Here is a 55669-nt window from a genome sequence, read left to right as displayed (position 1 = left end):
TCGAGCACTTCCGGCGTCTTGCCGACCCGCATCGCCTCGACGGGATTGAAATCGGCATGGCGCGCGTGCGGCCACACGCGGCTCACCGTATCGACGAGCGCGCAGTTGACCGACTCGAACCCGTAGCACACATGCTCGGCCACGAACTGCGCGAGGAAGCGCTCGAGTTCATCGAAGTCGCGCCGGATCACCTGCAGCACCGGATACGATTCGAGCTCGACCGGGCAACGGTCGCAGCCTTCCGGCAGGAACAGCACGACCTGCGCGCCGACCACGAACAGGAAGCCCAGGTGCGACGACGCATTCGGGATGTGATAGCCGCGGCTGTTCAGCAGATAGCCGAGATCGTCCGACAGGCAGGTGACGAACGCCGTCCTTCCTTTTGCCGCACCGGTGTGCGCAGCGAGCCGCTGGCTCAGCGTCGCGAGGTTCTGCGCGACGCTCACGCCGGTCATCGATTCCGGCAGCTCGAAGATCGGCCGCTCGACGACCCAGCCCGGCAGCGCGATCGCCCGGTCGATTTCGCGGCCGACGAGGCTCGTCCAGTCCAGCTTCGCCGCTTGCGTGCGCTCGAGCAGCCGGTCGCGCTGCGCGACACTGATCCGCAGCCCGTCGTAGCCCACCCGCTTCAGCCGGTCAGCGCGGGCGGTGAGCCAGTCGGCCATCGCCAGCCACATCGAGTCGTTCAGACCGAGCTTCTCGATGCGCACGCGTGCCGGATCGCACTGTTTTTCCGCCTGCAGGTGATAGCGGCCGTCGACGAACAGCACGAACTGCGGCACACCGAGCGCCTGTGCCGCCGCCGCGCTCAGGAAAAGGCCGGCGCCTGCCGAGCCGTCGAAGCCCGACACCGCGTAGCGCGGGTTGTTGCGGCGCGGCAGGTACTCGGTGAGGAACTCGTCCTGCGACGTGACCACCACGGCGTCGAGCTGCACGGCGTCGAGCAGACGCGACAGCCCGGCGTGCGTGTCGTCAACGGACGCGTCGTACGAAGGAAGGCCGGAGAAACTGTATTTCAGTCGATCGATCATCGGTTGCCCACTTTGTTCTTTGTTGTCAGAGCGCGCGCGGCTGCCAGTCCGCATGGCTGCGCGTCCGGTGCGCGATCCGGTAGCCATACCGGTCGCGATGCCGGCCCATGCGGCAGCGCCTCGCGAATTTTTGTCTCACTTAAATTCTGATGCGGCGCGAGTGAATCTAGAACGTGCCCAAATTTTGGTCAAGCTAAAATTTTAGTCACACTGAAATCTGTGTCCGATGCGAAACACGTATACGGCGTACGCGGCCTGGAACCGCCCGGACGACGCTGCGCGGTACAATGCGCCGGCATCGTCGCCCGAGCGGCCGTGCTTCGTGCGATGTGCGGGAAAATCGCGGAAAATTGGCGGAAAGGGGCCGTCCAGGCGACTGCGCAGCCGCCTCCGCTCGCCGTCTACTCGTTGCCACGAAAGAGATTCATGGATTCAGACCTCATGCGTATCGGCCAGCGCATCCGGCGCCTGCGCCGGGAAGCGAAGAAAACGCTGCTGGAAGTCGCGACCGAAGCCAAGCTGTCGGTCGGGTTCCTGTCCCAGGTCGAACGCAATCTCACGGGCATCTCGATTTCGTCGCTCGTCAACGTCGCCAAGGCGCTGAACGTGCCGATCGGCGTGCTGATCGACCAGCCGCGCCAAGAGCAGCCCGATTCGCATCAGGGCAGCCGGGAGTCGTATGCGGTCGACAACACGTCGCAGTGCTACGAGCGCCTCTCCACCACCTTCGACGGCAGCCTCATCAATGCCGTCAAGGTTCAGATGATGGAAGGCTACTGCTCGGAATGGGTCGCCCATGGCGGCGACGAATTCGTCTACGTGCTGTCCGGGCAGATCTGCTACACGGTCGGCAAGAAGGACTACCCGCTGTCGCCCGGCGATTCGATCCACTTCGATGCGCACAAGAAGCACCGCGTCGCGAACGTGGGCGCCGGGCCCGCGGAACTGATCGTGGTCGGCACGCTGCCGCTGTTCGACGACAGCCATGCCGAATTCGCGTCCGGGTCGACCGACATCACGCAACCCGACAGCGACGCCAGGCTGCGCCCGGGCGAGCCGCGCGTGAGCCGCTGCCTGCCGGCGGCGAAGCGCGGCCGCGCCGAGGATCCGCTTCAGCCGGGCGCGATGGGGCCTGCCGCAAGGAAAGCCGGGAAAAAAGACAAGGCAGCGGACAAAGTAGCGGACAAGGCTGCGAACAAAACGGCAGACAAGACAGCCTTCGGCAAGCCGCGCGCGTCCGCCGGCAAGCGGGCAGCAGACGCCGCCCCGGGCAGCAAGCGCACCGCACGCAAGAAGAAATAGCGCCGCGAGCTGGCCGGCCCGCCCGCCGCTATTCGCCGATCTCGAGCGCGCGCGCGACCGCCTGGATCCGCGCGCGATGCACGGCGTCCTTGATCTTCGTCGCGTCGTTGCCGATCTCGCGCGCGATCGCGCCCGCATCGACGCTGCGCGCCGCCACGAGCGCCTCGCGCAGCCGCTCGGCCTGCGGATACGGCTGCGCTTCGAGCCCGAGCCGGCCGCGCGCATCGGCTTCGCACGCCTGCACCATCTCCGCGAAGCGCGCGGGCTTGCGCAGCGCGTCGGCGCGTTCGAACAGCCGCACGAGCGCCGCCGCGCCCATCTCCATCACGCGATGCAGGTTGCCGTGCTCGCGCGCGACGACGAGCGCAAGATCGCGGCAATCGTTCGGCACCCGCAGCCGCTCGCACAACGGCTTCAGCAGATCGACGCTGCGGCCTTCGTGGCCGATGTGGCGCGGCAGCACGTCCTCGGGCGTCGTCGCCTTGCCGAGATCGTGCGTGAGCGCCGCGAAGCGCACCGCCAGCGAATAGCCCTGCTTCGCCGCATGATCGACGACCATCATCACGTGCACGCCCGTGTCGACTTCCGGGTGGTAGTCGGCGCGCTGCGGCACGCCCCACAGCGCATCGACCTCGGGCAGGATGCGCGCGAGCGCACCGCAGTCGCGCAGCACCGCGAACATCCGCGACGGCCTTGCCTCCATCAGCCCGCGTGCGATCTCCTGCCAGACCCGCTCGGCGACGAGCGCGTCGGCTTCGCCCGCGTCGACCATCCGCCGCATCAGCGCGAGCGTCTCGTCCGCCACCGCGAAATCGGTGAAGCGCGCGGCAAAGCGCGCGATGCGCAGGATCCGCACCGGATCCTCGACGAACGCGTCGCTCACATGCCGGAACACGCGCGCGTGCAGGTCCGCCTGCCCGCCGAACGGATCGACCACCGGGCCGACCAGCGCGCCGTCCGGATTCACCGCACGCGCCATCGCATTGATCGTCAGGTCGCGCCGCGCGAGATCCTCGTCGAGCGTGACGTCCGGCGCATAGTAGAACTGGAAGCCGTGATAGCCGGCCGCCGTCTTGCGTTCGGTGCGCGCGAGCGCGTATTCCTCGTGCGTGTCCGGATGCAGGAACACCGGGAAATCCTTGCCGACCGGCTTGAAGCCCTGCGCGGCCATTTGCTCGGGCGTCGCGCCGACCACCACGTAGTCGCGGTCCTGCACCGGCACGCCGAGCAGCTCGTCGCGGATCGCACCGCCCACTGCGTACACGTTCATGGCGTTGGCTCGTATTCGGCGATCACGTTGGTTTCGCGGCGCGCGTCGTCGATCCACCGCTGCACCGCCGGCAGCGCGGTCACGCGCTCGACGTAGCCGGCCGCTTCCGGCGACAGCCCCGGCGCGTACGTGTTGAAGCGCATCACGACGGGCGCGTACATCGCGTCGGCAATGCCGAACTCGCCGAACAGGAACGGCCCGCCCGACGCCTCGAGGCACGCGCTCCACATCGCGTCGATGCGCGCGACGTCGGCGAGCGACTCGGGCGTCGCGCCGCGGCCCGGCATCGATGCGCGCACGTTCATCCCCATCTGCGTGCGCAGCGCCGCGAAGCCGCCATGCATTTCCGCCGAAATGCTGCGCGCGTGCGCGCGCTCGAGCGCGTCGGCCGGCCACATCGGGTATTGCGGATAGCGCTCGGCGAGCGTTTCCGCGATCGCGAGCGACTCCCAGACCGCGACGCCGTGGTCGTCGATCAGGCACGGCACCTTGCCGGACGGCGAGTGCTCGAGGATGCGTGCCTTCGTGTCGTCGCGCCGCAGCTCGACGACGATTTCGTCGAACGGGATGCCGAAGTGCGCAAGCAGCAGCCACGGCCGCATCGACCACGACGAATAGTTCTTGTCTCCAATGACGAGTTTCATGACGGATTTCCAGAAAGGGGAAACTAGCGGCGGCGCGAGCGGAACCAGTCGAACCGGGTCCGCATCGCCGCGTCGCCGAGGTACGCGGGCACGATGCTTTCGAGACTCGCGGGCTGGAGGCCGAGCTCGGGCGCGAGCGGTCCGGACAGCACGTTCGGCACCGACATCGACGCGAGGTTGTCGCGCGTGATCACCGGTTCGCCCGGCAGGCATTCGAACACGGTCGCCTGCAGCCGCGCGAGCATGTCGGGCAGCCGCACGATCCGCGCCTCGCGGCCGACCAGCGTGCCGCAATAGCGGACCAGCTCCTCGAGCGTATAGACCTTCGGACCGCCGAGTTCGTAGGTCTTGCCGCGCGCCGCGGCCAGGTCGAGCGTATTGACGAACGCGCGCACGACGTCGCCGACGAACACCGGCTGGAACTGCGCGTCGGGCATCGCAAGCGGGATCACCGGCAGCGTGCGATGCAGCCGCGCGAACGTGTTGAGGAATGCGTCGCCGGGCCCGAACACGACCGACGGGCGGTAGATCGTCACCGCGAGCGAGTCGGTGGCCGCGACCGCATGCAGCGCGGCCTCGCCATCGCCCTTCGAGCGCTGGTACATGCTCGCGCCGTGCGAATTCGCGCCGAGCGCGCTCATGTGCAGCAGGCGCCGCACGCCGGTCTCGATGCACGCGCTCGCGAGCGCGGCCGGCAGCGCGACGTGCGCGCGCTCGAAGCCCGGGCCGTACGGCGTGCCGTGGCCGCCGTGCAGCACGCCGACGAGGTTCACGGCCGCATGCGCGCCGGCGACGAAGCGGGCCAGCGTACGCACGTCGAAGTCGTCGAGCTCGACGACCTCGACCGGCAGCATCGTCAGATGACGCGCATGGTTGCGGCGCCGGGTGCCGATCCGCACCTGCTTGCCCGCATCGATCAACGCACTCACGAGCCGGCTGCCGATGAAGCCGGTGCCGCCCAACAGCGCAATGGTCTGGCGATCCATGTTCGATGCTCCATCGCGCCGGTTCGCGCCCGTCGCGGGCGTGCGAACCGGCCCTAAAGCACACTGCCGCGTCTCGCGCGGCAGTGTGCAGGTTGGAAGTTGCCGCTCAGGGCGAGATCATGCCTAGACGTTTCTTCAACGATTGTGGCTTGCCTTCGAAGAGCGCCGCGTAATAGACCGTGTTCGACAGCACGTTCTTCACGTAGTCGCGCGTCTCGTTGAACGGAATCGTCTCCGCGAAGATCGCGCCTTCGACCGGCTGAGTCAACACCTGCCGCCACTGGCGCGGCCGGCCGGGCCCCGCGTTGTAGCCGGCCGTCGCGAGCACCGGCGAGCTGTCGAAGTTGTTGTAGATGTCGGCCAGGTACCAGGTGCCGAGCTGGATGTTGGTGTCGATGTCGTGCATCTGCGCGCGCGTGATCGTGCCGAGGCCGAGCTTCTTCGCGACGAGCTGCGCGGTGGCCGGCATCAGCTGCATCAGGCCGCCCGCGCCGACCGTCGAACGCGCGTTCGTGACGAAGCGCGACTCCTGGCGGATCAGCCCGTACGCCCACTCGGTGTCGAGGCCCGTCGACTGCGCGTAGCGCTCGACGATGTCGCGATACGGCGACGGGTAGCGCAGCGTGAAATCGTGCTCGGCCTTCGTCCGGTCGGCCGTGTTGACGGTGCGGTCGAGCAGGCCGACGCGCTTGCCGTATTGGGCGGCCGCGAGCAGTTGCCGGTCGGTCATCCCGCGCAGCGGCCAGTTCCATTCGCGGTTGCCTTCGAGCCGCAGGTCCAGATCGTAGAAGCGCTGCGCGAGCGCGAAGCCCGGCACCTTGCTCATCTCGTTGATCTCGGCGTCGGACACTGTCGTGCGCGGCGGAATCTTCGTACGCTGGCCGAGCTCTTCGCCGGCGAGCTGGCCGTAGAAGTTGAACTGGCCCGCGATCTGCTCGAATTCCTGGTTCGCCTGCAGCGTGTCGCCGCTCTGCTTGAGCGCGCGCGCGTGCCAGTAGACCCACGCCGGATCGTCGCGCAGCGACGGCGGCATCTGCTCGATCGACCAGCGCACCATCGGCCAGTTGCCGACCAGCAGCGCGCTGCGCGTGCGCCATTCATACCCGGGGTTCGACAACGGCGCATTCGCCGATTTCGCATACCAGACCGATGCGAGCGGCGAGCGCTTCAGCGCGCCCTGGTAGCCGACCGCGCCCCACGCGATCGCCTGTTCCTGCTTCGTCAGCGAAGGCGCGATCGACGTGAGCATGCCGGCGGCCTGGTCCGGATCGTTGCGCGCCAGGCGGCCGATCGAAATCAGCGCGAGCTGGTGCGACACCGCGTCGGGGCCGACGCCGCGCGCGAGGAACAGCGGCGGCGCGCTCGTCGCCTGATCGAACGCGACCGGTCGCGCGCCGAGCGCATCGACGATCTTGCCGCCGACCGTCGTGTAGTTCTGCTCGAACGCGAGCCGCGCCTGCTGCCACACGTCGTCGCTCGAGAACTGCTGGTTGACGGTGAGCGCGGTGATCAGGTCGACGCACGCGTCGCCGTAGTTCTTCGGCTCGACGAGCAGCGCGCGTGCCGCATCGGCGACGTTCTCGCCGCGCGCCGCGCGCGATTCGAGCGCGTAGCACTTGACCTGCGTGTCGTCGTCGAGCACGAAGCGCTTGTACTGGTCGTCGAAGTTGCGCCAGTCGTGGCGCGCGCCGAGCACGAGCAGGTAGTCGTTGCGCATGCGGTCGGCAATCGCCTGGCCGTCGTAGCGCTGCAGGAACGACAGCACGGGCGCGTCCGGCGCATCGACGCGCGCGCGGCCCGTGGCATCGAACAGCTGCGGCTTGATCTGGAAATACTCGAGGTAGGACGGCGCCGGATAGTTCGGAATCGTCGCGGCGAGCTGCGCAGCCTTCGCGGCATCGTTGCGGCGCGCGGCTTCGCGAAGCTGGACGAAGGTCTGGTCGTCCCCGGCGAGCGTGTCGTCGGACGGCGCGGCGCACGCGGCCGTGCCCGCGACGAGCGCGACGGCGGAAAGCGTCAGCGCGGCCGCGCGATATACTCGAAAAAGGCTGTTCGACATCGTTTTGAATGGAGCACGAATTGAACGAAAGCATAGCACGCAACCCTTCCGCCGAACGGAAGGCGGCCCTGCGCAAAACGCTGTCGAAAGCCCGTCGCGACGCCGCGTCGCAGGCGTCGCCGAACGCTGCGCTCGACGCGCGGTTGCGTGCGCTGCTCGAGCGGCTCGCGCCGCGCACGGTCGGGTTCTACTGGCCGCTGCCGGGAGAATTCGACGCGCGCGCGGCGGTGCTCGCGTGGCGCGCGGCGAGCGCCGGCAGGCAGGCGGCGCTGCCCGTGATCCGCGAACAGCGCGCACCGCTCGAGTTTCACGCCTGGGACGATGCAACGCCGATGCGCGAAGGGCATCACCGCATTCCGGAACCGGCGTCGGGCGTCGTCGTCGTGCCGGACCTGTTGCTGATTCCGTGCGTCGGCTTCGATACGTGGCTGTACCGGCTCGGGTATGGCGGCGGCTATTACGACCGCACGCTCGCCGCGTGGCCCGGCGCCGCGCTGCCCGTTACCGTGGGCATCGCATACGAGGCCTGCAAGGTCGACGCGCTGCCGACCGAAGATCACGACCTGGCACTGCGGTGGGTCGTGACGGACGAGGAAACCTACGTGGCCGACGCGTAAGCGGCGGCGGCACCGCACGACAGCACTCGGCGGCGCGCCGAATCATCGCCAGGCGTTGCCGCCATCGCGCGACGAACGATCACCGACAGCCTCACGCCACGCCATCCGCCCGCGTCAAGAAACCGTCGCAATCGCCAGCCTACACTCCCCTTTGCCGCCGGCCGCGCGCGGCGGCGCATCCGCCTACAGCGATGCCGCCGCCCGCGCCGCCGTGTCGTACAGCCCGGACGCTTGGCGCAGCAGCTGCGCGGCGTCGCCGATCTGCTCGTTCGTGAGGCCGCTGTCCTTGAGCGTCTCGATCAGGCAGTGCTCGCGCACCTCGCGGTACTTGACGCACAGGTCGCGCCCGGCGTCCGTCGCGGAGAAGAACACTTCCTTGCCGCTCTTCTCGCTCGTCACGTAGCCGCGGGCGATCAGTTTTTTGAGCGCATAGGTCGCGACGTGCGTATCCTCGATGTTGAGCACGAAGCAGATGTCGGCGAGTTTCTTCTTGCGTTCGCGATGGCTGACGTGATGCAGCAGCGACACCTCGACCGCCGTCATGTCCTTCGCGCCCGCCGCCGACATGCAGCGCACCATCCAGCGGTTGAACGCGTTGCCGGCCATGATGAGCCCGTATTCGAGCTCCGACAGCTCCGCGCTCGAATCGGAAACGAGATGTTCGGACGAGACGATCTTGGTCGGATGACGCTTCATGGGCAGGCAGCGCAAGCAGGATGTCAGGGTGTGCAGAGTGTACGTCAGATGTTCGCGCGCACCTGCTAGGCATAAACGCTTATTGGGAACATATCGATAATTTATTGACAATGTACGCTAACATTGCCGTCCGAACCGTGCCAGTCCGATGACGCATCCACGCATTTTCCCGCTCGGCGACGCTGCGCTCGTTTGCGAAGTGCCGCCGCCCGCCACGCTCGACTGCCAGCGCCGCGTCTGGGCCGTTGCCGAGGCCGCGCGCGTGTGGCCGCACGTCGTCGACGTCGTGCCGGGCATGAACAACCTGACGATCGTGTTCGACGTGCTCGCCGCCTCCGCGGAATCGCTGTCGGCCGCGCTGCGCGACGCGTGGGAGACGGCCGACGTCGAGCACGCGAGCGGCCGCGAGGTCGAGATTCCTGTCGAGTACGGCGGCGCGGCCGGGCCTGACCTCGCAGTCGTCGCCGCGCATACGGGCCTCACGGCCGACGAGGTCGTCGCGCGCCACGCGGCCGCCGAATACGTCGTCTTCTTCCTCGGCTTCCAGCCTGGCTTTGCCTATCTCGGCGGCCTCGACCCATCTCTGCACGCGCCGCGCCGCGCGGCCCCGCGCCTCGAGGTGCCGGCCGGTTCGGTCGGCATCGGTGGTGCGCAAACCGGCATCTACCCGGCCACGTCGCCGGGCGGCTGGCAACTGATCGGCCGCACGTCGTGCGTGTTGTTCGATCCGTCCCGGCAGCCGCCGACGCTGCTCCTGCCCGGCGACCGGGTGCGCTTCACCATTGCGGGAGTCCACGCGACATGAGCCACAGCAAAGCGCCGGGCAGCATCGAGGTGCTGCGGGCCGGCCCGCTGACGACAGTGCAGGATCTCGGCCGCCACGGCGCGCGCCATCTCGGCGTCGCACAGGGCGGCGCGCTCGACAGCCTCGCGCTCGAAGTCGGTAACCGGCTCGTCGGCAACCGCCCCGACGCGGCCGCCGTCGAGATCACGATCGGCCCGGCCGCATTCCGCTTCACGCGCGCGGCGCGCATCGCGATCACCGGCACCGAATTCGGCGGAACGCTCGACGGCAAGCCCGTCTATTCGTGGTGGAGCCTGCCGGTCGAAGCCGGCGCGACGCTCACGCTGCCGGCCGCGAAGCGCGGGATGCGCGGCTATCTGTGCATCTCGGGCGGCATCGACGTGCTGCCGATGCTCGGCTCGCGCAGTACCGATCTCGCGTCGCGCTTCGGCGGCCTCGGCGGCCGCGCGCTGCGCGACGGCGACCGGCTGCCGGTCGGCGTGCCGCCGGCCGGCGCCGGCTGCCTCGCGCCCGACGCGACCGACGCCCCCGAGTTCGGCGTCAAGGCGCCGGCGTGGTGCGCGTTCGCGCGCGTCGACGAGCCGCCGCGCCGCCACCGGCCCGCGCACGCGCCGTGGGCGATGCCGGTACGCGTGCTGCCGGGCCCCGACTACGCGTCGTTCGCCGCGGACGCGCAGCAGGCGTTCTGGGACGAGGAATGGCTCGTGACGGCCAACAGCAACCGGATGGGGTATCGTCTGGCAGGTGTCGAGCTGGTACGCGAGCGGCCGGCGGAGCTGCTGTCGCACGCGGTGCTGCCGGGCACGATCCAGGTGCCGCCGAACGGCCAGCCGATCGTGCTGATGAACGACGCGCAGACGACGGGCGGCTATCCCAAGATCGGCACCGTGATCCGCGCGGATCTGTGGAAGCTCGCGCAGGCGCGGCTGAACCTGCCGATCCGGTTCGTGCGCACGACGCCCGAGGCCGCGCGCGACGCGCTCGCCGCCGAGCGCGCCTACCTGCGGCAGATCGACGTCGCGATCGAGATGCGGGAAGAAGCGCGCGTGCGCATGCAATCGCGCGCGGCGTGAACACGAGAGAGCAGGCGCCGGCGCACCATCACACGGATGGACGGAAACATCATGGAAATCGATCTGAATGCCGATCTCGGCGAAGGATGCGGATCGGACGAGGCACTGCTCGAGTTCGTCACGTCGGCGAACATCGCGTGCGGCTGGCACGCGGGCGACGCGAACGCGATGCGCGACTGCGTGCGCTGGGCCGTGCAGAAGGGCGTATCGATCGGCGCCCATCCGAGCTTTCACGATCCGGAGAATTTCGGCCGCAAGGAAATGCAGTTGCCTGCCGAAGAGATCTACGCGGGCGTGCTGTACCAGCTCGGCGCGCTGTCGGCGATCGCGCAGGCCGAAGGCGGCCGCATCGCGCACGTGAAGCCGCATGGTGCGCTGTACAACCAGGCCGCGCGCGATCCGCTGATCGCCGATGCGGTGGTGTCCGCGATCCACGATTTCGATCCTTCGCTTGCGGTGTTCGGGCTCGCGAACAGCGTGTTCGTCGCGGCTGCGCGGCACGCAGGGCTCGCCGCGGTCGAGGAGGTGTTCGCGGATCGCGGCTACCGCGCGGACGGCTCGCTCGTGCCGCGCAGCCAGCCCGGCGCGCTGGTCGACGACGAGCAGGAAGTGATCGCCCGCACGCTCGACATGGTCAGCAACCAGCGGGTGCGCGCGGTCAGCGGCGAATGGGTGCCGCTCAATGCGCAGACGGTCTGCCTGCACGGCGACGGGCCGCACGCGCTGGCGTTCGCGCGGCGGATCCGCGCCGCGCTCGAAGCCGCGGGCATCGATGTCGTCGCGCCGGGGGTGCTGCAGGCGGACGAAGGCGCGTGAATGACGTGCAATGCCACGCCTTTCCCTGCGGACACTGACTGAAAACCGGAACCGAAGCGAATCCGAATCGGAATCGGAAACCACAAAGAAAAAAGCGCCCTCGAGGCGCTTTTCTGTTGGCTGAACCGTATCCGGTGCGACCGGAATCCGATTCATCCACCCGAAGCCGTCTGACGACGGCGACCGGAATGCCATGCTCCGGATCAAAAAACGTCCGCCGCCGCCCGCTACTGCTTCCCCCGGCCGGACGACGGAACGTCGCTTATCCGCAAGTCGGCCCGCATGCTGTTTGGTATCGGACGATGGTTGGCCCCGCCGTGCATGCAGACACTCCGCGGCCGGCACGTAATGCACGTGCCGGCAACGCTAACCCCGCGCTTTGTTTCTGCTACCCCGTAGAACTTACTGCTTTTATATTCTTTTCAATTTTTCAACTTGTGGGATGAAGAATAGATATTGCCCGATCCGGATGTCAATCGTTTTAAACGCTATTTTCCGACGATTCGAGGGTTTTCCTTAAAGACGCGCACCGCGGCGCGGGCCGCCGTCGCCGTGCGCGGTTCGGCAGTCAAACGAGGGAAGATCGGGGGAAGATTCGGGGAAGATCGGAACGATAGCCCGCGCGCGATCAGTTCGCGTCGACCCGGTATCCGTGCTGGCGCAACAGTTCGAGCACGCCGCGCCGGCCGCCCAGATGCAGCGCGCCGATCGCGACGAACAGCGGCCGGTTCGGCGCGGCCATTGCCGTCATCCGTGCAACGAAGCGCCGGTTGCGCTCGACCAGGATCTTGTTGTCGATCGACGCCGAGACGGCCTTCGAACGCGCGAGCCGCTCGCTCTTCGCAACCGCCCACGCGGCCAGCGCATCGGCGTCGCCGATCTGCCACAGCCGGTGCAGCGCCTTGATGTCGTCGGCGTTCTGCTCGGGCGTCTGCACCATGTCCTGCGCGAGCATCTCGCGCTGCTCGGCCAGCGTGAGCCCCGTGAACGCGCGCATCTGCTCGGCGAGCGTCTCGAGCCCGACGACCTTGCCGCCCTTCTTCTTCAGGTACGCGTTCTGCAATTGCGCCTCGGTGCCGTACTCGGTCTGCAGGCCGGCCGCCAGCGAGTCGTAGGTCTCGACGACGAGCGCGGCGAGCCACGGCCGCATCTTGCGGATCTCCGACAACGCGGCCGGATTGCCGCGCAGCCGGCCCGCGAGCCGCTGCCACAACGGCTCGGGCAACAGGCGCGGCAGGCACGGGTAATTGCAGACGCCGTATTTCGACACGTCGTCCTGCGATTCGAGCAGGTCGTCCGGCGACAGTTCGAGCGCGAGCGTCGGCGATGCGGCGAGCGCCGCGAGGATGCGCGGCCGGAACGGCTGCGCATTCGGATAGTCGGCCGGGTCGCCGGTGTGCAGCGTGCCCAGCAGGTAGATCGTCACCCGGCCCTTGGTCGCGACGTAGAACGGCATGCGCGCGGGCTGCGCGCGCACCGCGCCGCTCGCCACCGTGCCGTTCGACGCAGCAGGCGGCGTATGGAAGCCCGGCAGGCTCATGCCGGGCGGCGGCACCTGCGACGGGTGGAGCGGCGCCGTCGCCGGCGCGCGCGCCTCGGCCCGCGCGACGTCGACGGAGACGGACAGGCTGGCCGCCGCGCACGCCCCGACCAGCGCCGCGCCGGTCACGGTGCGCACGCTCCAGCGGCGTGCGTTGCGGTACGCGCGCCGCACGCGCGTACCGCCGATGCGCACACGGCGCGCAGTCGCATCGCGCGCCGCCAGGCCTTCAGGCATTCTCCTCCCCTACCTCCTCGGCGCGATGGCAGGCCACGTACCGTCCGTCTACGTCGCGCAACTGCGGCTCCTCGGCGCGGCAGCGCTCGACCGCATACGGGCAGCGCTGATGGAACGCGCAGCCCGACGGCGGATTGAGCGGCGACGGCAGCTCGCCCTGCAGCTTGATCTGCACGCGGCGGTCTTCCTCGAAGATCGCCGGCGTCGCGGACATCAGCGCACGCGTGTACGGATGGCGCGGACGCGCGTAGATCGTCGCCTTGTCGCCGAGCTCGGCGACGCTGCCGAAGTACATCACCATCACGTCGTCGGCGACGTGCTCGACCACTGCAAGGTTGTGCGAGATGAACACGTAGCTCGTCTTGAACTGCTCCTGCAGATCCATGAACAGGTTCAGGATCTGCGCCTGGATCGACACGTCGAGCGCGGACACGGGCTCGTCCGCGACGACGATCCGCGGATCGAGGATCATCGCGCGCGCGATCGCGACGCGCTGCCGCTGGCCGCCCGAGAACATGTGCGGATAGCGCTTCGCATGCTCGGGCCGCAGGCCGACCGTGCGCATGATCTGCGCGATGCGTTGCGCACGCTCCTGCGCGGTAAGGTTCGTGTTGATCTCGAGCGGCTCGGACAGCGTCTGCTCGACGGTCTTGCGCGGGTTGAGCGACGCGAACGGGTTCTGGAACACCATCTGCACGCGGCGGCGCAGCTCGGCGACCGTCTGGCGGTCCGCGCCCGCGACATCCTTGCCGTCGATCGTCAGGTGGCCGGACGTCGGCGTCTCGATCATCGTCAGCTGCCGCGCGAGCGTCGACTTCCCGCAGCCCGATTCGCCGACGACGGCCAGCGTCTTGCCGCGCTTCAGCGTGAACGACACGCCGTTGAGCGCCTTCACCGTGCCCTGGCCGAACATGCCACGCTTCACCGTGTAGTGCTTCGCAAGCCCGTCGGCAACCAGCACCGCATCCTCGTCGTGCGGCGCGCGACGCGTTTCGTGGACAGCATTCATCGTGCACCTCCCGTCAGGTCAGGGTTCGAAAGATTGAGCGGCTTGATGCAGCGCGCGCGCATCGCGTCGTTGCCCGGCACCAGCGTGTCGAGCGCCGGGCGCGCCTTGCGGCAATCGTCGACGACATACTTGCAGCGCGGCGCGAACAGGCACCCGGACGGGCGATCATCGCGGCCCGGCACCATGCCCGGCAATGCGGCAAGGCGCCGCGCCCCTTTATTGTGCTCGGGGATCGCCGCGAGCAATGCTTCGGTGTACGGATGATGCGGATGCGCGAAGATGTCCGGCACGCGGTTGGTCTCGATGATCTCGCCCGCGTACATCACGGCAACGCGCTGCGCGACTTCCGACACCACGGCGAGATCGTGCGAGATCAGCACGAGCGCCATCCCGCGCTCCTTCTGCAGCTTCACGAGCAGATCCATGATCTGCGCCTGGATCGTCACGTCGAGCGCGGTGGTCGGCTCATCGGCGATCAAGAGCTTCGGGTTGCACGCGACGGCCATCGCGATCATCACGCGCTGGTTCATCCCGCCCGACATCTGGTGCGGGAACGAATCGATGCGGCTCTTCGGGTCGGGGATGCCGACCTGGTCGAGCAGCTCGAGCGCACGGCGCTCGAGCGCGTCGCCGCGCAGCCCTTCGTGCAGCTTCAACACTTCCTTGATCTGGTAGCCGACCGTGTAGCTCGGGTTCAGGCTCGTCAGCGCGTCCTGGAACACCATCGCGATGTCCTTGCCGACGATCTTGCGGCGCGCCTTCGGCGACGCCTTCAGCAGGTCGACGCCGTTGAACGTGACCTCGTCGGCCGTCACCTTGCCCGGCGCGTCGATCAGGCCCATCAGCGCCATCATCGTCACGCTCTTGCCCGAGCCCGATTCGCCGACCACGCCCACCACCTCGCCCGGCGCGATCGACAGGTTGATCCGGTCGACGGCGGGCAGGCCGTTGAAGTTCACCGCGAGATTGCGGATGGTCAATAGATTGCTCATGGTCATGCCATCCGTTTCAGTTTGGGATCGAGCGCATCGCGCAGCCCGTCGCCGAGCAGGTTGACCGCGAGCACCGAGATCAGGATCGACAGGCCCGGCATCGTCACGATCCACCATGCGTTGTCGATATAGTCGCGCGCCGATGCGAGCATCGCGCCCCACTCGGCGGTCGGCGGCTGTACGCCGAGGCCGAGGAAGCCGAGCGCGGCCGCGTCGAGGATCGCCGACGAGAAGCCGAGCGTCGCCTGCACGATCAGCGGCGCAGTGCAGTTCGGCAGCACCTGCGAGAACATCAGGCGCAGCGTGCCGGCGCCGGCCACGCGCGACGCCGTTACGTATTCCTTCTGCAGCTCCCCGAGCGCGGACGCGCGCGTGAGACGCACGTAGGCCGGCAGCGCGACGATCGCGATCGCGAACATCGTGTTGGTGAGGCCCGGGCCGATGATCGCGACCACCGCGACCGCGAGCAGCAGCGACGGCAGCGCGAGCAGCACGTCCATCACGCGCATCACCGGCGTGTCGGCCCATTTCTGGAAGAACGCGGCGACGAGGCCGAGCACGATGCCGGGGATCAGCGCGAGCACGACCGACACGAAGCCGATCCAGAACGACATCCGCGCGCCGTACATCAGGCGCGAAAGAATGTCGCGGCCCGCTTCGTCGGTGCCGAGGATGAATTTCCAGTTGCCACCGTCGAGCCAGGCGGGCGGGATCTTCACGTAGTCGCGGTATTGCTCGATCGGGCTGTGCGGCGCGAGCAGCGGCGCGAACACGGCGACGACGATCAGCACCAGCACGACGATGCCCGCGCCCACCGCGCCGCGGTTGCGCGAGAAGTTGCTCCAGAATTCGCGCAGCGCGAGCGCGCGTCCGCTGACCGGCGCGGTTTCGCGCGGCAGAGTGTTTTGAACGTTGCTCATGGTTACCTCGTGTGGCGGATGCGCGGGTTCAGCACGCCGTACAGCAGGTCGACGACCAGGTTCACGACGATCACGAGCGTCGCGATCAGCAGGATGCCGCCCTGGACGACCGGGTAGTCGCGGCGGCTGATCGCATCGATCAGCCACTTGCCGACGCCGGGCCACGAAAACAGCGTCTCGGTCAGCACCGCGCCGGCGAGCAGCGTGCCGACCTGCAGGCCGATCACGGTAACGACCGGGATCAGCGCGTTGCGCAGCGCATGCACGACGACGACGCGCACGGGCGACAGCCCCTTCGCGCGCGCGGTGCGGATGTAGTCCTCGCGCAGCACTTCGAGCATCGACGAGCGCGTCATCCGCGCGATCACCGCGAGCGGGATCGTGCCGAGCACGATCGCGGGCAGGATCAGGTGGCTGACCGCCGACCTGAACGAGCCTTCGTCGGGCGCGAGCAGCGCGTCGATCAGCATGAAGCCCGTCGGGTGCGGGAAGTCGTATTCGACCGCGATGCGCCCGGACACGGGTGTCCAGCCGAGGGTCGACGAGAACACCATGATGAGGATCAGGCCCCACCAGAAGATCGGCATCGAGTAGCCGGTCAGCGCGGTGCCCATCACGCCGTGGTCGACGATCGAGCCGCGCCGCAGCGCCGCGATCACGCCGGCCGGCAGGCCGACGGCGAGCGCGAAGAAGAGCGCGCACAGCGACAGTTCGACGGTCGCCGGGAAGCGCGCGAAGAACTCGCCCGCGACGCTCGTGTTGGTCACGATCGACGTGCCGAGGTCGCCGTGCAGCGCACGGCCGATGTAGTGGAAATATTGCACGGGCAGCGGCTGGTCGAGCCCCAGGCGTTTCATCGCCTCTGCGTGCATGACGGGATCGACGCCGCGCTCGCCCATCATCACTTCGATGGGGTCGCCCGGTATCAGGTGAATCAGCGCGAATGCGAGGATGGTGATGCCGATGAAGGTCGGGATCACCATGCCTACGCGGCGCAACACGAATCGGAGCATGATGCGTCTCGTATTTTCTCGTGGGAAATATGCGACCGGCGACGCGGAGCTCGTGGCCCCGCGCCGCCGGATGGGTTCAGGCTGGTCATGTGGGGTCTGTCCAGACCCTGACAGCTTACGCCTGCCGTGTTACTTCACGCTAACTCCGTCGAAACGTGCGTAGCCGAGCGGCTCGATGCGCATGTCGACGACGTTCTTGCGCACCGGCTGGTAGACGGTCGAGTTCGCGATCGGCGAGAACGGCAACTGCTGCGCGAAGATCTGCTGCGCCTGCGTGTAGATCTTCGTGCGTGCGTCCTGGCCCGTCGTCGTGCGGCCCTTCTGGACGAGGTCGTCGAACGGCTTGTAGCACCACTTCGAGAAGTTGTTGCCCTTGATCGCCTCGCAGCCGAGCAGCGTGCCGAGCCAGTTGTCGGGGTCGCCGTTGTCGCCCGTCCAGCCGATCAGCATCGAGTCCTGCTCGCCGGCGTGCGCGCGCTTCATGTACTCGCCCCACTCGTACGTGACGATCTTCGCCTTCACGCCGATCTTCGCCCAGTCGGCCTGGATCATCTCGGCCATCAGGCGCGCGTTCGGGTTGTACGCGCGCTGCACGGGCATCGCCCACAGCGTGATCTCGAAGCCGTTCGCGAGGCCCGCCTTCGCGAGCAGCGCCTTCGCCTTCGCGGTGTCGTAGGCCGGCAACTTCAGGTTCTTGTCATACGACCATTGCGTCGGCGGCATCGGCGCGGAAGCGGCCTGGCCGGCGCCCTGGTACACGGACTCGAGGATCGCCTTCTTGTTGATCGCCATGTCGAGCGCCTCACGCACCTCGAGCTTCTCGAGCGGCTTGTGCTCGACGTTGTACGCGAGGTAGCCGAGGTTGAAGCCCGGCTGCGACGGCATTGCGACATCCGATTCCGCCTTCAGCGTCGCGATGTCCGCCGGACGCGGATAGCTCATCACCTGGCACTCGTTGCGCTTGATCTTCTGCACGCGCACGCCCGGGTCGGGCGTGATCGAGAAGATCAGCTTCGAGATCTTCACTTCACCCTTCTTCCAGTAGTCAGGATTCCCTTCGAAACGGATCGTCGCGTCCTTCGTGTAGCTGCGGAAGATGAACGGGCCCGTGCCGATCGGCTTCTGGTTGATGTCGGCGGCCTTGCCGGCCTTCATCAGCTGGTCCGCGTATTCGGCGGACAGGATCGACGCGAATTCCATCGCCATGTTCTGGATGAACGGTGCGTTCGGTTCCGACAGCGTGAATTTCACGGTGTACGGATCGACCTTCTCGACCTTCGTGATCAGCTTGTCGAGGCCCATGTCGGTGAAGTACGGGAACGACACCGGGTAGGCCTTGCGGAACGGCTGGTTCGGATCCAGCATGCGCTGGAACGTGAACACGACGTCGTCCGCGTTGAATTCGCGCGTCGGCTTGAAGAAGTCGGTCGTGTGGAACTTGACGCCGTGGCGCAGGTGGAACGTGTAGACCTTGCCGTCGGACGACACGTCCCACGACTCGGCGAGCCCCGGCTCGACCTTCGTGCCGCCGCGCTCGAATTCGACGAGACGGTTATAGACGGTGAACGTGGCGGCGGTGAAGTCGACGCCAGTCGTGTATTGCGCGGAATCGAAGCCCGCCGGGCTGCCTTCTGAGCAGTAGACGAGCGTTTTGTTCGGGACCTGTGCGAATGCAGATCCCGCGATGCCGAACGATGCCGCTGCCACGCCTGCCATGGCGGTAACACGCAGGGTGTGCAACAGACGGTTGTGTTCCATGTTTCCTCCAGTCTCCAGTTCGGAACCGGTCCCTCGGGGGCCCGGCGTACGCGGATATTACTTGAGCCGGTGATTCTGCAACAAGCTGGAGAAAAAACTCTTCTAGACGGGCAGACGCGGGTTTTTGCGGATGTTTTTCGCGCGCAAAAAGTGCCGTGACGCGCAGCGGCGACGGTTCCGCCGATGCGGTGAATGTGTCGTCCGGCAACTAAACGGTTACTGCACTGCGGCGAACGGACGCGCGCCGAAGCCGCTTCGGCCGCTTCAGCCGCGCGCGTCGAGATCCGCGCTGCGCGCCGGCACGAACGCGACCGCGACGATCGACATCGCGAGCCCCGCCATCACGTAGTAAGTCGGTGCGAGCGGCGAGCCGGTCGCCTTGATCAGCCACGTGACGATGAACTGCCCGAAACCGCCGAACAGCATCACCGCGACGTTGTATGCAATCGACAGTCCGGTCGAGCGCACGTTGGCCGGAAACAGCTCGGCGATCATCGCGCCGAACGGCCCGTAGTAGCCCGCGAGCGTCACCGACAGCAGCGCCTGCACGGTGATGAGGCGCGCGATGCTCGGCGCCGCGTCGAGCCACGCGAAGAGCGGATACATCAGCGCGAGCGTCAGCACGAGCGACCACAGCGACAGCCCCTTGCGGCCGATGCGGTCCGACCACGCGCCCGCGACCGGCGACAGCACGGTGAGCAGCAGGTTGCCGACGATCACCGCGTAGAACGACTGCGCGTACGGCAGCTTCAGCTGCTTCACCGCGAAGGTCGGCAGGTAGCTGATCAGCACGTAGATCGTCACGGTGAGCGCGATCACCGAGCCGAGCCCGCACAGCACCTCGCGCGAATGGCGCGTGAACACGTCGCCGAGCGTCGCGCGGCGCGCGCTTTGCTGCGCATGCAGGAACGCTTCGGAATCCGCGAGATGGCGGCGGATGTAGAAACCGATCGGGCCGATCACGAGCCCGATGATGAACGGCACGCGCCAGCCCCATGCGCGCAGCGCGTCGGGCGTGAGGCCGCGCGTGACGGCCGCGCCGACGAGCGCGCCGATCAAGAGCGCTGCGGCCTGGCTCGCCATCTGCCAGCTGCCGTAGAAGCCGCGCTTCGAGAACGGCGCGGCCTCGATCAGCAGCGCGGTCGCGCTGCCGAATTCACCACCTGCGGAGAAGCCTTGCAGAAGGCGGCCGAACACGATCATCAGCGGGCCGCCGATGCCGATCGCCGCATACGGTGGCGCGACCGCGAGCAGGAAGATGCCGGCCGTCATCAGCAGGATCACGAGCGACAGCGCGGCCTTGCGGCCCGCGCGGTCCGCATACAGCCCGAGCACGATGCCGCCGATCGGCCGCATGAAGAACGCGACGCCGAACGTCGCGGTGGCAAGCAGCAGCGACGAGTATTCGCTCGTCGTCGGGAAGAACAGCTCGGCGATCACGACGACCATGAAGCTGAAGACCGTGAAGTCGTACCATTCGAGCGCGTTGCCGATGACCGCCGCCACCACGGCGCGCCGGTTCAGCGCGCGATCCGGCCTGACCGTCTTCGTTGAACCCGCAATCGTCGCCATGCGTGTGTCGTCCTCGTGAAGTCGCCGTAACGGTATGCGCGGCGAGGCTGCTGCCGTGCATGCGGTTTGGAGCGAGTGTAGAAAGGTGCGGAACCGATTTCAAGCAATAAAAAACGCCCGCCATCATCCGATGGCGGGCGTTTCGCGTTTTTTCGCGGGATTGCGGCACCGCACGATGCCGCGCGGGCGTCACGCCTTCTTCGTGAATGCGCTGCACCAGCCCTTCGCCGACACCTGCTTGCCGGGGAACGCGCCGCACGGGCCGGAGGCCGAGCCCGCCTTGCCCTGGTACAGCATGCACGCGGCGCAGTCCTGGCCCGCTGCATACTTCGCATACTTCGCCTTGTCGACCTTCGTCGCGTCCGCCTTGTAGCCGAGCGCCTGCGCAGTCGGGTCGGTCTCGGACAGCATCGGCAGATCGGCGGCGAGCGCTTCGCGCGACAGCGCCATGGCGGATACGACGCCGACGCTCGTAATCAGGAAACTCCGACGGGATGTTTTCATGGGGACTCGCTCCAATGTTTTCGATTCGAAAGCTGTTCTAGCGACAGCCGACTGACAGCATAACGCCCATGCACGCAAATGTGCGCCCCGAAATGCCGGAGATAAGGGAATTCGCACGGCTGCCGCCATCGTCCTTCAACGGTTCCGCCATCTCCGCTCAATAACCGCCGGCGCTCGTCGGGCCGACGTGCTCCTTCGGCGCAAAACCGCGTTGCGCCCGCGCTTGTCGCGCCCCGATGCCGGAGATAACGCATGTCACATGACCGGTTCATACGGCTGCCATACTGCCGTCACCCACACTGCCGTCACCCGCGCTTCGTCACCCGTACGCCGTCACCCGTACGCCGTCATCTCGCCGACGCGCTGCGCGAGCGCGAGCGCAGCGGTGAGCCCCGGCGACTCGATGCCGAACAGGTTCACGAGCCCGCGCACGCCATGCTGCGCCGCCCCCTGCACGATGAAATCGGCTGGCGGCTCGCCGGGCCCCGCGATCTTCGGACGGATGCCCGCATACGCGGGCTGCAGCGCATCGTCCGGCATCGCCGGCCAGTACGCGCGGATCGACGTGCAGAACGCGTCCGCGCGGGCCGGATCGACGTCGTAGCGCAACGCGTCGACCCATTCGACGTCCGGGCCGAAGCGCGCCTGCCCGGCGAGATCCAGCGTCAGGTGGATGCCGAGGCCGGCCCGGTCGGGCATCGGGTAGATCAGGTGCGAGAACGGTGCGCGGCCGGACAGGCTGAAATAGTGGCCGCGCGCGAGATAGAGCGGCGGCACCCAGCGCGGATCGAGGCCGCGCGTGCGGCGGGCGAGCGCCTGCGCGCCGAGGCCCGCGCTGTTGATCACGCAGCCCGCCTCGAGCTCGGTCGGCGCGTCGCCGCCCGTGCGCACGACGAAGCGCGCACCGCGCAGCACGTCGATCGATTCGACTGGCGATTTCAGCGCGCACACGGCGCCGTGGCGTTCGGCGTCGCCGAGCAGCGCGAGCATCAGCTGATGGCTGTCGACGATGCCCGTGCTCGGCGAGAACAGCGCCTCGACGCACTCTAGCTCGGGCTCGAGCGTCTGCGCCTCGCCGCGCGTGAGCGGCATCAGGTCAAGCACGCCGTTTTCCTCGGCGCGCACGGCGATCGCCTTCAAGTGTTTCACCTGCGCCGCCGACGTCGCGACGAGCAGCTTGCCGACGCGGCGATGCGGCACGTGATGCGTTTCGCAGAATTCGTACAGCATGTCGCGGCCGTGCACGCACGAGGTCGCCTTCAGCGAGCCGCGCGGATAGTAGAGCCCCGCGTGGATCACCTCGCTGTTGCGCGAACTCGTGCCGGTGCCGATCGCGTCGGCCGCCTCGAGCACGAGCGTCTCGCGGCCGCGCGCGGCCAGTTCGCGGGCGATCGCGAGCCCGACGACTCCCGCGCCGATCACCACACAGTCCATCTGCTCCATGGCTTTTCGCGTCGTTAGCGCGTCGAGGGAGAGAAGACGATTGTACGTCCCGGTTCGCCCGCATGTCGGACACATGTGTAGCCGGATGTTTCGCCCCGGTTTTGCCTCGCTCGCTACGACCCTCCCACCTTCAATGCTGGTTTCAGAACCCGATCGGCCGGCGCTTCGTCGACCCTTCGTCCGCGCGGATGTCGCGCGGCTCGATCACATCGCGGCCGTCGAGGCGCGCGGCGCCGAACGCGTGCAGCAGCGCGCGCCGCATCGTGCGCGGCGGCGTCGCGGCGAGCACGTCGAGCGCGTCGTCGCCGAGCGTGTCCGGAAAACGCCGGCCCCACGCGTGCGACGTGCGGATCTCGTCGTAGATCGTCTGCGCGATGCGGCGCGCGCCGGCCGCGTCGGGGGGCGCGATCTCGTAGATGTTCAGCCGGTTCAGCAGCGGCTCCGGAATCGCCTGCGCGTCGTTTGCGGTCGCGACCCAGATCACGTTGCCCGCATCGATCGGCACCTCGGCGAATTCGTCGACGAACGCGCGCGCGGTGTCGTGCTCGAGCAACGCATACAGCGCGCCGAGCGGATCGTATTGCGCGTCGCTGCCGGCCTTGTCGATCTCGTCGACCGCGATCACCGGGTTCGCATAGCTGCCGTTCACGAGCGCGTCGAACACCTTGCCGGGCTTTGCGTTCTTCCACTGCGACGACGCACCTGACAGGATCCAGCCCGCGGTCAGCGAACTCATCGGCACGTAGTGATACGACGTGCCCAGAAGCTGCGCGAGTTCCTTCGCGAAATGCGTCTTGCCGATGCCCGGCGGCCCGAGCAGCAGGATCGGCATCAGCTCGAGCCGGTCGTCGGTCTCGAGGCACAGTGCGACCTGCTTGCGCACGTCGTCGAGCGGCTCGGTGAAATTCGGCAGCGCCTCGCCGAGCGCGTCGAACGAAGGCATCCGGTTCGGCTTCACGCAAAAGCGCAGATTGCCGGTCTTGAGCATCCTCTCGTAAGTGGCGCGCAGTGCGTCGCTCGCGCCTTCGTTCAGGTCGCTCAGCGCGGTCTCGACCTGTTCGAGGTCATACACCGTGCTGAAGGACGCCACCGCCAGTTCCTGTTTCACCATCGCCGTCGTCATACCAACCTCGCTACCGCTTGCGTGCCGCTCCATCAGACCCTTTCGATTTCAGTGTAGCGGGACGCCACTCGAGTGCAAGCAAGCAGCCGCCCGCGTGTGCTGCTGACAGAGCACGCTCGCTGCAGCCTCGACACGTGCCCGCAGGCCGCGTTCGTGCCGTTTCACCGGATCGTCGCCGAACACCTCGGCATGCCGGCCAACGAGCAGCTCGTGTGCGGGATGTCGCTCGGCCATGCGGACCCGGACGCGATCGAGAACCGCGTCGTCACCGAGCGCGCGAGCGTCGCGGAGTTCGCGCGTTTTTTTGCTTGAAAACGCGCGACCCGCACTTACCTTTCTAGCAGGACCGCGTCGCGCAGCGAACCCGTCGCGCCGCATCCGGTCCCATCGATGACGATGTGGATCGGCGCCAAGCGGGCGTAAGATGTGCGTCCGTTCCCCCGCTACCCGCGATTCCGGAGAGGCTTCATGCTGAAACACGGCCTGGCCGCCCTGCTGGCGAGCGTCATGCTTGCCGCCCATGCGCAGAGCCCCGCGCCGGCTGTCGTCGCATGGGAAATCCAGGTGGTGCGCGACGGTCAGACGATCGACACGTTCCAGCAAAACACCACCGTGGGTCAGACCCGCACCGACACCCACCGCTACCCGTCCGACGTCTCCGTCGGCTGCGGCGACAAGGCACGCGTCGTGCCGACCGAGCGCTCGCGCGCGGTGACCGTCGCGCCGCTCGTCGTCGACGCGAACGCGATCTCGCTCGCGCTCGACGTGCAGGAAACGCTCGACGATCCGAACGCGAAGCCGGGCGATCCGTGCGTGCCCGCGTCGCCGCGACAGATCGTCGCGAGCCATCCGGGGCTGTCGGTCGGCGGCGACGCGTGGACCGACTGGACGCTCATCGACCAGCATCCGCACCTCGTCTACCGCGTGCGCGCGCACGTCGCGAAGGACTGACCGACATGCCAGCGTCAGATGCCCTGTCACTCCCGTTCGCCGAGCCGCATGCCGCGCCCGACGAACTCACCGCGGTGAGCTGGAACCTGCACAAGGGACGCTCGCCGCTCGGCTTCACCGCGTGGAACGCGATGCGCAACTGGATGCAGTCGACGCACGCGGACGTGTATTTCCTGCAGGAAGCGATGGCGCGGCGCATGCCGCGGCCCGTGCTCGCGCCCGGCTTCGGCGCGCAGATGGACGATGCGTACGACGACGTCTGGCATTGCCAGGCGACCGAGATCGCGCATGCGCTCGACTGGCAGATCGCGCTCGGCCCGAACGTGTTCAAGCCGTCGTGGCGGCACGGCAACGCGATCCTGTCGCCGCACCCGCTCGACCTCGGCGGCCGCTGGGACATCTCCGCGCACCGCTTCGAGCGGCGCGGCCTGCTCGTCGCGCGCGCGACGCTCGCCGGGTCGCGCCCCGTCACGCTGCTGTGCGCGCACCTCGCGCTCACGCGCGCGGCGCGGCTGCGGCAGATGCACTGGATCGCGCACTGGATCGTGCGCAACGCGAAGGACGGCCCGCTCGTGCTGGCCGGCGACTTCAACGACTGGCGCAACGACTCCGTCGCGCTGTTCGCCGAGATCGGCCTGTCCGAGGTCGCGACGCTGCTCGGCGAATCGGGGCGCACGTTCCCTGCGTTCTCGCCGGCACTCGCGCTCGACAAGATGTTCGTGCGCGGGATGACGCCGCTCGAATGGAGCGCGCCATCCGGCGAGACCGCGTGGCTGTCGGATCACCTGCCGTACATCGCACGCCTGCGTCTCGATCCGCAATGATGGCAACGGCGCGGCCCGCGGCGCGCCAGAGTAGCGGCTTGCCCCGCTTCCGAACCCGCGCGCGCAGCGCGACTACCGCCGCGTGCGCCGCCCGCTCGACGCGCTGAGCGGCACCGCGCTCGCCGGCCTCGGCGCGAAGCTCGCGGCCGGCGACTGAAAGCAACCCGAAAGAGAATGTTGCGCCAAATCCGCGCATCCGCCGGGGTCAAGGGCGCGATTCGCACAGTCAAGGTAAAATAACGAGTTCCTCAATCGTCTGTCATCGAGAAGGCGCGTGTTCGGCGCGCCGGCCGGCCGATCCCCGGATCGGGCCGACGCCCTCGTTTTTCGCCCGTTCGTGGGCCCGTTACACGCGTCTGTTTTCGAAGTCATGAGCAAATACGACACCGCCACCGTCCAATCCGTCCACCACTGGACCGATACGCTTTTCAGCTTCACCTGCACCCGTGAGCCGAGCCTGCGCTTCAACAACGGCGAATTCACGATGGTCGGCCTCGAGGTCGACGGCAAGCCGCTCGCGCGCGCATACAGCATCGTCAGCCCGAATTACGAAGAGCATCTCGAGTTCTTCAGCATCAAGGTGCAGAACGGCCCGCTGACGTCGCGCCTGCAGCACCTGAAGGTCGGCGATACCGTGCTGATCGGCAAGAAGCCGACCGGCACGCTCGTCGCCGACAACCTGCTGCCCGGCAAGACGCTGTGGATGCTGTCGACGGGCACGGGCCTCGCGCCGTTCATGTCGATCATCCGCGATCCGGACATCTACGAACGCTTCGACAAGGTCATCCTGACGCACACGTGCCGCCTGAAGGGCGAACTCGCGTACATGGACTACATCAAGCACGACCTGCCGGGCCACGAGTACCTGGGCGACATCATCAAGGAAAAGCTCGTCTACTACCCGACGGTCACGCGCGAGGAGTTCGAGAACGAAGGCCGGATCACCGACCTGATCTCGACGGGCAAGCTGTTCAGCGATCTCGACGTCCCGCCGTTCTCGCCGGAACACGACCGCGTGATGCTGTGCGGCAGCACCGCAATGCTGAAGGACACGACCGACCTGCTGAAGCAGGCCGGCCTCGTCGAAGGCAAGAACAGCGCACCGGGCCACTACGTGATCGAGCGCGCGTTCGTCGATTGATCCACCCTAATTGAGCCGCATCAAGAACCGGAGCGAAAGCTCCGGTTTTTTTTCGTGCGGGCTTGGCGGATTCGTAACAATCTACGATCCTGTCACGTCAACTGGTTACATTTCGATACGCCACCTCCGGCAGCTCCCGTGTAGGTGTTTTTCCTACACCCGAGTTCAATCCGATTATTCACATTTACCCTTAAATGTCCGCCCGACATGACCTTTCCCGATATTTTGAGATATTATTCGCGGCGCGCGGCTGCATTTCGGAAGCGCGTGAAGGTCGGAATAAGTTGTTACAAAATGTAAATTTTGTTACTTCGGCACAATGCGAATCTCTCGCGGCAACTGTCGCCGGAGCGGCATCCGGCATGCGCCGCCGATCGGTGTCTGAATCGCTTTCTGACAGCAGGGAGAGTCATGGATACGTCGCTTAGCGCGCCCGAGTGCGCCCACGCCCCGTTCCCGTCGCAGCCGCACACGCCGGCCGCCACCCCGCCCCATGTCACGACCGCGGCGAGCCGCGACGCGCTCGCCGCGCGCATCGCCGCGCTGTCCGCCGAACTGTTCGCCGCCGATGAGGCGGCTCGCCGCCATCTGGCCGGCGAACTGCACGACGGCCTCGGCGCCGAACTCACCGCCGCGCGCTTCGCGCTCGCGAACATCGAAACCTGGCTGCCGGCGGACGTGCCCGAAGGCTGCCGGCGCGCGCTCGATCTCGCGCAGCGCGCGCTCGACTCCGCGACGGACGCGAACCGGCGCCTGATCGCCGAACGCGACACGCCGGCGCTCGACGGCGGCCTCGTCCACGCACTGTCGGCGTGGATCGACAGCTATGCGCAACGCACGGGCCTGTATACGAGCTTCGTCTGCGCGGCCGACGCGCGGCTGCCGCAGCTCGCGGGCCCGGGCGCACTCGCGATCTTCCGCGTCGCGCAGGAAGCGCTGTCGAACGTCGCGAAGCACGCGCGTGCGTCATCCGCCGACGTGCGGATCGAAGCAGACGCAATGTATCTGTCCCTGATCGTCACGGACGACGGCACCGGTTTCTCGCGCACCCGCCATCACGGCTACGGGCTCGCCGGCATGCGCACCCGCTGCGAGGCGTTCAGCGGCAGCTTCGAGCTGTCCACGCCGACGGCCGGCAGCGGCACCCGCGTCGCCGCGCGCTTCGCGTGGGACGCGCTGTTCGCAGCGCCCGCGGCCGCGCGTCGCGCGCCGCTTTCGTGAGGGCGCCGTGAGTCTCGACATCCTGCTCGTCGACGATCACGCGATCGTCCGGCAAGGCATCCGGCACCTGCTGATCGATCGCGGGATCGCGCGCGACGTCGCCGAGGCGGAAACCGGCGGCGAAGCGATGGCCGTCGTCGACAAGCGTGAATTCGACGTGATCCTGCTCGACATCTCGCTCCCCGACATGAACGGCATCGAGGCGCTGAAGCGCCTCAAGCGCAAGCTGCCGCGCACGCCGGTGCTGATGTTCTCGATGTACCGCGAGGATCAGTACGCGGTGCGCGCGCTGAAGGCCGGCGCTGCCGGCTACCTGTCGAAGACGGTCAATGCCGCGCAGATGATCTCCGCGATCCAGCAGGTCGCCGCGGGCCGCAAGTATGTGAGCCCGGCGATGGCCGAGGCGCTTGCCGAATACGTGTCGTTCGAAAACGAACCGATGCCGCACGAGAAGCTGTCGGACCGCGAATACCAGACGCTGTGCATGCTCGCGTCCGGCAAGCGGCTCACCGACATCGCGAACACGCTGTCGCTGTCGGTGAAGACGGTGAGCGTCTACCGCTCGCGGCTGCTCGAGAAGATGCGGCTGTCGAACAACGCGGAACTGACCTTCTACGTGATGAGCAACCGGCTCGTCGACATGGCGTCCGCAGCCGGCGCTTAGGGCCTGTTCACGCCCTGTTCACGCCAATAACGGGCTTGCGCCGGCCGCCAGAGGAATTTTGGCGTTACGGGAACGTGCGCTGGGGCGCGCATGCGTCGCGCGCCCCCCCAGCGGCGCGCCAAGCGCTTGTTTTATCGGACGATTTGCCGCATGGCCGTTGCGTCGCAACGGGTCATTCGCGTCAAATCGGCTAAAATTACGGGTTTTCACTCACTCACCGCCCCCACGCGAGCGCGCGTGCCGGCCATCCATCCGCAATGTCTCTCTTCCGCAAGAAAAACGTCGATCACATGATCGCCGGCGCACACGCCGCCGGGCTCAAGAAAGCGCTGGGCGCGATCGACCTCACGTTCCTCGGCATCGGCGCCATCATCGGCACCGGCATCTTCGTGCTGACCGGCACCGGCGCGGTCCAGGCCGGCCCGGCGCTGATGCTGTCGTTCGTGATCGCCGCAATCGCGTGCGGCCTCGCGGCGCTGTCGTACGCCGAGTTCGCGTCGACGATTCCGGTCGCCGGCTCGATCTACACGTATTCGTACGCCACGCTCGGCGAACTCGTCGCATGGATCATCGGCTGGGACCTGATGCTCGAATACGGGCTCGCCGCGTCCGCCGTGTCGGTCGGCTGGTCCGGCTACCTGCAGTCGCTGCTGCAGGGCTTCGGCCTCACGCTGCCGACCGTGCTGACAGCCGCGCCCGGCGCGGTGCCCGGCGTCGTCACGTGGTTCAACCTGCCGGCGTTCCTCGTGATGATCGTGATCACGACGCTGCTGTCGATCGGCATTCGCGAATCGACGCGCATCAACAACATCATGGTGTTCATCAAGGTGTCGGTGGTGCTGCTCGTGATCGCGGTCGGCGTGTTCCACGTCACGCCGGCGAACTGGAAGCCGTTCATGCCGCACGGCTGGAACGGCGTGTTCGGCGCTGCGGCCGTGATGTTCTTCGCGTTCATCGGCTTCGACGCGGTGTCGTCCGCGGCCGAGGAAGTGAAGAACCCGAAGCGCGACCTGCCGATCGGCATCATCGCGTCGCTCGCCGTCTGCGCGTTCCTGTACGTCGCGGTCGCGGCAGTCGCCACCGGCATCGTCCCGGCGGCGCAGTATGCGAGCATCTCGCACCCGATCTCGTATGCGCTGCAGATCGCCGGCGAGAAATGGGTCGCGGGCTTCATCGACCTCGGCGCCGTGCTCGGCATGCTGACCGTGATCCTCGTGATGAGCTACGGCCAGACCCGCATCATCTTCGCGATGTCGCGCGACGGCCTGCTGCCGGCGACGCTGTCGCGCGTGCATCCGCGCTATTCGACGCCGTTCCTGACGACCTGGCTCGTCGGCCTGTTCTTCGGCCTGATCGCCGCGCTCGTGCCGCTCAACGTGCTCGCCGAACTGATCAACATCGGCACGCTCGCCGCGTTCTCGATGGTGTCGATCGCGGTGCTCGTGCTGCGCCGCACGCACCCGGACCTGCCGCGCGCGTTCCGCTGCCCCGGCGTGCCGGTCGTGCCGATCCTCGCGGTCGCGTCGTGCCTGTTCCTGATGCTGAACCTGCAGCCCGTCACGTGGATCGCGTTCGCCGTGTGGCTCGTGATCGGCCTCGTGATCTACTTCGGGTATTCGCGCAGCCGTTCGAAGCTCGCGCACGGCCAGCAGGCGCACTGACGCCGGCAAACTGACGCAGGCATACGGCGCGCCCCGCATCGGCGGCGCGCCGGCCACCTCCCCTGAAACGGCGCGCCGCCTCGCGAGCGCGCCGTTTGCTTTGTCGGCGCCGCAATCGGCACCCCGCGTACGATGCGCGGCCACCGGCCGTCCGAATTGCGCACGGCCCGAGCAAGCCTCTGGCAGCCGGTTCATAATGCGCCCAATCTCGCGCGTCGAGTCCGGCGGGCGGTAGCGGGCCGGCCGGTGATCCCGCTCTCCCGCCCTCCCGCCCTCCAGGCCAGACCGGCAGCCCGCCGCCGTCCGCCGACCGCGTCATCTCCCTGCGACGCCCCCGACGGCCTGGCACGACGCGCGCAAGCAATGAGGCAACGACGATGGAAAGTGTGGATCTCGACGTACTGAAGACAAGCGCGCGCTGGATCGAAGAAGGCCGCCGCGTGCTGCTCGTGACGGTCGTGAAGACGTGGGGCTCGTCGCCGCGCCCCGAAGGCGCGATGCTCGCGGTGCGCGACGACGGGCTCGTCGTCGGTTCCGTCTCCGGCGGCTGCATCGAGGACGACCTGATCGCCCGCGTGCATGCGAGCGGAATCGCCGCCGACGCGCGCCCGGAAGCCGTGAAATACGGTGTGACGGCCGAGGAAGCGCACCGCTTCGGGCTGCCGTGCGGCGGCACGATCCAGCTCGTGCTGGAGCCGCTCACGCGCGACAGCGGCATCGCCGCGCTGTGCGCGGAGGTCGAGGCCGGCCGCCTCGTCACGCGCACGATGACGCTCGCGACCGGCCGCGCGTCGCTATCGCCCGCGCTGGCGACCGACGGCGTCGCGTTCGACGGCGCGCGCCTCGTGACGATCCACGGCCCGCGCTACCGGATGCTCGTGATCGGCGCGGGGCAACTGTCGCGCTACCTGTGCCAGATCGCGGTCGGGCTCGACTACCAGGTGACGGTGTGCGACCCGCGCGAGGAATACACGGACGCTTGGGACGTGCCCGGCACGCGTGTCGTGCACACGATGCCCGACGACACGGTGCTCGAGATGAAGCTCGACGCGCGCTCGGCGGTGGTCGCGCTCACGCACGATCCGAAGCTCGACGATCTCGCGCTGATGGAAGCGCTGAAGACGCCCGCGTTCTACGTCGGCGCACTCGGCTCGCGGCGCAACAACGCGGCGCGGCGCGAGCGGCTGCGCGAATTCGACCTGAACGAAACCGAACTGGCGCGGCTGCACGGGCCGGCCGGCATCTACATCGGCAGCCGCACGCCGCCGGAAATCGCGATCTCGATCCTCGCCGAAGTCACGGCCGCGAAGAACAACGTGTCGCTGCCGACGATCCTGCAGGTCGAAGGCGCGAAGGCTGCGCGCGAAATCGCGGCGCGCGGCGGCGAGGCCTGCGACATCTGACGCGCGGCGCCGGCTTGCGCTGTCGCTCGGGCCGATTCACGCTAATAGCGGGCTTGCGCTGGCCGCCAGAAAGAATTCTCTTGGTTTCGCGAACATGCGCTAGGCGAGGCCTGCCACGAGCGCCGCGGCGACCGAGCCGGCCACCAGCACGACGCCGACCGTGCGCCGCTTGTTCAGCTCGGTCCACAGCAGCACGCCCGTCAACGACAGCAGGATCAGCGAGCCGGCGATCGTGTCCATCAGCAGTACCCAGCCGAGGTTCATGCCGACGCCGCGGTGCAGGCTGTTCAGCGTCGCGAGGAACGAGTTGCTGGTGCGCTTCACCGATACGTAGCCGTTGCCGACCCAGTATTCGGCCTGCAGGTTCTGGTGCGGCCCGAACAGGCCGAACTGCCAGTGCTCGGGCTGCATCACGCGCTTGTCGCCCCATGCGACGGGCTGCGCCGGCTCCTTGCGCACGCGGCCCGGACGGCCGTCGAAGCGCAGCTCGCGGGCAAGCCACCTGGTCATCGCGGCGGGCGTCGCGGGCACGGGATCCGGCAGCGCGAGCTGCAGCTGCTCCACCTGAGGCTCGCCGGTGCGGATCGCGAGCGGCGGCGCGCGATGGTTGAGCAGCACGCCCGTCACGCCGAACAGCAGCCCGAGCACCGCACCCCACAGCCCCACCCAGCCGTGCACCTTGCGCAGCCACTTGATGAAGGTCGCGCGGCGCGAGCGCTGACGCCGTGCGGCCAGTTCGTCGTCGCTCAACGGGCGTGCCGCCGGGCGCAGCACAGAGACGCCGGCGTGCGGCGTATCGATCGTTTCGGGCGCGTTCACGCGAAGGTTTCCATTCGTTCAAAACAACGGGCGGCACGCTCGGATCGCGTGCCGCCCGCTTGCCATTAAATGAGAATGGATATCATTACACAAATCGCCGTCGCGCTCAATCCGCAAGGGACGCATCGCGGGATCGGCGCAGCCGCCGACGTCCGTTCGCCTGTTCGTCCGTTCGCCCGCCAGGCAGCCAGTCATCCCGCCCAAATGGGCAATCTCCTGGCGGTGCGCGGGAGCCGGGGCATGCAGCCGAGCGCGGCCCCGCCTGCCCGCGCTCAGCGCAGCGGCGGCAGCGGAAAGCGCGGCCCCGCGCCAGCCGCGTTGCCGGTGTCGCCGTCGGCACGCTCGAGCGCATACAGCCACGCGAGCAGCTCGGCGACCGCCTGATAGAGCTGCGGCGGAATCCGGTCGTCGAGATCGACCTGCATCAGCAGCGACACCATCTCCGGCGCGGTATGCACGTAGAGGCCCGCATCGCGGGCGCGGGCGACGATCATCTCGGCCACGGCGCCGTAGCCCTTCGCGATTACGCGCGGCGCGGTGTCGCCGCCCTTCGCGTCGTAGACGAGCGCGGCCGCGCGCTTGCGGGACGGCGCGCTCATTGCGGGATGCCGTCGGCGGGGCCGGCGTCGCGGGGCGCGCCGGCGGCCGCATCGCGTGCGCCGCGCGCGTACGCGCTGGCCGCGGCCTGCGCGGCCTGCACGGCGAATGCGTCGAACCTGTCGGGCGCGCCGTCGACCGCACGAATCGACAGCCCGCCGAGCTGCAGCCCCGATGCTTCGAGCCGCTGCCGGAACGCGGCTTCGTGCCGCGTCAGGCGCTCGGCGCCCGCCTCGTTCGCGCGCAGCCGCGCGACGAGCTGCGCGCCGTTCAGCACGAGTTCCGCATCGACGGTGCCGAGCGACGGCAGCGTCAGCGTCAGGCGCGTGCGCCACGCGATGCCGTCGCCCGCGTCGCCACCGCGCGCCGCCTGCCCGCCCGAGCCATCCGGTTCGACCGTCCAGTCGAGCCGTGCGCCCGGCCACGCTTCGCCGATCCAGCGGAACTGGTCGGTCGCGAGCACGTCGAGCTGCTGGCGCATCAGCGGCACCGCGGCGGGATGCACGCTCGCCTGCGCCGCAGCCGGCGTGTCCGGCGCTGCGCTGGCCAGCGCAGCGCGCGCGGGCATAAAGCGGGAATCGGCCGCGTCCTGGAGCGGGTTCGCCGCAGCGGACAGCCGCGACGGCAGCGCATTGGGGGACAGCAAATCGTGAGCGGCCGCGTTCGGCGGCGTGCCGGCCGGCAGCGTGGGCAGCGTGGACGCGGCGGGTCGGGCCACCGGCGCCGAAGGCAGCGGCAAGCGCGCGGCGAGCAGCACGTCGAGCGTATCGTCGGGCGCCTCGGGCGCCTCGGCCGCGCCGGCGGGTGCCGGCGCAGGCAGGCGCGCCTGCGGCTCGCGCAGCAGCGCGGCGAGCGGCCGCTGCCCGGCCAGCCATTGAGCGAGATGGGATTCGTAGAACAGGCCGCTTTCGCCGACCGCCTGCGCGAGCGACGCGCGCAGCGTCGCGACGGACGCATCGCGTGCTGACTGGGCCGCGGACACAGCCCGATCGGGCTGCAGCGCCGGCGCGCGCGACGCGTCCTGCGGTGCGGACATGTCCGTGCCGCCCGGCGGCGCGGGATCGGCGAGCAGGATGGTCGGATCGGCGAGCAGCGGCACCCGCCCGACGACGGCCGGCGTCGCGTCGCCGCCGAAGCGCGAAATCGCATCGAGCGCGAGCGCGACGTCGGACAGCGCCATTTGCACGGACGCCTGCGGCGCGCTGGCGGCGGGTGCGGCCGGCACCGGTGCGGGCGACGCGCCGGCGGCGGGCGTGCCGACCTGTGCCGCCGCGCCGCCGCCGGCGGGCGGCACCACGACATCGGTCAGCAGGCTGTCGATGCGGCTCGCGAGCAACGCGGCGGCTACGGTGTCGATACCGGTCATGATCGGGGCCTGCTCACCTCTGCGACATCGATGCAAATACCCGGAACGGCGCCCGGCGCGACGCGCCGGGCGATACCGGACAACCTCAGGAGGCGCGCCGCGCGGTCAGCCGCGCGCGCGGTACAGATCCGACAGCACCTTCGTCGAGCGCCGCGTCTCGAACAGCGCGGACAGCCGCGCGATTTCCGGGCTCGCAAGATCGCGGATCGCCGCGTCGTCGGCGAGGATGCGGCGGATCAGGTCGAGCTTGCGGCCGAGTTCGGACTCGTCGAGCACGACGCCCGGCCCGGCGTCCTTCAGCCCGTCGACGAGCTGCTGGTATTCCTGCTGCAGCGCCGACAGCGCGCCCCAGTCGGCGCTGCGCGCCGCGCGCAGCATGCAGCCGGACACGGCCGCAATCGCCTCGTAGCGTGCGAGGTACTCCGCGTTGCGATTCATCGCGACACTGCCGCGGCCTGTTGTGCGGCCTGTTGTGCGCCCATCCGCGCGACTTCCGGGCCGATGCCGGTCCACGCTTCCTCGAGCGTCGCGAGCAGCCCGTCGACTTCCACCAGCATCGCGTCGCTGGCCTGCGCGTTCGCTTCCAGCAGCCGCCGGCCGATATAGTCGTACAGCGCATCGAGGCGCGCGGCGACCTCGCCGCCCGCGTCCCGGTTCAGCGATGTCTGCAGGCCGCTCGTGACGATGCGGATCGCCTTGCCGATCGCTTCGCCTCGCCCGGCTACGTTGCCCTGCTGCAGGTGCATGCGCGCGAGCGCGACGGCCTGCCGCGCGCCCTGGTACAGCATCGCGATCAGGCGATGCGGGGAGGCGCCCATCACCCCCGTCTCGACGCCGACACGCGCGTACGCATTGGCTCCAGCGTGTCCTGGGGAAAACATGCGCTTCTCCTTGTTGATGCTTTCAATACGGGGCGTCCACCCGTGCGGCGCACGGCGCGGCCTTCTCCCGAAGTTATCGGAATGGAAACCAAAAGCTTTAGACGGGCCGGGGGTAGCCGGATGGCCGGCTGCGGGATGGGCAGGCCCCGGATGGCCCGCCGCGGGATAGCCCGCCCCGGGATGGCCCGCCCCGGGATCGCCCGCCGCGGGATGGCCCGCCCCGGGATCGCCCGCCGCGGGATGGCCCGCCCATCAAACCGACATCTGCATGATGTCGTTGTACGCGCTCACGAGCTTGTTGCGGACCTGCAGCCCGAACTGGAAGCCGATGTTGGCCTTCTGCATGTCGACCATCACGTCGTTCAGCGAGATGTTCGACGCACCGACCTCGAACGCCTGCGCCTCGCCGAGCGCGTGCTGCTGGTCGCCGCTGATCTTGTCGAGCGACGCCTTCATCGCGCTCGCGAACGTGCCGGCCGTCGCCGCGCCCGAGCCCGCGAGCGCCGCCGCCGGGCTCGCCGCGCCGCCCGACGCCTGCGCAGCCATCGCCTGCATCTGTTGCAACACCGAACCGATTCCGCTCACGTTCGCAGTCATGCCGTCTCCAGAGATAAAGGGCCTTTATGGGCCAAGGCGGGGCCGAGGCCGGCTGCCCGCGCGCCACGCCGCGCGTTGCCGCCATGCCGGATCGCGACAAAGCTTAGCAGCGCACCGTGCGGCAAAGCCCCGAAAGTACGGGGGAAACCCCGCTCTTTTCGGGCGATCGGATCGCGGGCGGCGTCCCGATAATCGCACCGTGTCATTGTCCGCCCGCTCGTCCGAGCGGGTCAGTCGCCCCGCTCCGGAGAACCTCGACGCATGGATTCGCAGGCCAATTCGCTGATCACCCCCGACGCCCGCACGGGCCTCGCCAGCCCCGCGCCCGGCGCCGCCGCGGCCGCGGCGCTGCCGGGCACCGGCGGCGCAGGCGCGGACTTCGGGCTCGGCGGCTTCGCGGAACGGATTCCCGGCATCGCGCGGATGAAGGGCAATCCGAAGCTGCCGTTCGTGATCGCCGCCGCGTTCGCGGTCGCGGTGATCGTCGCGCTCGTGCTGTGGAGCCGCGCGCCCGACTACCGCGTGCTGTACAGCAACCTGTCGGACCGCGATGGCGGCGCGATCATCGCCGCGCTCCAGCAGGCAAACGTTCCCTACAAGTTCACGGATGGCGGCGCCGCGATCCTCGTGCCGGCGAACCAGGTCCACGAGACGCGCCTGAAGCTCGCGGCGATGGGGCTGCCCAAAGGCGGCTCGGTCGGCTTCGAGCTGATGGACAACCAGAAATTCGGCATCAGCCAGTTCGCCGAGCAGGTCAATTACCAGCGCGCGCTCGAAGGCGAGCTGCAGCGCACGATCGAATCGATCAACGCGGTGCGGGGCGCGCGCGTGCATCTCGCGATCCCGAAGCCGTCGGTGTTCGTGCGCGACCGCGAGGCGCCGACCGCGTCCGTGTTCGTCGATCTCTACCCGGGCCGCGTGCTCGACGAAGGCCAGGTGCAGGCGATCACGCGGATGGTGTCGTCCGGCGTGCCCGACATGTCCGCGAAGAACGTGACGATCGTCGACCAGGACGGCAACCTGCTGACCCAGCCGGCGTCCGCGACCGGCCTCGACGCGAGCCAGCTCAAGTACGTGCAGCAGGTCGAGCGCAACACGCAGAAGCGCATCGACGCGATCCTCGCGCCGATCTTCGGTGCCGGCAACGCGCGCTCGCAGGTGAGCGCCGACGTCGATTTCTCGAAGCTCGAGCAGACCTCGGAAAGCTACGGCCCGAACGGCGTGCCGCAGCAGGCCGCGATCCGCAGCCAGCAGACCAGCACCGCGACCGAGCTGTCGCAAGGCGGCGCATCGGGCGTGCCGGGCGCGCTGTCGAACACGCCGCCGCAGCCGGCGTCCGCGCCGATCGTCGCGGGCAACGGCCAGAACGGGCCGCAGGCGACGCCGATCAGCGACCGCAAGGATTCGACGACCAACTACGAGCTCGACAAGACGATCCGCCACGTCGAGCAGTCGATGGGCAACGTGAAGCGGCTGTCGGTCGCGGTCGTCGTCAACTACCAGCCGGTCGCCGACGCGAAGGGCCACGTGACGATGCAGCCGCTGCCGCCCGCGAAACTCGCGCAGGTCGAGCAGCTCGTGAAGGATGCGATGGGCTACGACGCGAAGCGCGGCGATTCGGTGAACGTCGTCAACAGCACGTTCTCGACGACGGCCGATCCATATGCCGACCTGCCGTGGTGGCGCCAGCCCGACGTGATCGAGATGGCGAAGGAAGCCGCGAAATGGCTCGGCATCGCGGCGGCCGCAGCGGCGCTCTACTTCATGTTCGTGCGCCCGGCGATGCGCCGCGCGTTCCCGCCGCCGGAGCCGCTCGCGCCGTCGCTGCCGTCGCCGGACGATTCCGTAGCGCTCGACGGCCTGCCCGCGCCGGAGAAGGAATCCGACGATACCGACGCGCTGCTGCTCGGCTTCGAAAGCGAGAAGAACCGCTACGAGCGCAACCTCGAATACGCGCGCACGATCGCGCGCCAGGATCCGAAGATCGTCGCAACCGTCGTGAAAAACTGGGTGTCCGATGAACGCTGAAGGCTTGACCAAGAGCGCGCTGCTGCTGATGTCGATCGGCGAGGAAGAGGCCGCGCAGGTATTCAGGTTCCTCGCGCCGCGCGAAGTGCAGAAGATCGGCGCGGCGATGGCCGCGCTGCGCAACGTCACGCGCGAGCAGGTCGAGGACGTGCTGCAGGATTTTGCGAAGGACGCCGAGCAGCACACCGCGCTGTCGCTCGATTCGAACGAGTACATCCGCTCGGTGCTGACGAAGGCGCTCGGCGAGGACAAGGCCGGCGTGCTGATCGACCGGATCCTGCAGGGCAGCGACACGAGCGGCATCGAAGGCCTGAAGTGGATGGATTCGGGCGCGGTCGCCGAACTGATCAAGAACGAGCATCCGCAGATCATCGCGACGATCCTCGTGCACCTCGACCGCGACCAGGCGTCCGAGATCGCGTCGTGCTTCACCGAGCGGCTGCGCAACGACGTGATGCTGCGGATCGCGACGCTCGACGGGATCCAGCCGGCCGCGCTGCGCGAGCTCGACGACGTGCTGACGGGCCTGCTGTCCGGCAGCGACAACCTGAAGCGCTCGCCGATGGGCGGCATCCGCACCGCGGCCGAGATCCTGAACTTCATGACGAGCATCCACGAGGAAGGCGTGCTCGAGAGCGTCCGCCAGTACGATCCGGAGCTCGCGCAAAAGATCGTCGACCAGATGTTCGTGTTCGAGAACCTGCTCGACCTCGAGGATCGCGCGATCCAGATGGTGCTCAAGGAAGTCGAGTCGGAGACGCTGATCATCGCGCTGAAGGGCGCGCCGCCCGCGCTGCGCCAGAAGTTCCTCGCGAACATGTCGCAGCGCGCGGCCGAACTGCTTGCCGAGGATCTCGACGCGCGCGGCCCGGTGCGCGTGTCCGAAGTCGAGACGCAGCAGCGCCGCATCCTGCAGATCGTGCGCAACCTCGCCGAGAATGGCCAGGTCGTGCTAGGCGGCAAGGCGGAAGACGCATATGTCTGATCCGGCGCGCGACCGCACGGGCGACATGACCGCGTACCAGCGCTGGGAGATGGCGTCGTTCGACCCGCCGCCTCCCCCGCCGCCGCCCGACGACGCGGCCGCCGCCGCCGCCGCGCTCGCCGCGGAGCTGCAGCGCGTGCGCGACGCCGCGCATGCGGAAGGCCTGTCGGCCGGTCATGTCGAAGGGCAGGCGCACGGCTACCAGGCCGGTCACGAGCAGGGCTACCAGCAGGGTTTCGAAGCCGGCCAGGCCGAAGCGCGTGCGCAGGCCGCGCAACTCGCGGCGCTCGCCGCGTCGTTTCGCGAAGCGCTCGCCGCTGCCGAGCACGATCTCGCATCGGAGCTCGCGCAGCTCGCGCTCGACATCGCGCAGCAGGTCGTACGCCAGCACGTGAAGCACGATCCCGCCGCGCTCGTCGCCGCCGTGCGCGACGTGCTCGCGGCCGAACCCGCGCTGTCCGGCGCGCCGACCCTCGCGGTGCATCCGGCCGACCTGCCGGTCGTCGAGGCCTATCTGCAGGAAGAACTCGACGGGCTCGGCTGGAGCGTGCGCACCGACGCGGCGATCGAGCGCGGCGGCTGCCGCGCGCACGCGGCCACGGGTGAAGTCGACGCGACGCTGCCGACCCGCTGGCAGCGCGTCGCCGCCGCGATCGGCAAGGTGAGCGCATGGTGACGCGCACGCCCGAATCGTTCGCGCGCGACGGGATGACACCGCTCGAACGCGAACTCGCGCTTGCATCGTACGGCCCCGAAGCCACGCACGCCACGCACGACGCCCACGACCCGACGCCGGCCGCCGCGCCCGACGCGCCGCGCGCGCCGCACAATCCGCATCTCGCGCACTGGCGTGCGCACCTGAACACGCTGTCCGCGCGCAGTCATCACGCGCTGCCGCTGCGTCCGTGCGGCCGCCTGACCCGCGCGGCGGGCCTCGTGCTCGAAACGATCGGGCTGCGGCTGTCGGTCGGCGCCGAATGCACGATCGAACTGCCGCCCGGCAGCACGCTGCCGCATGCGGAAGCGGAAGTCGTCGGCTTCTCCGGCGACCGCCTGTTCCTGATGCCGACCACCGACGTCGCGGGCGTGCTGCCCGGCGCGCGCGTGTGGCCGCGCGAAAGCGCGCCGGTCACGGATCCGCTCGCGGGCGCAAAGCGGCTGCCGGTCGGCTGGGACATGCTCGGGCGCGTCGTCGACGCGTCGGGCCGGCCGCTCGACGGCCTGGGCCCACTGACGTCGAAGGTCGACGCGCCGCTCACCGCACCGTCGATCAACCCGCTCGACCGCGAGCCGATCCATCACGTGCTCGACGTCGGGGTGCGCGCGATCAACGCGCTCCTCACCGTCGGCCGCGGCCAGCGGATGGGCCTGTTCGCCGGCTCGGGCGTCGGCAAGTCGGTGCTGCTCGGCACGATGGCGCGCTACACGAGCGCCGAGGTGATCGTGATCGGGCTGATCGGCGAGCGCGGCCGCGAAGTGAAGGAATTCATCGAGCAGATCCTCGGCGAGGACGGCCTCGCACGCTCGGTCGTCGTCGCGGCGCCGGCCGACGTGTCGCCGCTGTTGCGGATGCAGGGCGCCGCCTACGCGACGTCGCTCGCCGAATATTTCCGAGACCAGGGCAAGCACGTGCTGCTGCTGATGGATTCGCTGACCCGCTACGCGATGGCGCAGCGCGAGATCGCGCTCGCGATCGGCGAGCCGCCCGCGACCAAGGGCTATCCGCCGTCGGTGTTCGCGAAGCTGCCCGCGCTCGTCGAGCGCACCGGCAATGGCCCGGAAGGCGGCGGCTCGATCACCGCGTTCTACACGGTGCTGACCGAAGGCGACGACCAGCAGGACCCGATTGCCGATTCGGCACGCGCGATCCTCGACGGCCACATCGTGCTGTCGCGTGCGCTCGCGGAAGCCGGCCACTATCCGGCGATCGACATCGAAGCGTCGATCAGCCGCGCGATGACCGCGCTGATCGACGAGCCGCATCTCGACCGCGTGCGCCAGTTCAAGCAGATGCTGTCGCGCTACCAGCGCAACCGCGACCTGATCGCGGTGGGCGCCTATGCGCCGGGCCGCGACGCGCAGCTCGACCGCGCGATCGCGCTTTATCCGCGCATCGAGTCGTTCCTGCAGCAGGGCTTTCGCGAATGCGCGCCGTTCGCGTCGAGCCTCGCCGGGCTCGATGCGCTGTTCGATTCCCACGGAACCCACGGAGGCTGACACCGATGGCCCAAGGCTTTCCGCTGCAGATCCTGCTCGACCGCGCGCAGGAAAACCTCGACGACGCGACCCGGCAGCTCGGCGTCGCGCAGCGCGACCGCACCGCGGCCGCCGACCAGCTCGACGCGCTGCTGCGCTACCGCGACGAGTATCACGCGCGCTTCGCGCAATCGGCGCAGCACGGGATGCCCGCTGGCAACTGGCGGAATTTCCAGGCGTTCCTCGACACCCTCGACGCGGCGATCGCGCAGCAGCGCCGCGTGCTGGCCGCCGCCGACGCGCGCATCGACGAGGCGCGCCCGCACTGGCAGCAGCAGAAGCGCACCGTCGGGTCATACGAGATCCTGCAGGCGCGCGGCGTCGCGCAGGAGGCGCGGCGCGAAGCGAAGCGCGAGCAGCGCGACGCCGACGAGCACGCGGCGAAGGTGCTGCGAATGCGGGCCGACGCGGCCAAGTCGACTTGAATGCCCACTGCCGCTCACTGCGCCGCTCACTGCGCCGCTCACTGAATACGCACGAGAGAACGCCATGCCCTCCCTGTCCCTGCTCGGCTCGCTGATCGATACCGCCGCTTCCGCGCTCAAGGGCGCCCGCAAGACGGACGCGACCGATACGTCCGCGTCGAGCGGCGCGGCCGCCGCACCGCTGCCGTTTGCGCGCACGCTCGAGCAGAGCGTCGCGACGCAGCGCGCGTCGGCCGCTTCGACCACGACAGCCGCGGCGAATGCGTCCGATCTGTCCTTCGCTGGCCCGTCGCGGCACGCGGTCGCCGCCGCAGCAATGTCGAAAGCCGCCGACAGCACGAAGCCATCCGATTCGTCCGACGACAAGACCACCGCGGTCAACCCGGACGCGGCCGCGCTCGCCGCCGCAGCGGCCGTGCAAGCGCAGTTGCAGGCCCGCCCCGACGGCACGGCTGCGACGACGGACGCGGCGAACGCGGCGATCGCGATTGCCACCACCGCCACGACGACCGCGACGGACGCGCCGTCCGCCGACGCGCTCACGCACGCGGGCAACCTGGCGTCGGCTGCCGGCACGACCGGGCCGGGATCGGCCCGCGACGCATTGCACGCGGCGCTCGAAAAACTCACCGGCGGCACGAACGCCGTCGCGCTGCCGGCCAGCGGCGCCGCGACACCGCAGCAAACTGCGACCGCCACCGCCACCACCACCGCCGCGCCGCTGACGCCGAAGGTGCCGACCTTCGACAAGACGCTCGCAGATGCGAAGGGCACGCTCGCGGCAAACCCGGCGCAGCCGCAGGCATCGGCCGCGCCGTCGCTGCAGGGGGAAGCCGCCGCGAAATCCGATCTGGCATCCGGCGCGACGCACGCGCTCGCGGCCACGCAGGATGCCGTCGATCCGGCCCACGCCGCGCTCGCCGCCGCGACGGCCGCCGCCCAGCCCACGCTGCAGGCGACGCCGGCGGCCGCCAACGTCGCCGCTGCGAACGCGAATGTGCTCGCGCCGCACGTCGGCACCGCGGACTGGACGGACGCGTTGAGCCAGAAGGTCGTGTTCCTGTCGAATGCGCACCAGCAGAGCGCCGAGCTGACGCTCAATCCGCCGGATCTCGGCCCGCTGCAGGTCGTGCTGCGGGTCGCGGACAATCACGCGCATGCGCTGTTCGTGTCGCAGCACGCACAGGTGCGCGACGCAGTCGAAGCCGCGCTGCCGAAGCTGCGCGACGCGATGGAAGCGGGCGGTCTCGGCCTCGGCAGCGCGACCGTCAGCGACGGCGGCTTCGCATCGCAGCAGCAGAACCCGCAGCAGACTTTCGCCGGCGGACAAGCGCCGCGGCGAGGGAGCGCCGCACCGTCAGCCGGCGACGCACCGCTCGACGCCGCGCCATCCGCTGCGGCCGGCGCGACCGTGACCCGCGCCGGCCTCGTCGATACGTTTGCCTGAGCATCGGCGCCGCATCCACGCTGCGCGCGCGCCGCTCAGCGGCCGTGCAGCGCGGCCGCCTGGCCATGCGGCGCACCGGCCTTGCGCGCCGCGACGATGAACTCCGCCGCGCGCTCGCCGATCATCACGGACGGCGCATTCGTGTTGCCGCCGATCAGCGTCGGCATCACCGACGCATCCACGACGCGCAAGCCTTCGACACCCCGCACGCGCAGTTGCGGATCGACGACCGCGCGCGCATCCGTACCCATCCGGCAGGTGCCGACCGGGTGATAGATCGTGTCGGCATGCGCGACGATCGTTGCACGCAGCTCGGCTTCCGTCTGGTCCGGCCGCGTGTACAGCTCGCGCCCGCCTTGCGACGCGAGCGGCGCCTGCGACAGGATGCGGCGCATCGCGTGCGCGCCGCGCACGAGCAGGTCGAGATCGCGCGTGTCGCTGAAGAAGCGCGGATCGATCAGCGGCGCGTCGCGCGTGTCGCCGCTCGCGAGCGTCACCGTGCCGCGGCTGAACGGCCGCAGCGCGCACACGTGCAGCGAATAGCCGAATCCCCAGTGCATCTTGCGGTTGTGATCGTCGACGAGCGCCGTGCAGAAATGCAGCTGCATATCCGGCCGGTCGAGCGACGGATCGCTCTTGATGAAGCCGCCCGCCTCCGCGACGTTGCTCGTCATCATCCCCGTGCGGCTCGAGAAGTAACGCACGAGCGCGGGCGTCATCTTCGCGATCCCGCGCAAGCAGACACCGACCAGCTCCGACGAATTCACGCGCGTGTTGATGATGAAGTCGATGTGGTCGATCAGGTTCGCCCCGACGTCCGGTGCATCCTGCACGACCGCGATGCCGTGCCGGCGCAGTTGATCGGCCGGGCCGATGCCCGAGCACATCAGCAGTTGCGGCGAGTTGAACGCGCCGGCCGACACGATCACTTCGGCACGCGCGCCGAGCGTCTCGACCCGCCCGTTGCGCGACACCGCGACGCCGACCGCGCGCTTGCCGTCGAAGCCGACTCGCAGCACCGTCGCATCGGTGATCACGTGCAGGTTCGGCCGGTTGCGGCCATAGAGGTAGGCACGCGCGACGCTGCAGCGCGAGCCGTCGCGATGCGTGACCTGGTAGAAACCGACGCCTTCCTGCGACGCACCATTGAAGTCGTCGTTCAGCGGATAGCCGGCCGCGTGCGCGGCCTGGATGAATCGTTCGGAGAACGGATTGCGAAAGCGCAGATCGGATACCGTGAGCGGGCCGTCCGCGCCGTGCCATGCATCCGCGCCGCGCTGGTTGCCTTCCGCGCGCCGGAAGTACGGCAGCACGTCCTGCCAGCCCCAGCCCGTCGCGCCGAGTTCGGCCCATTCGTCGTAGTCGCGCGGATGGCCGCGCGTGTAGATCATCGCGTTGATCGCGCTCGAGCCGCCCATCCCGCGCCCGCGCGGCTGGTAGCCGCGGCGGCCGCCGAGGCCCGGCTGCGGCACCGTCTCGTAGCCGTAGTTGGTGCCGAGCTTGAACGGCACGAGCGCCGCAATGCCCACCGGCATGTTGACGAGCAGGTTGCGCTCCGTGTGCGAGCCCGCCTCGATCAGCGCGATCGTCGCGTCGGGACACGCGTCGGCGAGTCGCCCCGCGAGGCTCGCGCCGCCGGACCCTGCGCCGACGATGATGTAGTCGTATTGCATGCATGTCTCCTTCATGTCATGAATGGCGCCCGGCGCGACCACGCGGCCCGGATCTTGTAGTTCGGGCATTGTAGGAATCGCCGCCGCGCACGCGGCGCGCCGAATCAAGAGCGATTCCTCTAAACGCGCGCGTGAACTAAATTTAAGATGCGTGGATTCGCTTGGCGCGACGCACCCGGCCGCCAGAAGCCGATCTGTCGCGAAATGGGAGAGACACTGATGCAGCGACATGTTCTGCAGGCGCCATGTCGACCGGGTCTTCCGGCCGCACCGCCCCAGCCCCGCATTTCGTTTCAAACGGCGACCGTCGCGCGTGCATGCGCAGCGATGCGCGCAGTACACGGTATTCGAACGGCACCGGTGTCGTCCCCGCGTTTGGAACGCGCGCCGGCGGCGGTGTCCGACCGGCCTGGAACCGCGGCGTCGGTCGTGCCACGATGCAACGTGCCGGTGCACGCGGCGACGCTTGCCGCGCCGTTTCGCCACGCCGTTTTGCGCGATACGACGCAGTGCGAACGCGCGTCGGGTGCTGCAGCATGCGCGGCTTCCGCCGATGCGGAGCGTCGCGCGGATGCGACGCCCGAACGCCATCGGCGCGCAACCGGATCCGCAATCCGACGCCACGAAGCGGCCGCTCACGGGTCGACACCTCGGGCCGACACCCTGGCCTGCCCCGTACAGCATTCCGCTTCGAACAGCGCTACACCGCCCCACCCGATCCGCCACGCCGCGCTCGTCGAGCGGGCGCTCGGCCTGACTGCTTGCTGGCCGATGCGCCACGCTCAACTGGAGAAGACGCCATGAAGAACGACCTGCCCGAATTCACTGCGTTGACGTCGCTGCTGCACGACCAGCGCGCCGCGTACCTGCGCGCCCCGTATCCGGACTGGGACACGCGCGCGAAGCATCTGCGCGCGCTGCGCGCGATGCTGATCGACCACGCCGACGCGCTCGCCGACGCGATCAGCGCAGACTTCGGCCATCGCGCGAAGCAGGAGGTGCTGCTGTCGGAAATCTGGATGGCGAAGGAAGAGATCGACGACGCGCTGAAGCACGGCAAGCGCTGGATGAAGCCGATCCGCAAGCCGATGAACAAGTGGCTGCGCCCCGCGCGCGCGAAGGTGATTCCGCAGCCGCTCGGCGTGGTCGGGATCGTCGTGCCGTGGAACTACCCGGTGCTGCTCGCGGCCGGCCCGCTGATCTGCGCGCTCGCGGCCGGCAACCGCGCAATCGTCAAGATGTCCGAACTGACGCCGCGCACGTCCGCGCTGTTCGAGCAGCTGATCGCGAAGACCTTCCCACGCGATCACGTGGCGGTCGTGAACGGCGACGCGGAAATCGGCGCCGCGTTCAGCGCACTGCCGTTCGACCACCTGTTGTTCACCGGTTCGACGCAAGTCGGGCGGCACGTGATGCGCGCGGCCGCCGACAACCTCACGCCCGTCACGCTCGAACTCGGCGGCAAGTCGCCGGCGATCGTCGGGCCGAACGCGCGCTTCGACGCGGCTGTCGACGCGATCGTCGCGGGCAAGACGCTGAATGCCGGCCAGACCTGCATCGCGCCCGACTACGTACTGCTGCCGCGCGGGATGGAGGCGGCATTCATCGAGCGCGCGCGGGCACGGCTCGCGAAGATGTACCCGGATTTCGCGCGCAACGCCGATTACACGACGATCGTGTCCGATCGCCATTTCGCGCGGCTGCAGCAGCTCGCGAGCGACGCGCAGGCGGCCGGCGCGCAGGTGCATCCGCTTGCCGACGCATCATCCGATCCCGCGTCGCGCCGCTTCGTGCCGTGCGCGCTCACGCACGTGAATGCCGGAACGCAGCTGATGCAGGAAGAGATCTTCGGGCCGCTGTTGCCGCTCGTGCCGTACGAACGGCTCGACGAAGCGATCGCCTACGTGAATGCGCGGCCGCGCCCGCTCGCGCTGTACCTGTTCGACGAAGACAGCGGCACGGTCGACCGCGTGATGCGCGAGACGGTGTCGGGCGGCGTGTCGGTCAACGAGACGCTGATGCACATCGCGTGCGGCAGCCTGCCGTTCGGCGGCGTCGGTTCGAGCGGGATGGGCGCGTATCACGGCTACGACGGCTTCGTGACGTTCTCGAAGATGAAGCCGGTGCTCACGCAGGCGCGTTACAACGCGCGCAACCTGCTCGCGCCGCCGTACGGCAAGCGCTTCGCCGCGCTGATCAAGCTGATGCTGAAGTTCTGAGCGAGGCGGGCCGCGCGCCCGCATCGCGGAGGTCTGCCGATGCCGCGCGGCACCGGGCGCGCGCCGTCACGTGCCGGCGCGCATCCGTCATACGGGCCAGAGCGGCCCTTCCTGCATCGCGCCGATCTGCTCGCGCAACTCGAGCACGCGCTCTTCCCAGTAACGATGCGTGTTGAACCACGGGAACGCAGCCGGAAACGCGGGATCGTCCCAGCGTCGTGCGAGCCACGCCGCGTAGTGGATCAGCCTCAGCGTGCGCAACGCTTCGACCAGATGCAGCTCGCGCGGCTCGAATTCGCAGAAATCCTCGTAGCCGGCGAGCAGGTCCGCGAGCGCGCGCGATGCGCCGGCACGATCGCCGGGCAGCAGCAGCCACAGATCCTGGATCGCCGGCGCCATCCGGCTGTCGTCGAAATCGACGAAGTGCGGCCCCGCCTCGGTCCACAGCACGTTGCTCGGATGGCAGTCGCCGTGCGTGCGCAACAGGCGGATCTCGCCCGCGCGCTCGAACGCGGCTTCGACGCCTTCGAGTGCGAGCGCGACCGCCGCCTCATACGCAGGCCGCACGTCGTGCGGAATGAAATCGTGCGCAAGCAGGTAGTCGCGCGGCTCGTAGCCGAACGTGCGGATATCGAGCACGGGCCGGGCCGCATAGGGCTCGGTCGCGCCGACCGCATGGATGCGGCCGATGAAGCGGCCGAGCCATTCGAGGGTGTCGCGGTTGTCGAGCTCGGGCGCGCGTCCGCCGCGCCGCTCGAAAATCGAGAATCGGAAGCCGTCGAACGCGTGCAGCGTGCGGCCGTCGAATGCGCGCGCCGGCACCGCCGGAATCTCGCGCGCGGCGAGTTCGGCGACGAACGCGTGTTCTTCGAGGATCGCGTCGTCCGACCAGCGCGCGGGGCGATAGAACTTCGCGACGATCGGCGGGCCGTCTTCGATGCCGGCCTGGTAGACGCGGTTTTCGTAGCTGTTGAGGGCGAGCAGGCGCCCGTCGGTGCGCAGGCCGGCCGGCATCAGCACGCTGTCGAGCGCGTCGAGCACGCATTCGGGCGTGAGGCCGGCAAACGGCGGCCCGGCTGGGGAGGCGGGAGCGGTGGTGACTTCGTTCATGCCGCGCATTGTGCCGCCAGCCGGGCCGAAAGACGAGCGTTCAGTGCGGCGGGCCCGCTCAATGCAGCGCCGCGCCGGCCGGCAGTACGGATTCGCCGGTGTCGATCAGGTCCTCGAGAAAGAACGGCTCGGTGTTGAGTTCCTTCGACTCGCCCGGCACGCCCGCGTACCAGGTCACCATCGCCATGTCGCCCAGGATGCGCTGGACGATGCCGCGTGCGCCCTTCGGCACTGCGATATGGGTAGTGCAGACAATCGACCCGACATGCATGATGTTTCCCCACTCTTGATTCTTGAAACCCGGCCACACTGCACGGCCGGCAAATGCACGATTCGCGCGCCGCTTGCGTGGCGGCTGCGCGTCATCTCATTGTTCCCGGTTTATCGAAGCGCGAAAAGAAGAAGAAGCGGGCAAAGTGCCGCGATTTCGTCGAATGTCTCCAATCAACCACTGCGCCGCCCGCGCGCTTGCCCGGGCGACACCCCCATCATACCCTGTCGAATGTGACTGTCCGCCGAACCGGGCCCACCGGCTCCGGCGCACGCGAATCCCGCAACCGGCGTATCGTTTGTCCTTTGCCGTGTTGTCTGGAGATTCCGCGTGACCGCTCGTTCCGGCGCGACGCCTCCCGTATCGCCGTCGCCCGCACCCGCCCCCACACCCACACCCGTTTCCGGCACGTATCTCGAACGCGGCTCGCGCAGCTACTGGCGCGCAAGCCTCGCGCTGCTGTTCGCGGGCTTTGCAACGTTCTCGCTGCTCTACTACGTGCAGCCGCTGTTGCCCGAATTCTCGAACGCATTCGGTGTGAGCCCCGCGCAGAGCAGCCTCGCGCTGTCGTTCGCGACCGCCGCGCTCGCGCTCGCCGTGTTCGTCGCGGGCTTCGTATCCGAAGGCCTGAGCCGCCACCGGCTGATGACCGCGTCGCTGACGCTCGCATCGCTGCTCACGCTCGTCGCCGCGTGTGCGCCGCACTGGCACCAGATGCTCGTGCTGCGCACGCTTACCGGGCTCGCGCTCGGCGGCGTGCCCGCGGTCGGCATGGCGTATCTCGCCGAGGAAGTGCATCCGGACGGGCTCGGCCTCGCGATGGGCCTGTACGTCGGCGGCAACGCAATCGGCGGAATGGCCGGGCGCGTGATCGCCGGCGTGCTCGCCGACCTGTTCACGTGGCGCATCGCGGTGGGCACGATCGGCGTGCTCGGGCTCGCGTCGGCCCTCGCGTTCCGCGCACTGCTGCCGCCGTCGCGCCACTTCACGCCAAGCCGCGGCCTCGGGTTCGCGCAGCACCGCGCGGCGCTCGCGCGGCACCTCGCCGGCCGCCGCGAACTGCCGGTGCTGTTCGCGCTCGCCTTCATCCTGATGGGCGGCTTCGTCACGCTGTACAACTACATCGGCTACCGGCTGCTCGCGCCGCCCTATTCGATGAACCAGGCGACGATCGGCGCGATCTTCGTCGTCTATCTCGTCGGCGTTATCGCGTCGCCGTGGTCCGGCCGCACTGCCGATGCGCTCGGCCGCGGCCGCGTGCTGATCGCGAGCGTCTGCATCATGCTGGCGGGCGTCGCACTCACGCTGCTGCATCCCGTCGCCGCGATCGCGCTCGGCATCGCATGCGTGACGTTCGGCTTCTTCGCCGGCCACTCGACCGCGAGCGGCTGGGTCGGCCGCCTCGCGACGCAAGGCAAGGGCCAGGCCGCAGCGCTGTACCTGCTGTCGTACTACCTCGGCTCCAGCGTCGTCGGATCGCTCGGCGGCCGCTTCTGGAGTGCAAGCGGCTGGCCCGGCGTCGCCGGGCTCGTCGCCGCGCTGCTCGGCGTCGGCCTGATCGCGACGCTGTGGCTGCGCGCGCGCGAACGCGCGGGTAATGCGTGACACAAGCGGCGTGACACAGGCTGCATGACACAAGACGCATGGCGCTCGACGTCGGCACGACGGTTGCCACGCACGACGTTCATGCGTTACCTTTGACGCTCGTTCGCCTTCAACCGCATTCCGCCGCGATGCCTCTGTTCACGCACACCGTTTCGATGTCCCGGCCGCCGCTCGACGCGCGGCTCGCGGCGTGCGCGCATCCTGCGGCGCCGCCTCCCCCTGTCGCACCGCCGCTCGTCGGCGCACCGCCGCCTCCGGCGGCTCGCGCCGGCTGACTGCCGGCTGATTGCCGACTAACTACCGGCAACTACCGGCTCCGGCTTCCGCTTCCATTCGCCTGCCTGCCATTCGTGCGTCGTCACGCACGGCGCGGCACGCGCGCGCATGGAACGTTCTCATCCGTTCGACAGGTGGACTCACATGGTTTCGTTCAAACGCGCGCTCGCCGCGCATGGGGCAACGTCGCTCTTCGTGCTGCTCTGGAGCAGCGGGGCGATCTTCGCCGAACTCGGTCTGCGGCATGCATCCGCATTCGTCTTCCTCACCGCGCGCTTCGCGCTCGCGTCGCTCGTGCTGCTGGCGCTGGCCGCCGCCCGCGGCCGCTGGCTGCCCGCGCGCGGCGAGCGGCAGATCGCGGCCGTCACCGGGCTGCTGCTGATGGGGGGCTACTCGATCTTCTATCTGCTCGCGCTCGAACGCGGGATCGCGCCGGGCATTCTCGCGACGATCCTCGGGGTGCAGCCGATCCTCACGCTCGCGATCGTCGAGCGGCGCTGGCAGCCCGCGCGCGTCGCGGGGCTCGGGCTCGCGCTTGCCGGGCTCGCGCTGATCGTCTGCCGCGGCACCGGCGGCGCGGCGATGCCGGTCGCGGGCATCGCGTGCGCGCTCACCGCACTCGTCGCGCTGACGGCCGGTGCGCTGCTGCAAAAGCGCGTGCGCTCGGCGCCGGCCGACGTGCTGCCGCTGCAGAATGCGATCGGGCTCGCGCTGTGTGCGGCGATCGTGCCGTTCCGGCCGGTCGCGTTAGATACGACGTGGGCGTTCGTGGTGCCGCTGCTGTGGCTCGGCATCGTGATCTCGGTCGTCGCGCAGCTGTTGTTCTATCGGCTGATGCAGCGCGGCGATCTCGTCAACGTGACGAGCCTGTTCTATCTCGTGCCCGTCGTCACTACGCTGATGGATGCCGTCTGGCTCGGCAATCGCCCCGAACCGCTCGCGCTGGCCGGCATGGGTGCGATCGTCGCGGGGCTCGCGCTCGTGTTTCGCGCGCCTGCCGGTCGCACGTGACCGGGCGTGATCGAGCGTGATCGGGCGTGGCCGGGCGTGATCGCACATGACCGCACGTGACCGCACGTGACCGCACGTGGCCGGGCGTGACCGCACGTGGGCGCACGTGGCCGGGCGTGAGCGCACGTGGCCGCACGTGGCCGCACGTGATCGCACATGACCGCGCATGACCGCACGTGACCGGTCGGGCCGCCCGTCGCCAACGGCGGACGGCACGCCTGCGATGCCCGCGGAAGGGTTTCGGCACGCACCCCGTCGAAAGCAACGAGAAAGCAACGCACAAGGCGTTCGTCGCCGACGCAACCGGAATCGGCATTTCCTTGCGTTTCCGCTGCTTTTTTAATGGTTCGGATAGCGAAAAGCGCGTTGCCGTTATCTATACTCGAATTGACCGCCCTTCCTTCAATCGGGTCGGATCAACACGAGTGCGCGCTGGCACGGAATCCGGGCAACCGCCAGCCGCCAACTCGGATCGACATGGGAGACACGCATGACCACCTATTTCACGATCGGTGACTTCATCCTGCTGATTCCGATGGCGCTCGCCGGCGCGCTGTTCCTCGGCGCCGTGCCGTGTGCAACCAATTTCCGCCACAACGTGCTGCGCGTGCTGGGCGCGATGCTCGGCGTCGGCATCGCGGTGCTGCTGGTCGAAGGACTGCCTGCGCTGATCTAGCGACGCACCCGGCAGCGCCGCTGCCCTGCAGCGGCGGGACGGTCGCTCGGCACGATGCGGCGGCCTCGCGCATCCAGTCGCACGCCGCATCGCACTCCGGTCAGATCGCCTGATCGGTGGACGGCCGTTCCCAAAGATTGATGCCGCCTTCCGTCGCGTAGCGATCGATCTCCGCGAGTTCTTCTGCCGAGAATTCGAGGTTCTTCAGCGCTCCGACGTTTTCGCGCACCTGTTCCGCGCGACTTGCGCCGATCAGCGCGGACGTCACGCGCCCGTTGCGCAGCACCCACGCGAGCGCCATCTGCGCAAGGCTTTGCCCGCGCCGTTGCGCAATCGCGTCGAGCCTGCGCACGTGCTCGAGGTTCTCCGCGCTCAGATGCCCCTCCTTCAGCGAGCCGCCACCCGGCTTGTTCACGCGTGCGTCGGCCGGCACGCCGTTCAGGTACTTCGACGTCAGCAGCCCTTGCGCGAGCGGCGTGAACGCGATGCTGCCGGTGCCGATATCGTCGAGCGTGTCGAGCAGCTCGGATTCGACCCAGCGGTTCAGCAGGTTGTACGACGGCTGGTGGATCAGCAGCGGCACCTTGTATTCGGCCAGCAGCGCGGCCATTTCACGCGTCTTCGCCGCCGAATACGACGAAATGCCGATGTACAGCGCCTTGCCCTGCTGCACCGCGGACGCGAGCGCGCCGGCCGTTTCCTCGGGCGGCGTATGCGCGTCGAAGCGGTGCGAATAGAAGATGTCGACGTAGTCGAGCCCCATCCGCCGCAGGCTCTGGTCGAGGCTCGCGAGGACGTACTTGCGCGAGCCGCCGCCGCTGCCGTATGGCCCCGGCCACATATCCCAGCCGGCTTTCGTCGAGATCAGCAGCTCATCGCGATACGGCTTGAAGTCCTCTTTCAGCAGACGGCCGAAGTTGGTTTCGGCGCTGCCGTACGGCGGCCCGTAGTTGTTCGCGAGATCGAAATGGTTGATGCCGAGATCGAACGCGGTGCGCAGGATCTCGCGCTGCGTCGCGATCGGCGTCGAATCGCCGAAGTTGTGCCACAGGCCGAGCGACAGTGCGGGCAGTTTGAGCCCGGATTTGCCGCAGCTGCGGTATTGCATGCCGGCGTAACGTTCGGAAGCTGCTTCGTAGGACATGAGTATTCCCGTCAGGACGTCGATGGAGCGCGCCGGCCGGTGCACCGGCGGCGAAGGAGGCGCAGGACGGTTATGGTAGCGAACGCGGCGCACACGCGCACGGCGATGGACGCGGCCGCGACGCTCGCCTACACTGCGGCGTCTCGATTCACCGTTTCAGCGAGGTTGGTATGTCCCGGGTCATCTCGGTTGCGCTGCTCGTCGGCGGCGTCGTGCTGCTGTATTTCGGCGGGCAGTCGTTCCATTCGATCAACGACAACGTGTCGCGTTTCTTCACCGGCTCGCCGGCCACGAAGACGATCCTGCTGATCGCGGGTGGCGTCGTCGCGTCGCTGGTCGGCCTGATCGGCCTGTCGATGCCGGGCGGCAAGCGCTGACGCATCGATCCGGCGCGGCGCGCGTCGCTCCGCGCAACAAGCAGAACGGGCGGCCGTGCCGCCCGTTTCCGGATTCATCTGTCAGGCAATCGTAGAGCCTGTTCCCGCTAATAACGGGCTTGCGCTGGCCCTAAAACTGCACCTCGGGCTTCGCCGCCGAACGCGTACCCGGAATCGGCCGGTTGCTTTCGCCGTGATACGTGAACACGAGCGAGAACTTCACCTGATCCGAGCGGTTCTGGCCCGCCGAGTGCAGCGTGTTGCAGTGGAAGAACACGACGTCGCCGGTATTGAGCGGCGGGCACGTCGCCGCGTCGATCATCTTCCGGTTCTCCGGCAGGTCGCTGCGGAAGAACTTCGCGTCGTCGAACGTTTCCGGCCCGAATTCGGCGGTATGCGAGCCCGGTACCAGCCACAGCGCGCCGTTCTCGTTCGTTTCCGGCCCCAAGGCGAGCCACACGGACACCATATCCGACCGATCGAACGCCCAGTAGCGGAAATCGCGGTGCCAGCCCGTGAGGCTGCCGTACGCGGGATGCTTCGTCATCATGCAGTTGTGATGCGCACGCGACAGCACGGGCTGCTCGCCGAAATATTCGCGCATCCACGCACTGATTTCCGGCGCGATCGCGCGCTCGGCGAACGCCGGATCGCGCGCATACGCGTCTAGCAGGCGCCGCACCGTATGGCCGCCAGGCGCATGCTTCGACTCGGGCGCCCCCGGATAGCGCAGGTCGGCCTCGTATTCGATCGGCTGCGCCGCGTCCTGCAACTGACGCTCGGCGATGCGCTTCAGCGCCGCGCACTGCTCCGCGCCGACAAGGCCGCGCGCGACGACGAAGCCGCGTTCGCGCAGTTCTGCAACCTGCGCGCGAATCGATTCCGACTGCAATGAAGACATGGGACGCTCGGTGTATTTTTTGTGAACGTCTGGATTGTAAAACGGCGCCGGATGGCGCGCGAAGCACCAACGTCGTGCGCAGGGAATTGCGGGCCGGCGATTTGATCCAGCGCAAGGGAACTGTGCGGCGCCGCGCGTGCCTCAGCGACAGGCGGTATGCAGCAGATGCCTTGCGGCACAAGGGTTATCCGCGACTTTTGCCCGTCACGAAAGCCCTGTAGCCTGTCGCGGCCTGTCAGTTTTGGCGGGCGCGGCGCGCAGCGACATTGAGTACCATGCGTTGCGTCATCCGAGGCCGTTACATACCAGTGCGTTCGACAAGGGCGCCATCATTTCAAGCGAAGCATCGTTCACATGCCATTCCGTCTGTCTTCCCGTCTCAGCCGCGCTGCGAAGCGCGTCGCGCCGCCCGCTCCCCTTCGCCCGCTGCGCCATCACCGCGCGCGTGCGCAGGCGCTCGCCGAGCAGACGCAGCCGCACGCCCGGCTCGACGGCATCCGCGCGTGGTTCCACGCGTTCTTCTCGATGGTGAGCACGCAGGCGTTCGCGCGCCGCGCCGGCCTGCGCTCGCTGCTGCAGAAGCCGTCGTCGCTGCGCGCGCTCGCGCTGCGCCGCGCGAACGGCCCGCAGCGCCGGATCAACCGCCCGCGGCGGCTGGCGGCCAGCAACGGCTGGTTCGCGTTCGCCACGCGCTGATCGCGCGCAGCGGCCAGCCCGCGTCGCGGCGCCCGCTCCGCGATTTGCGGCAATAAAAAACCCCGGCAATGCCGGGGTTTTTTGTTTCGAGCGGCGAACGCTTACGCGACGCGCACTGCCGGCTCCACGCCGGCCGCTTCGGCCAGCGCGAGCGCCTTGTCGGTCGCTTCCCACGAGAATTCCGGCTCTTCACGGCCGAAGTGGCCGTAGGCAGCCGTCTTCTCATAGATCGGGCGCAGCAGGTCGAGCATCTTGATGATGCCCTTCGGACGCAGGTCGAAGTGCTCGCGCACGAGTTGCGTGATCGTCGCGTCCGACACGCGGCCCGTGCCGAACGTGTTAACCATCACCGAGGTCGGCTCGGCGACGCCGATCGCGTACGACACCTGGATCAGCGCGCGCGACGCGAGGCCAGCGGCGACGATGTTCTTCGCGACGTAGCGGCCTGCGTACGCTGCCGAACGGTCGACCTTCGACGGATCCTTGCCCGAGAACGCGCCGCCGCCGTGCGGTGCTGCACCGCCGTAGGTGTCGACGATGATCTTGCGGCCCGTCAGGCCGCAGTCGCCCTGTGGGCCGCCGATCACGAACCGGCCGGTCGGGTTCACGAGGAACTTGATGTCGCCCTTGATCAGGTCGGCCGGCAGCGTCGGCTTGATGATTTCCTCGATCACGGCCTCGCGCAGCGCGGCCAGTTCGATGTCCGGCGCGTGCTGGGTCGACAGCACGACGGTGTCGATCGAATCGGGCTTGCCGTCGACGTAGCGAACCGTCACCTGCGACTTCGCGTCCGGGCGCAGCCACGGCAGGCGGCCGTCGCGGCGCAGGCTTGCCTGGCGCTCGACGAGGCGGTGCGACAGGTAGATCGGCAGCGGCATCAGTTCCGGCGTTTCGTCGCACGCGTAACCGAACATCAGGCCCTGGTCGCCCGCGCCCTGGTCGAGGTTGTCGTCGTGCGCGCGATCGACGCCCTGCGCGATGTCCGGCGACTGCTTGTCGTATGCGACGAGCACCGCGCAACCCTTGTAGTCGAT

At 68.6% G+C, this 55669-nt stretch carries 53 protein-coding genes and 2 pseudogenes (2 of these 55 only partly in view); 27 read left to right on the top strand and 28 right to left on the bottom strand.

Going from position 1 to position 55669, the window contains the following annotated elements; all coding sequences use genetic code 11:
• Window positions 1-1031, bottom strand: the 5' portion of a protein-coding gene (locus ACV22Z_RS25640; protein ID WP_448079076.1) for a M24 family metallopeptidase. It extends 829 nt beyond the left edge of the window; only the first 1031 of its 1860 coding nucleotides appear in the window; its start codon is at window positions 1029-1031; its stop codon lies beyond the left edge, outside the window.
• Between the two features lie 426 nt (window positions 1032-1457).
• On the opposite strand from ACV22Z_RS25640, the gene ACV22Z_RS25635 reads away from it, so the two are divergent.
• On the top strand, window positions 1458-2333 hold the full coding sequence (locus ACV22Z_RS25635) for a helix-turn-helix domain-containing protein (RefSeq protein ID WP_448079075.1): 876 nt from the start codon (window positions 1458-1460) through the stop codon (window positions 2331-2333).
• 28 nt (window positions 2334-2361) lie between these two features.
• Here ACV22Z_RS25635 and ACV22Z_RS25630 read toward each other — a convergent pair whose 3' ends face one another.
• From ACV22Z_RS25630 to ACV22Z_RS25615, 4 genes are all read right to left on the bottom strand, one after another.
• Complete coding sequence (locus tag ACV22Z_RS25630) at window positions 2362-3603, bottom strand: multifunctional CCA addition/repair protein (RefSeq protein ID WP_448079074.1); 1242 nt, start codon at window positions 3601-3603, stop codon at window positions 2362-2364.
• Window positions 3600-4247, bottom strand: coding sequence for a glutathione S-transferase family protein (locus ACV22Z_RS25625; protein WP_448079073.1), 648 nt, complete (start codon window positions 4245-4247; stop codon window positions 3600-3602). The genes ACV22Z_RS25630 and ACV22Z_RS25625 overlap by 4 nt, the downstream gene beginning before the upstream one ends.
• Before the next feature lie 23 nt (window positions 4248-4270).
• On the bottom strand, window positions 4271-5233 hold the full coding sequence (locus ACV22Z_RS25620) for a complex I NDUFA9 subunit family protein (protein ID WP_448079072.1): 963 nt from the start codon (window positions 5231-5233) through the stop codon (window positions 4271-4273).
• 106 nt (window positions 5234-5339) lie between these two features.
• Window positions 5340-7292 carry a transglycosylase SLT domain-containing protein gene (locus tag ACV22Z_RS25615; protein ID WP_448079071.1) on the bottom strand — a complete coding sequence of 651 codons (1953 nt, stop codon included), beginning with the start codon at window positions 7290-7292 and terminating at the stop codon, window positions 5340-5342.
• Between the two features lie 8 nt (window positions 7293-7300).
• On the opposite strand from ACV22Z_RS25615, the gene ACV22Z_RS25610 reads away from it, so the two are divergent.
• Complete coding sequence (locus ACV22Z_RS25610) at window positions 7301-7909, top strand: 5-formyltetrahydrofolate cyclo-ligase (protein WP_448079070.1); 609 nt, start codon at window positions 7301-7303, stop codon at window positions 7907-7909.
• 183 nt (window positions 7910-8092) lie between these two features.
• Here ACV22Z_RS25610 and ACV22Z_RS25605 read toward each other — a convergent pair whose 3' ends face one another.
• Complete coding sequence (locus ACV22Z_RS25605; RefSeq protein WP_448079069.1) at window positions 8093-8605, bottom strand: winged helix DNA-binding protein; 513 nt, start codon at window positions 8603-8605, stop codon at window positions 8093-8095.
• Between the two features lie 148 nt (window positions 8606-8753).
• Here ACV22Z_RS25605 and pxpB point away from each other — a divergent pair, with 148 nt between their 5' ends.
• From pxpB to pxpA, 3 genes are read left to right on the top strand one after another with little or no spacing between them, the layout of a single operon-like run.
• On the top strand, window positions 8754-9410 hold the full coding sequence (gene pxpB, locus ACV22Z_RS25600) for a 5-oxoprolinase subunit PxpB (RefSeq protein ID WP_448079068.1): 657 nt from the start codon (window positions 8754-8756) through the stop codon (window positions 9408-9410).
• Window positions 9407-10483, top strand: a complete 1077-nt coding sequence (locus ACV22Z_RS25595) for a 5-oxoprolinase subunit C family protein (protein ID WP_448079067.1) — start codon at window positions 9407-9409, stop codon at window positions 10481-10483. Before pxpB ends, ACV22Z_RS25595 begins: the two co-directional genes overlap by 4 nt.
• 51 nt (window positions 10484-10534) lie before the next feature.
• The gene (gene pxpA / locus ACV22Z_RS25590) at window positions 10535-11299 is read left to right on the top strand and encodes a 5-oxoprolinase subunit PxpA (RefSeq protein ID WP_448079066.1); all 765 of its coding nucleotides are present in this window, start codon (window positions 10535-10537) and stop codon (window positions 11297-11299) included.
• A gap of 628 nt (window positions 11300-11927) precedes the next feature.
• Here the strand turns inward: pxpA and ACV22Z_RS25585 are convergent.
• The 10 genes from ACV22Z_RS25585 to ACV22Z_RS25540 form a co-directional block, all read right to left on the bottom strand.
• The gene (locus tag ACV22Z_RS25585) at window positions 11928-13076 is read right to left on the bottom strand and encodes a TraB/GumN family protein (protein ID WP_448079065.1); all 1149 of its coding nucleotides are present in this window, start codon (window positions 13074-13076) and stop codon (window positions 11928-11930) included.
• Entirely contained in the window at window positions 13069-14085 is a 1017-nt protein-coding gene (locus ACV22Z_RS25580) for a peptide ABC transporter ATP-binding protein (protein WP_448079064.1), read from the bottom strand. The genes ACV22Z_RS25585 and ACV22Z_RS25580 overlap by 8 nt, the downstream gene beginning before the upstream one ends.
• Window positions 14082-15077 (bottom strand): ABC transporter ATP-binding protein, encoded by a 996-nt coding sequence (locus ACV22Z_RS25575; RefSeq protein WP_448079063.1) that lies wholly within the window; start codon window positions 15075-15077, stop codon window positions 14082-14084. Before ACV22Z_RS25575 ends, ACV22Z_RS25580 begins: the two co-directional genes overlap by 4 nt.
• 2 nt (window positions 15078-15079) lie before the next feature.
• Window positions 15080-15997: an ABC transporter permease subunit gene (locus ACV22Z_RS25570; RefSeq protein ID WP_448079062.1), complete on the bottom strand. Its 918-nt coding sequence runs from the start codon at window positions 15995-15997 to the stop codon at window positions 15080-15082.
• Window positions 15998-15999: 2 nt separating this feature from the next.
• Entirely contained in the window at window positions 16000-17010 is a 1011-nt protein-coding gene (locus tag ACV22Z_RS25565; protein ID WP_448079061.1) for an ABC transporter permease subunit, read from the bottom strand.
• 129 nt (window positions 17011-17139) lie between these two features.
• On the bottom strand, window positions 17140-18768 hold the full coding sequence (locus ACV22Z_RS25560) for an ABC transporter substrate-binding protein (protein ID WP_448079060.1): 1629 nt from the start codon (window positions 18766-18768) through the stop codon (window positions 17140-17142).
• Window positions 18769-19032: 264 nt separating this feature from the next.
• Window positions 19033-20340, bottom strand: a complete 1308-nt coding sequence (locus ACV22Z_RS25555; RefSeq protein ID WP_448079059.1) for an MFS transporter — start codon at window positions 20338-20340, stop codon at window positions 19033-19035.
• Window positions 20341-20529: 189 nt separating this feature from the next.
• Window positions 20530-20844, bottom strand: a complete 315-nt coding sequence (locus ACV22Z_RS25550) for a high-potential iron-sulfur protein (RefSeq protein ID WP_448079058.1) — start codon at window positions 20842-20844, stop codon at window positions 20530-20532.
• Window positions 20845-21177: 333 nt separating this feature from the next.
• A complete protein-coding gene (locus tag ACV22Z_RS25545; protein WP_448079057.1) occupies window positions 21178-22287 on the bottom strand; it encodes an NAD(P)/FAD-dependent oxidoreductase in 1110 nt (369 codons plus the stop codon).
• Window positions 22288-22429: 142 nt separating this feature from the next.
• Window positions 22430-23410, bottom strand: a complete 981-nt coding sequence (locus ACV22Z_RS25540) for an AAA family ATPase (RefSeq protein ID WP_448079056.1) — start codon at window positions 23408-23410, stop codon at window positions 22430-22432.
• 123 nt (window positions 23411-23533) lie between these two features.
• Between ACV22Z_RS25540 and ACV22Z_RS25535 the strand changes: the two are divergent.
• The 9 genes and pseudogenes from ACV22Z_RS25535 to ACV22Z_RS25495 all read left to right on the top strand — a co-directional run.
• Window positions 23534-23722 (top strand): annotated as a pseudogene (locus ACV22Z_RS25535) (nitroreductase); the annotation flags it as partial.
• Between the two features lie 156 nt (window positions 23723-23878).
• Window positions 23879-24361, top strand: coding sequence for a hypothetical protein (locus tag ACV22Z_RS25530; protein ID WP_448079055.1), 483 nt, complete (start codon window positions 23879-23881; stop codon window positions 24359-24361).
• A 5-nt stretch (window positions 24362-24366) separates the two neighbouring features.
• Entirely contained in the window at window positions 24367-25185 is an 819-nt protein-coding gene (locus tag ACV22Z_RS25525; RefSeq protein ID WP_448079054.1) for an endonuclease/exonuclease/phosphatase family protein, read from the top strand.
• A 52-nt stretch (window positions 25186-25237) separates the two neighbouring features.
• Window positions 25238-25342 (top strand): annotated as a pseudogene (locus ACV22Z_RS25520) (LysE family translocator); the annotation flags it as partial.
• 213 nt (window positions 25343-25555) lie between these two features.
• Window positions 25556-26326, top strand: a complete 771-nt coding sequence (locus tag ACV22Z_RS25515; RefSeq protein WP_448079053.1) for a ferredoxin--NADP reductase — start codon at window positions 25556-25558, stop codon at window positions 26324-26326.
• A 411-nt stretch (window positions 26327-26737) separates the two neighbouring features.
• Window positions 26738-27547, top strand: a complete 810-nt coding sequence (rqpS, locus tag ACV22Z_RS25510) for a quorum system sensor histidine kinase RqpS (RefSeq protein WP_448079052.1) — start codon at window positions 26738-26740, stop codon at window positions 27545-27547.
• A gap of 7 nt (window positions 27548-27554) precedes the next feature.
• On the top strand, window positions 27555-28211 hold the full coding sequence (gene rqpR, locus ACV22Z_RS25505; protein ID WP_448079051.1) for a response regulator transcription factor RqpR: 657 nt from the start codon (window positions 27555-27557) through the stop codon (window positions 28209-28211).
• Window positions 28212-28468: 257 nt separating this feature from the next.
• Window positions 28469-29872, top strand: a complete 1404-nt coding sequence (locus ACV22Z_RS25500) for an amino acid permease (protein WP_448079050.1) — start codon at window positions 28469-28471, stop codon at window positions 29870-29872.
• Window positions 29873-30249: 377 nt separating this feature from the next.
• Entirely contained in the window at window positions 30250-31275 is a 1026-nt protein-coding gene (locus ACV22Z_RS25495; RefSeq protein WP_448079049.1) for an XdhC family protein, read from the top strand.
• A 99-nt stretch (window positions 31276-31374) separates the two neighbouring features.
• Here ACV22Z_RS25495 and ACV22Z_RS25490 read toward each other — a convergent pair whose 3' ends face one another.
• The 6 genes from ACV22Z_RS25490 to fliE all read right to left on the bottom strand — a co-directional run bounded on the left by ACV22Z_RS25490 (window position 31375) and on the right by fliE (window position 35535).
• Window positions 31375-32094 (bottom strand): PepSY-associated TM helix domain-containing protein, encoded by a 720-nt coding sequence (locus tag ACV22Z_RS25490; protein ID WP_448079048.1) that lies wholly within the window; start codon window positions 32092-32094, stop codon window positions 31375-31377.
• A 272-nt stretch (window positions 32095-32366) separates the two neighbouring features.
• On the bottom strand, window positions 32367-32693 hold the full coding sequence (locus tag ACV22Z_RS25485) for an EscU/YscU/HrcU family type III secretion system export apparatus switch protein (RefSeq protein ID WP_448079047.1): 327 nt from the start codon (window positions 32691-32693) through the stop codon (window positions 32367-32369).
• Window positions 32690-34057 carry a flagellar hook-length control protein FliK gene (fliK, locus tag ACV22Z_RS25480; RefSeq protein ID WP_448079046.1) on the bottom strand — a complete coding sequence of 456 codons (1368 nt, stop codon included), beginning with the start codon at window positions 34055-34057 and terminating at the stop codon, window positions 32690-32692. The genes ACV22Z_RS25485 and fliK overlap by 4 nt, the downstream gene beginning before the upstream one ends.
• A 105-nt stretch (window positions 34058-34162) precedes the next feature.
• Window positions 34163-34495 carry a flagellar protein FliT gene (locus ACV22Z_RS25475; protein ID WP_448079045.1) on the bottom strand — a complete coding sequence of 111 codons (333 nt, stop codon included), beginning with the start codon at window positions 34493-34495 and terminating at the stop codon, window positions 34163-34165.
• On the bottom strand, window positions 34492-34938 hold the full coding sequence (gene fliS / locus ACV22Z_RS25470) for a flagellar export chaperone FliS (protein WP_448079044.1): 447 nt from the start codon (window positions 34936-34938) through the stop codon (window positions 34492-34494). Before fliS ends, ACV22Z_RS25475 begins: the two co-directional genes overlap by 4 nt.
• A gap of 252 nt (window positions 34939-35190) precedes the next feature.
• Window positions 35191-35535 (bottom strand): flagellar hook-basal body complex protein FliE, encoded by a 345-nt coding sequence (gene fliE, locus ACV22Z_RS25465; RefSeq protein ID WP_448079043.1) that lies wholly within the window; start codon window positions 35533-35535, stop codon window positions 35191-35193.
• A gap of 261 nt (window positions 35536-35796) precedes the next feature.
• On the opposite strand from fliE, the gene fliF reads away from it, so the two are divergent.
• The 6 genes from fliF (at window position 35797) to ACV22Z_RS25435 (ending at window position 42676) form a co-directional block, all read left to right on the top strand.
• Window positions 35797-37563: a flagellar basal-body MS-ring/collar protein FliF gene (fliF, locus tag ACV22Z_RS25460; protein ID WP_448079042.1), complete on the top strand. Its 1767-nt coding sequence runs from the start codon at window positions 35797-35799 to the stop codon at window positions 37561-37563.
• A complete protein-coding gene (gene fliG, locus ACV22Z_RS25455; RefSeq protein ID WP_448079041.1) occupies window positions 37553-38548 on the top strand; it encodes a flagellar motor switch protein FliG in 996 nt (331 codons plus the stop codon). The genes fliF and fliG overlap by 11 nt, the downstream gene beginning before the upstream one ends.
• Entirely contained in the window at window positions 38541-39224 is a 684-nt protein-coding gene (gene fliH / locus ACV22Z_RS25450) for a flagellar assembly protein FliH (protein WP_448079040.1), read from the top strand. Before fliG ends, fliH begins: the two co-directional genes overlap by 8 nt.
• Complete coding sequence (gene fliI, locus ACV22Z_RS25445) at window positions 39218-40765, top strand: flagellar protein export ATPase FliI (RefSeq protein WP_448079039.1); 1548 nt, start codon at window positions 39218-39220, stop codon at window positions 40763-40765. The genes fliH and fliI overlap by 7 nt, the downstream gene beginning before the upstream one ends.
• A gap of 5 nt (window positions 40766-40770) precedes the next feature.
• Complete coding sequence (gene fliJ / locus ACV22Z_RS25440; protein ID WP_448079038.1) at window positions 40771-41229, top strand: flagellar export protein FliJ; 459 nt, start codon at window positions 40771-40773, stop codon at window positions 41227-41229.
• 64 nt (window positions 41230-41293) lie between these two features.
• Entirely contained in the window at window positions 41294-42676 is a 1383-nt protein-coding gene (locus ACV22Z_RS25435) for a flagellar hook-length control protein FliK (protein WP_448079037.1), read from the top strand.
• A gap of 35 nt (window positions 42677-42711) precedes the next feature.
• Here the strand turns inward: ACV22Z_RS25435 and ACV22Z_RS25430 are convergent, their stop codons facing one another.
• Window positions 42712-44349 (bottom strand): GMC family oxidoreductase, encoded by a 1638-nt coding sequence (locus tag ACV22Z_RS25430; RefSeq protein WP_448079036.1) that lies wholly within the window; start codon window positions 44347-44349, stop codon window positions 42712-42714.
• Window positions 44350-45149: 800 nt separating this feature from the next.
• Between ACV22Z_RS25430 and ACV22Z_RS25425 the strand changes: the two genes are divergently transcribed.
• The gene (locus tag ACV22Z_RS25425) at window positions 45150-46568 is read left to right on the top strand and encodes a coniferyl aldehyde dehydrogenase (protein WP_448079035.1); all 1419 of its coding nucleotides are present in this window, start codon (window positions 45150-45152) and stop codon (window positions 46566-46568) included.
• Window positions 46569-46655: 87 nt separating this feature from the next.
• Here ACV22Z_RS25425 and ACV22Z_RS25420 read toward each other — a convergent pair whose 3' ends face one another.
• Together ACV22Z_RS25420 and ACV22Z_RS25415 are read right to left on the bottom strand one after the other, a co-directional pair.
• A complete protein-coding gene (locus ACV22Z_RS25420) occupies window positions 46656-47687 on the bottom strand; it encodes a serine/threonine protein kinase (protein WP_448079034.1) in 1032 nt (343 codons plus the stop codon).
• Between the two features lie 49 nt (window positions 47688-47736).
• Window positions 47737-47949: a hypothetical protein gene (locus ACV22Z_RS25415; RefSeq protein WP_004198969.1), complete on the bottom strand. Its 213-nt coding sequence runs from the start codon at window positions 47947-47949 to the stop codon at window positions 47737-47739.
• Between the two features lie 330 nt (window positions 47950-48279).
• Between ACV22Z_RS25415 and ACV22Z_RS25410 the strand changes: the two genes are divergently transcribed.
• The 4 genes from ACV22Z_RS25410 (at window position 48280) to ACV22Z_RS25395 (ending at window position 51517) form a co-directional block, all read left to right on the top strand.
• Window positions 48280-49554, top strand: coding sequence for an MFS transporter (locus tag ACV22Z_RS25410; RefSeq protein WP_448079033.1), 1275 nt, complete (start codon window positions 48280-48282; stop codon window positions 49552-49554).
• A gap of 38 nt (window positions 49555-49592) precedes the next feature.
• Entirely contained in the window at window positions 49593-49829 is a 237-nt protein-coding gene (locus ACV22Z_RS25405) for a hypothetical protein (RefSeq protein WP_448079032.1), read from the top strand.
• A 145-nt stretch (window positions 49830-49974) separates the two neighbouring features.
• Window positions 49975-50841, top strand: coding sequence for a DMT family transporter (locus ACV22Z_RS25400; protein ID WP_448079031.1), 867 nt, complete (start codon window positions 49975-49977; stop codon window positions 50839-50841).
• A 490-nt stretch (window positions 50842-51331) separates the two neighbouring features.
• Window positions 51332-51517 carry a hypothetical protein gene (locus tag ACV22Z_RS25395; protein ID WP_448079030.1) on the top strand — a complete coding sequence of 62 codons (186 nt, stop codon included), beginning with the start codon at window positions 51332-51334 and terminating at the stop codon, window positions 51515-51517.
• Window positions 51518-51617: 100 nt separating this feature from the next.
• On the opposite strand, the gene mgrA is transcribed toward ACV22Z_RS25395, so the two are convergent.
• Window positions 51618-52661, bottom strand: coding sequence for an L-glyceraldehyde 3-phosphate reductase (mgrA, locus tag ACV22Z_RS25390; RefSeq protein WP_448079029.1), 1044 nt, complete (start codon window positions 52659-52661; stop codon window positions 51618-51620).
• Between the two features lie 170 nt (window positions 52662-52831).
• Between mgrA and ACV22Z_RS25385 the strand changes: the two genes are divergently transcribed.
• The gene (locus tag ACV22Z_RS25385; protein ID WP_448079028.1) at window positions 52832-53038 is read left to right on the top strand and encodes a DUF3185 family protein; all 207 of its coding nucleotides are present in this window, start codon (window positions 52832-52834) and stop codon (window positions 53036-53038) included.
• Window positions 53039-53168: 130 nt separating this feature from the next.
• Here ACV22Z_RS25385 and ACV22Z_RS25380 read toward each other — a convergent pair whose 3' ends face one another.
• Complete coding sequence (locus ACV22Z_RS25380; protein ID WP_448079027.1) at window positions 53169-53939, bottom strand: phytanoyl-CoA dioxygenase family protein; 771 nt, start codon at window positions 53937-53939, stop codon at window positions 53169-53171.
• 354 nt (window positions 53940-54293) lie between these two features.
• Between ACV22Z_RS25380 and ACV22Z_RS25375 the strand changes: the two genes are divergently transcribed.
• Complete coding sequence (locus ACV22Z_RS25375) at window positions 54294-54635, top strand: hypothetical protein (protein ID WP_448079026.1); 342 nt, start codon at window positions 54294-54296, stop codon at window positions 54633-54635.
• Window positions 54636-54736: 101 nt separating this feature from the next.
• On the opposite strand, the gene metK is transcribed toward ACV22Z_RS25375, so the two are convergent.
• On the bottom strand, window positions 54737-55669 hold the 3' portion of the coding sequence (gene metK, locus ACV22Z_RS25370; protein ID WP_448079025.1) for a methionine adenosyltransferase. 255 nt of this gene lie beyond the right edge of the window; 933 of the gene's 1188 nt are visible here — the last part of the coding sequence; its start codon lies beyond the right edge, outside the window — the gene reads right to left on this strand; it ends in the stop codon at window positions 54737-54739.

Source organism: Burkholderia sp. PU8-34, assembly GCF_053427725.1.
The sequence above is the reverse complement of the archived record's forward strand: the minus strand, read 5'-3'. Positions and strand labels throughout refer to the sequence as shown.

What these genes read in the sequence shown, in the direction of transcription:
- ACV22Z_RS25635 (WP_448079075.1), top strand. Translation starts at nt 1,458, where the DNA reads ATGGATTCAGACCTCATGCGTATCGGCCAGCGCATCCGGCGCCTGCGC.
- ACV22Z_RS25630 (WP_448079074.1), bottom strand. Translation starts at nt 3,603, where the DNA reads ATGAACGTGTACGCAGTGGGCGGTGCGATCCGCGACGAGCTGCTCGGC.
- ACV22Z_RS25625 (WP_448079073.1), bottom strand. Translation starts at nt 4,247, where the DNA reads ATGAAACTCGTCATTGGAGACAAGAACTATTCGTCGTGGTCGATGCGG.
- ACV22Z_RS25620 (WP_448079072.1), bottom strand. Translation starts at nt 5,233, where the DNA reads ATGGATCGCCAGACCATTGCGCTGTTGGGCGGCACCGGCTTCATCGGC.
- ACV22Z_RS25615 (WP_448079071.1), bottom strand. Translation starts at nt 7,292, where the DNA reads ATGTCGAACAGCCTTTTTCGAGTATATCGCGCGGCCGCGCTGACGCTT.
- ACV22Z_RS25610 (WP_448079070.1), top strand. Translation starts at nt 7,301, where the DNA reads ATGGAGCACGAATTGAACGAAAGCATAGCACGCAACCCTTCCGCCGAA.
- ACV22Z_RS25605 (WP_448079069.1), bottom strand. Translation starts at nt 8,605, where the DNA reads ATGAAGCGTCATCCGACCAAGATCGTCTCGTCCGAACATCTCGTTTCC.
- pxpB (WP_448079068.1), top strand. Translation starts at nt 8,754, where the DNA reads ATGACGCATCCACGCATTTTCCCGCTCGGCGACGCTGCGCTCGTTTGC.
- ACV22Z_RS25595 (WP_448079067.1), top strand. Translation starts at nt 9,407, where the DNA reads ATGAGCCACAGCAAAGCGCCGGGCAGCATCGAGGTGCTGCGGGCCGGC.
- pxpA (WP_448079066.1), top strand. Translation starts at nt 10,535, where the DNA reads ATGGAAATCGATCTGAATGCCGATCTCGGCGAAGGATGCGGATCGGAC.
- ACV22Z_RS25585 (WP_448079065.1), bottom strand. Translation starts at nt 13,076, where the DNA reads ATGCCTGAAGGCCTGGCGGCGCGCGATGCGACTGCGCGCCGTGTGCGC.
- ACV22Z_RS25580 (WP_448079064.1), bottom strand. Translation starts at nt 14,085, where the DNA reads ATGAATGCTGTCCACGAAACGCGTCGCGCGCCGCACGACGAGGATGCG.
- ACV22Z_RS25575 (WP_448079063.1), bottom strand. Translation starts at nt 15,077, where the DNA reads ATGAGCAATCTATTGACCATCCGCAATCTCGCGGTGAACTTCAACGGC.
- ACV22Z_RS25570 (WP_448079062.1), bottom strand. Translation starts at nt 15,997, where the DNA reads ATGAGCAACGTTCAAAACACTCTGCCGCGCGAAACCGCGCCGGTCAGC.
- ACV22Z_RS25565 (WP_448079061.1), bottom strand. Translation starts at nt 17,010, where the DNA reads ATGCTCCGATTCGTGTTGCGCCGCGTAGGCATGGTGATCCCGACCTTC.
- ACV22Z_RS25560 (WP_448079060.1), bottom strand. Translation starts at nt 18,768, where the DNA reads ATGGAACACAACCGTCTGTTGCACACCCTGCGTGTTACCGCCATGGCA.
- ACV22Z_RS25555 (WP_448079059.1), bottom strand. Translation starts at nt 20,340, where the DNA reads ATGGCGACGATTGCGGGTTCAACGAAGACGGTCAGGCCGGATCGCGCG.
- ACV22Z_RS25550 (WP_448079058.1), bottom strand. Translation starts at nt 20,844, where the DNA reads ATGAAAACATCCCGTCGGAGTTTCCTGATTACGAGCGTCGGCGTCGTA.
- ACV22Z_RS25545 (WP_448079057.1), bottom strand. Translation starts at nt 22,287, where the DNA reads ATGGAGCAGATGGACTGTGTGGTGATCGGCGCGGGAGTCGTCGGGCTC.
- ACV22Z_RS25540 (WP_448079056.1), bottom strand. Translation starts at nt 23,410, where the DNA reads ATGACGACGGCGATGGTGAAACAGGAACTGGCGGTGGCGTCCTTCAGC.
- ACV22Z_RS25530 (WP_448079055.1), top strand. Translation starts at nt 23,879, where the DNA reads ATGCTGAAACACGGCCTGGCCGCCCTGCTGGCGAGCGTCATGCTTGCC.
- ACV22Z_RS25525 (WP_448079054.1), top strand. Translation starts at nt 24,367, where the DNA reads ATGCCAGCGTCAGATGCCCTGTCACTCCCGTTCGCCGAGCCGCATGCC.
- ACV22Z_RS25515 (WP_448079053.1), top strand. Translation starts at nt 25,556, where the DNA reads ATGAGCAAATACGACACCGCCACCGTCCAATCCGTCCACCACTGGACC.
- rqpS (WP_448079052.1), top strand. Translation starts at nt 26,738, where the DNA reads ATGGATACGTCGCTTAGCGCGCCCGAGTGCGCCCACGCCCCGTTCCCG.
- ACV22Z_RS25500 (WP_448079050.1), top strand. Translation starts at nt 28,469, where the DNA reads ATGTCTCTCTTCCGCAAGAAAAACGTCGATCACATGATCGCCGGCGCA.
- ACV22Z_RS25495 (WP_448079049.1), top strand. Translation starts at nt 30,250, where the DNA reads ATGGAAAGTGTGGATCTCGACGTACTGAAGACAAGCGCGCGCTGGATC.
- ACV22Z_RS25485 (WP_448079047.1), bottom strand. Translation starts at nt 32,693, where the DNA reads ATGAGCGCGCCGTCCCGCAAGCGCGCGGCCGCGCTCGTCTACGACGCG.
- fliK (WP_448079046.1), bottom strand. Translation starts at nt 34,057, where the DNA reads ATGACCGGTATCGACACCGTAGCCGCCGCGTTGCTCGCGAGCCGCATC.
- ACV22Z_RS25475 (WP_448079045.1), bottom strand. Translation starts at nt 34,495, where the DNA reads ATGAATCGCAACGCGGAGTACCTCGCACGCTACGAGGCGATTGCGGCC.
- fliS (WP_448079044.1), bottom strand. Translation starts at nt 34,938, where the DNA reads ATGTTTTCCCCAGGACACGCTGGAGCCAATGCGTACGCGCGTGTCGGC.
- fliE (WP_448079043.1), bottom strand. Translation starts at nt 35,535, where the DNA reads ATGACTGCGAACGTGAGCGGAATCGGTTCGGTGTTGCAACAGATGCAG.
- fliF (WP_448079042.1), top strand. Translation starts at nt 35,797, where the DNA reads ATGGATTCGCAGGCCAATTCGCTGATCACCCCCGACGCCCGCACGGGC.
- fliG (WP_448079041.1), top strand. Translation starts at nt 37,553, where the DNA reads ATGAACGCTGAAGGCTTGACCAAGAGCGCGCTGCTGCTGATGTCGATC.
- fliH (WP_448079040.1), top strand. Translation starts at nt 38,541, where the DNA reads ATGTCTGATCCGGCGCGCGACCGCACGGGCGACATGACCGCGTACCAG.
- fliI (WP_448079039.1), top strand. Translation starts at nt 39,218, where the DNA reads ATGGTGACGCGCACGCCCGAATCGTTCGCGCGCGACGGGATGACACCG.
- fliJ (WP_448079038.1), top strand. Translation starts at nt 40,771, where the DNA reads ATGGCCCAAGGCTTTCCGCTGCAGATCCTGCTCGACCGCGCGCAGGAA.
- ACV22Z_RS25435 (WP_448079037.1), top strand. Translation starts at nt 41,294, where the DNA reads ATGCCCTCCCTGTCCCTGCTCGGCTCGCTGATCGATACCGCCGCTTCC.
- ACV22Z_RS25430 (WP_448079036.1), bottom strand. Translation starts at nt 44,349, where the DNA reads ATGCAATACGACTACATCATCGTCGGCGCAGGGTCCGGCGGCGCGAGC.
- ACV22Z_RS25425 (WP_448079035.1), top strand. Translation starts at nt 45,150, where the DNA reads ATGAAGAACGACCTGCCCGAATTCACTGCGTTGACGTCGCTGCTGCAC.
- ACV22Z_RS25420 (WP_448079034.1), bottom strand. Translation starts at nt 47,687, where the DNA reads ATGCGCGGCATGAACGAAGTCACCACCGCTCCCGCCTCCCCAGCCGGG.
- ACV22Z_RS25415 (WP_004198969.1), bottom strand. Translation starts at nt 47,949, where the DNA reads ATGCATGTCGGGTCGATTGTCTGCACTACCCATATCGCAGTGCCGAAG.
- ACV22Z_RS25405 (WP_448079032.1), top strand. Translation starts at nt 49,593, where the DNA reads ATGGCGCTCGACGTCGGCACGACGGTTGCCACGCACGACGTTCATGCG.
- ACV22Z_RS25400 (WP_448079031.1), top strand. Translation starts at nt 49,975, where the DNA reads ATGGTTTCGTTCAAACGCGCGCTCGCCGCGCATGGGGCAACGTCGCTC.
- ACV22Z_RS25395 (WP_448079030.1), top strand. Translation starts at nt 51,332, where the DNA reads ATGACCACCTATTTCACGATCGGTGACTTCATCCTGCTGATTCCGATG.
- mgrA (WP_448079029.1), bottom strand. Translation starts at nt 52,661, where the DNA reads ATGTCCTACGAAGCAGCTTCCGAACGTTACGCCGGCATGCAATACCGC.
- ACV22Z_RS25385 (WP_448079028.1), top strand. Translation starts at nt 52,832, where the DNA reads ATGTCCCGGGTCATCTCGGTTGCGCTGCTCGTCGGCGGCGTCGTGCTG.
- ACV22Z_RS25380 (WP_448079027.1), bottom strand. Translation starts at nt 53,939, where the DNA reads ATGTCTTCATTGCAGTCGGAATCGATTCGCGCGCAGGTTGCAGAACTG.
- ACV22Z_RS25375 (WP_448079026.1), top strand. Translation starts at nt 54,294, where the DNA reads ATGCCATTCCGTCTGTCTTCCCGTCTCAGCCGCGCTGCGAAGCGCGTC.